The following is a 57671-nucleotide window of genomic DNA, read 5'->3' as shown; positions in this document are numbered from 1 at the left end:
TTCTTCTTCAGTCAGCTGCTCACTTACCTTGCCTGCCTTTTGAAGATGTGGAAGTGTTAGTGCCACAACCTGATCAAGATCAAGTGCTTTCACGTATTGGTTGTTCACCCATTTTAGTTTATGCATATCGAATAGAGCTGGTGACTTAGAAAGTCGGTTCACATCAAAAATGTCGATGAATTGCTCTTTTGTAAACAGTTCTTCTTCGCCTACTGGAGACCATCCAAGTAATGCAATGAAGTTAAACAGGGCTTCAGGTAAATAGCCTAAATTCTTATATTGCTCGATGAATTGAATAATCGATTCATCACGTTTACTTAATTTCTTGCGGTTCTCGTTCACAATCAGCGTCATATGTCCGAATAGCGGAACATCCCAGCCAAATGCATGAAAAATCATGATTTGTTTAGGGGTATTTGAAATATGATCCTCTCCGCGAAGAACGTGAGTCATTTTCATCAAATGATCATCCACGGCAACTGCAAAGTTATAAGTTGGCGTGCCATCTTTCTTCACAATAACAAAGTCACCAATGCCGTCTGTTTCAAATGAAATATCACCTTTGACCATGTCGTCAAATTTGATGATTTCTCCTTTTGGTACTCGGAAGCGGATGCTTGGCTCTCTTCCTTCAGCAATCAGCTTGTCCTCTTCTTCTTTTGATAAATGACTGCATTTACCAGAATATCGAGGCATTTCGCTGCGGGCGATCTGTGCTTCACGCTCTGCCTCTAGCTCTTCTGCCGTACAATAGCACTTATACGCCAAGTCCTTCTCTAGCAGCTCATCATAATATTTTTTATAAATATCATTACGCTCTGATTGTCTGTAAGGACCGTAGCCGCCATCTTTATCAATGCTCTCATCCCAATCAATACCGAGCCATTTCAGGTGGCGAAGCTGGCTTTCCTCCCCGCCCTCTACATTACGCTTTTGATCCGTATCCTCGATTCGAATAATAAATTTGCCGCCTTGGCTGCGTGCGAACAAATAGTTGAAAAGAGCCGTTCTAGCATTCCCAATATGTAAATGACCAGTTGGACTCGGTGCATAACGAACACGCACTTCATTTCCCATGAGTTTAACTTCCTTTCATCTGCATCATGTTGTCTGACACCAATTTTTTATAAACGTATTTTATCATCAAAACCCATTCTCATCAAAATGGATTTTACTTTTTCTGAAGAAGCACTGTTGCCTGAGAGGCAATTCCTTCGCCTCTTCCTGTAAATCCAAGTTTCTCTGTCGTTGTTGCTTTGACATTCACCTGTGTGACATCTGCCTCAAGCGCTTCTGCAATTTTCTCACACATTGGTTGAATGTAAGGTGCCATTTTTGGCTTTTGCGCCATGATGGTGCAGTCAATATTCACAAGTGTGTAGCCCTTTTCTTTCACAAGTGCCCACACATGCTGCAATAATTTAAAAGAATCTGCATCCTTAAACTCAGGGTCAGTGTCCGGGAAATGTCTGCCGATATCTCCTTCAGCAATCGCACCCAGGCAGGCATCTGCCACTGTATGAAGCAGTACGTCAGCGTCTGAATGACCTAGCAGTCCCTTTTCATAAGGGATGGTGACCCCGCCAATAATCAGAGGTCTCCCCTCTGTTAATTGATGTACATCAAAACCTTGTCCTATTCTCAACATGATCTAGTACCCTCTTTCCGCATCCATAATTGCCTTGGCAACCAATAAATCATCCGGTGTTGTCAGCTTAATATTGGTATAGTCTCCTTGGACAATATACACATTCTCACCTTGTAATTGTTCAACAAGACTGGCGTCGTCTGTTCCAAAGAAGCCTGTCCGCTCCGCATATTCATGCGCCTCTTTTAAAATAGAATGACGAAAAGCTTGTGGGGTCTGGACTGCCCACAAGCTCTGACGTTCAATGGTTTGTTCCACTTTGCCTTCTTGAACGCGTTTGATTGTGTCTTTCACTGGTACCGCTACAACTGCGGAGCCTTTTTCAATCGCTGCTTTAACGAGCAAGTCAATCTGTGTATGCTTAATAAAAGGCCTTGCCCCATCATGAACAAGCACGATGTCCGCATCTTTCACAGCCTTTAATCCTTCGTATACACTTTGCTGACGTTCTTCACCGCCAGTGACAAGTGAAACAGGCGTTTGAAAAGCGTGTACCTTGAGTAGCCTTTCAAAGTCTTGACGCTCCTCTTCATTGATCGCTAGGATCATGCGTTTGCATTGCGCATGAGCGTCAAACACCTTTAGTGTATGAATGATGACCGGCATTCTTTTCAGCTCAATAAAAAGCTTATTACGGCCGGCCTTCATTCGTTTCCCTTGCCCCGCAGCCGGAATAACTACTTCATAATACATGTTCGTTCTCCCTTTAGAGCGCCTTCTCCAGAAGTTTTGGCTTCGCAAAAATCATTCTTCCAGCAGCAGTCTGCAGCACACTTGTGACGAGCACGTCAATGTCTTTTCCAATGTAATTGCGTCCTTCTTCGACCACAATCATCGTACCGTCATCTAAGTAAGCAACACCTTGGTTATGCTCTTTTCCATCTTTGATGACCTGTACCTTCATTTCTTCCCCAGGCAGTACAACCGGTTTAACGGCATTGGCTAGATCATTGATGTTTAACACTGCTACTTTTTGAAGTTCGCATACTTTATTTAAATTAAAATCATTGGTCACAACAACACCTGAAGTTAATTTCGCCAGCTTCACAAGCTTGCTATCAACCTCTTGAATGTCTTCGAAGTCACCTTCGTAAATTTCAACTTTGATATCCAATTCTTTTTGAATACGATTTAAAATATCTAGACCTCTTCGGCCTCTATTTCTCTTTAATACATCTGAAGAGTCTGCAATATGCTGTAATTCCTCGAGTACAAATTGAGGAATGACCATGACGCCTTCTAAGAATCCAGTTTGACAAATATCTGCGATTCTTCCATCAATGATAACACTTGTGTCTAAAATTTTCAGCTTTTTATCTTCTATTTCAGGTTCATCATCAGCTGCTCCCTTTTTCTTTGTGACCTTTGCAGATCGGGAGAACAGCCCTATCATTTCATCCTTCTTCTTAAATCCTACCTGAAATCCAAGGTATCCTAAAAAGAAAGCCAGGAAAATCGGAATAATGGTACCAAAAATATGATATGGGATATTGTTTAGCGGGATCACGTTTACAATAAGATATGCTAGAATAAGTCCAAATACTAATCCGAAACTTCCAGATATAAGATCAGGAAGAGGCGCCTTCAATAGAGAATCCTCGATCCATTTCACCCAATTTACCACATAACCTGTGCACCATTTACCAATGATGAAGAACACAACGGCTCCTATTAGTGCTGATGAGTAAGCATTTGTTATGAAAGGTATGTCCTTTACATTTAAAAGCAGAAATAACTCTGGAATGATAAAAATCCCTACAACTGCACCCAAAATGATAAAAAACGCCTGAACGATTCTTTTTAACATACCTTCACCTCCTTTATTTTTCATCTGTCAATCCACCTTCATCTGACATTAATATATGTTTAAGTTTCCTATCATGAGCAACAGAAAACAAAACCATCATTAATATACCCATATTCATCCATTTTTAACCGTAATAGAGAAAAATTTCTCTTCTTAAAGCTGACGGTCAATGTAATGTTTTTCTTGTAACCTTTTTAATCCTTTTTTTATCTTTTTCGCTCTTACTTCTCCAATTCCTTCTACTTCATCCAATTCTTGTACATCTGCTTCCATAATTCGATCTAGCACACCGAATGCTTCAACCACATTTTCGACGATTGGCATTGGCAGTCTAGGGATTTTATGAAGCAATCTATATCCTCTTGTGTACACATATTCGTCAATATTTGTAGAAGCTGGATACCCAAGTAACTTGTACAGAATGGAATCATCTAAAAGCTCAAAGCTCGACATATCTTGAAGTTGTTTAAGCAGCACATACGGATCTTTGATCTTTTCTTTCACGTAATCTTTAATAAATAAAGCTGCTTCCTGCTCCATATCTGTAATCAATTCATTGACTTGCAGACGGATCAAGTGTCCCTCTGTTCCGAGCTCTTTGATATACATATTGATTTCATTTTTGATCCTGAGTACCATTTCGTAGCGGTGCAGCACGGATAATACATCCCCAAAGGTCACAAGCTCTTCAAATTCTAGGGCGCTTAACGCAGAAATGGCGTGATCTAAAATCGTTTTATATTTCTCAAGTGTTTGAATGGCTTGATTGGCCTTTGTTAAAATAAAGCCAATATCTTTCAGCGTATAACGACGATTCCCTTGGTATAAGGTAATGACGTTCCTCCGTTCAGAAATGGCAATGATTAAGCAGCCTGTCTGCTTTGCTACACGTTCAGCCGTCCGGTGCCTCATGCCTGTTTCCGATGAATGGATGGTTGCATCTGGCATCAGCTGTGTATTCGCATACAAGATTTTTTGACCAGAATCGCTAAGAATAATGGCCCCGTCCATCTTCGCCAATTCATATAAATGTGCTGGGGAGAAGGCTGAATTAATGTGAAATCCTCCATCTACCACACTCTTTACTTTGTCATTATAACCAACAACAATGAGCCCGCCAGTATTGGCTCTCAGGACGTTTTCAATCCCTGCCCGCAGAGGTGTTCCTGGTGCCACAAACTGTACAATATCTAAGAGATCGAGTTCTCTCGCTCCTTTTTTCTCTTTTTCCATTTCTATGATCCCCCTAGTGAAATTCGAAGTGCCTCCGCTACATTTTCTACACCAACTAACTCAATCCCTCTCGGCTTTTTCCATCCGTCTATATTCGCCTGAGGAATAAACATTCGCTTAAATCCTAGTTTTGCAGCTTCCTGCACTCGCTGTTCAATTCTTGATACTCTTCTGACTTCTCCCGTCAGACCGACCTCTCCTATAAAGCAATCCGCTTGATGCGGCGCTGCATCTTTAAAGCTTGATGCAATACTGACAGCAATAGCTAAGTCAATCGCCGGTTCGTCAAGCTTCACACCGCCTGCGACCTTTAAATACGCATCTTGGTTTTGCAGCAGCAGCCCCACGCGTTTTTCTAAAACTGCCATGAGCAGCGATACTCGATTATGATCAAGGCCAGTGGCCATTCTTCGCGGATTCCCAAAGCTTGTCGGGGAAATTAATGCCTGTATCTCGACAAGTACGGGTCTTGTTCCTTCCATTGAGGCAACAACACACGAACCAGATACACCTGCCGACCGCTCTTCTAGAAAGATTTCTGATGGGTTTAATACTTCCGTGAGCCCTTCCTCTCTCATTTCAAAAATTCCCAATTCATTCGTTGAACCAAATCGGTTTTTGACCGCCCGTAAGATACGAAACGTATGATGACGCTCGCCTTCAAAATAAAGAACTGTGTCCACCATATGCTCTAAAAGGCGTGGACCTGCGATCGAGCCTTCTTTGGTCACGTGACCAACGATAAAAATAGGAATACCATTTGTCTTGGCAATCTTCATCAGCTGCGCTGTACATTCTCTAACTTGAGATACAGAGCCGGGAGCTGACGTGATATCGCTTTGGTAAACGGTTTGAATCGAATCCACCACAACAAAAGCAGGTTTCATCTCCTGTATAGCAGACGTTATATACTCCATATCGGTTTCAGCCAAAACATGTAAAGAGGCGCTTTCAATGCCAAGGCGGTCCGCTCTTAGCTTCGTTTGTTTAATGGACTCCTCACCAGATATGTATAACACATTCTGATTTTTGTCTGAGAGCTGTGCTGATACTTGTAATAATAATGTGGACTTCCCAATCCCAGGATCTCCGCCGATGAGAACAAGAGAACCTTTGACAATTCCACTTCCTAATACTCGGTTAAATTCTTCTAAATTTGTTTTAATTCGGGGTTCTTCGGATGTTTCAATTGCAGATATAGGTGAAGGTTTTTGAATGGTTTGAACAGAATGATTAAAAGCACTTCGACGGTTTGCCGGCTCTTTGCGAACGACCTCTTCTGTCATACTGTTCCACGTGCCGCAGCCTGGACATTTCCCCATCCATTTGGCTGACTCATAACCGCACGATTGGCATATAAATTTTGATTTTGTCTTAGCCATAGATTGAAGAATACAACTCCTTATACTGGTCAGAAAATAAGTAAAGGGAGGCATACACCTTACTGGTATGCCTCACACTTTTTTCTTACTATATTAGTTCGTAGCAGCCGTCGCTTTTACGACAATCTCTCCATCTTCCACATCTAATACGATATGTTGACCTTTTTCAATATTCCCCTTCAGAAGCTCTTCAGAAAGTCGATCTTCTACATGCTTTTGAATCGCTCTTCTTAACGGACGCGCACCGTACTCAAGATCTACTCCTTCGTCGGCAATCTTCGCTTTTGCTGCTTCCGTCAATTCAATTGATAGGTCTTGTTCTTTTAATCGTTTTGTCAATTGATCAGACATGAGAGACACGATCTCTTTTAGATGTTTCTTCTCAAGCGAGTGGAAGACAATGATTTCATCAATCCGGTTGATAAACTCAGGTCTAAACGCACGTTTCAACTCGCCCATCACTTTGCCTTTCATATCCTTGTAATTTTGACTTTCATCCTGCACGTTAAAGCCAACATATTTATTGCGCTTCAGCTCACTAGCTCCAACGTTTGATGTCATAATCAAAATCGTATTTCTAAAGTCAACGGTACGCCCTTTAGAATCAGTCAGACGACCATCTTCTAACACTTGCAGTAAGATATTAAATACATCTGGATGCGCCTTTTCAATCTCGTCTAAAAGAACGACAGAATAAGGTTTTCTTCTCACTTTTTCAGTCAGCTGTCCACCTTCATCATAGCCCACATAGCCTGGAGGTGACCCAACAAGTCTGGATGTAGAGTGCTTCTCCATGTATTCAGACATATCAATACGGATCATTGCTTCTTCATCACCGAAAATAGACTCAGCAAGTGCTCTTGCAAGCTCCGTTTTACCAACCCCTGTTGGACCTAAGAAGATAAAGGAGCCGATTGGGCGCTTCGGATCTTTCAGGCCAGCACGCGCACGTCTCACCGCTTTTGCTACAGCGACAACCGCTTCATCCTGTCCGATCACGCGAGAGTGGAGCAATTGTTCCATATTCAGAAGCTTATCTGTCTCCGTTTGAGCAATTTTCGAAACAGGCACTCCCGTCCAGCTGGAAACGACCATTGCGATATCATCTACAGATACCTCTGAATTCTCTTGTCCCTGCTTTTCTTTCCATGATTTCTTTGTAACTTCTACTTTTTCACGCAAACGCTGTTCTGTATCTCGAAGAGAAGCTGCTTTTTCAAATTCTTGACTTTGAACTGCCGCATCCTTTTCCTTGCGTACTTCATCCAGCTTTTGCTCTAATTCTTTTAGGTTAGGCGGTGTTGTGAACGAACGTAAACGGACTTTCGAACCTGCCTCATCAATTAAATCAATCGCCTTATCTGGAAGGAATCGGTCAGAAATATAACGGTCAGACAGCTTCACCGCCGCCTCAATCGCTTCATCTGTAATAGACACACGGTGATGTGCTTCATACCGGTCTCTAAGCCCTCTTAAGATTTGAATACTTTCATCAACAGACGGCTGATCTACTTGAATTGGCTGGAAACGTCGTTCAAGCGCAGCATCCTTTTCAATATATTTACGGTACTCATCTAACGTTGTCGCCCCAATACATTGAAGCTCTCCACGTGCTAGGGATGGCTTCAAGATATTAGACGCATCAATCGCGCCCTCTGCTCCACCAGCACCAATAAGTGTATGAAGCTCGTCGATAAAGAGAATGATATTTCCTGCCTGGCGAATTTCGTCCATCACTTTTTTCAAACGATCCTCGAATTCACCACGATATTTCGTACCAGCTACAACAGTTCCCATATCCAGGGTCATTACTCGTTTATCACGCAGGATTTCAGGCACTTCATTATGAATAATTTGCTGTGCAAGACCTTCTGCGATGGCTGTTTTACCAACACCAGGCTCACCAATCAGCACAGGGTTATTTTTTGTTCTTCTACTTAGGACCTCAATGACACGTTGAATTTCTTTGCTTCGGCCAATGACAGGGTCCAAGCTGTCCTCTTTTGCGATAGCTGTTAAATCTCTTGCCAGGCTATCAAGTGTTGGTGTATTTGCATTGCTATTAGAGCCAGCTGCAGATGCACCTGTTTCATTGCTTCCAAGCAGCTGCAGGACTTGCTGGCGTGCTTTATTTAAGCTCACTCCGAGGTTATTTAAGACACGGGCAGCGACACCCTCTCCCTCACGAATAAGACCTAATAGAATATGTTCTGTCCCTACATAGGAATGACCTAGCTTTCTTGCTTCATCCATTGAAAGCTCAGTGACCTTCTTCGCTCTAGGCGTATAATGAGGAATAGCTTGAGACACCTCTTGCCCTCTTCCAATCAAGCTTTCGACTTCTTTTTGGATTTTATCTGAAACAAGGCCCAGTGCTTCTAACGCTTTGGCAGCGATGCCCTCACCTTCACGTACAAGGCCAAGTAAAATGTGCTCAGTACCTATGTTCTTATGGCCTAGGCGAATGGCTTCTTCTTGTGCAAGTGCTAATACCTTTTGAGCTCTTTCAGTGAATCTTCCAAACATCATATCGTTTCATCCTCCTGTCCATTCCTATGCATTTCTAAGCGCAGCCTTTCTCTAATAATCGCTGCTCGTTTTATATCTCGTTCATTTGGCTCTAAGGCTCCTCCTGAATATTGTTGAAGGAAGCCGGGCTGAGTCAAAATCATGAGTTCATTCAGTATATTACTTGAAAGCCCCTTAATGATACCTAAATCAATTCCAAGCCGCACATCTGACAAACACTTCGCTGTTTCCTTTGATTCAATCATACGACAATTGGCCAAAATTCCTAAGGAACGGTACACTCTGTCCTCAAGTTCAATTTTAGATGTTTGATATAACGCTTTTCGTGCAGATCGCTCTTGTTCAATGAGCTGAGCGGTCACACTATTCAAGTCATCTACAATGTCTTCTTCTGATTGACCAAGTGTCATTTGATTTGAAATTTGAAAGATGTTCCCTATTGCTTCGCTGCCCTCACCATAAATTCCTCTGACCACAAGACCTAATTGATTAATGGCCGGAATAATCCGATTCATTTGTCTTGTGAGCGCTAATGCTGGTAAATGCATCATGACCGAAGCCCTAATACCTGTACCTACATTGGTCGGACAGCTTGTTAAGTATCCTCGCTTTTCAGAAAACGCGTAATCCACTTGCTCTTCAATCCAGTCATCTACCTGATTAGCCGCTTTTAGTGCATTGGCTAGCTGAAAACCTGGGAATAAGCACTGGATTCGAATATGGTCTTCTTCATTCAGCATCACACTGATTTCTTCATTTTCAGAAAGCAAACAGCCGCCAAATCTTGATTCAGCTAAATTGGGGCTAATCAAATGCTTTTCAACAAGTACCCTCTTTGCTAAAGGCTGCGTTTCATTCATTCGAATCAGAACAAAGTTTCCAATGTCCTTCACTTCCTGGCTAGCAAACTTTTGCTCGAATTGCTGGAGAACAGCTTCAGCTTCAGCTTGAGAAAACTGAGTTGGGAAACGAACATGCTCTAGATTGCGCGCTAGCCGGATACGACTGCTTAGAACAATGTCACTTTCTGGTCCTTTTTGTTTCATCCACTGACTAAGAGCGTCTTGAATAAAATGCTGGAGCGACATGACGTTAATCTCCCTCCCTCTGCTGAGATTGCTCATGCTCTAATGCACGAATTTGATCTCGAACTTCCGCTGCCTTTTCGAACTCTTCCTGTTCAATCAGCTGCTTCAGCTCTTGCTGCATTAACTCAAGTTTCCGGCGAACATGCAGGCTGCCGGCAATTCGTTTTGGTACTTTTCCATTATGGACTGTATTTCCACTATGGACTTTCCGTAAAACAGGGTTCAGATACTGATCAAATGTACGATAGCATTCTGCACAGCCAAATCGGCCTGTTTTTCTGAACTGCTGAAAGGTTAAGCCACACTTAGGACATTGATCCACTTCTTTCGCTTCTTGAAAAATAGACGAGCCCTTGTTCGCACTTGTGGTGAAGCTAGGATCAATATTCAATAAGCCTGATAATAAGTTGTGAATCGAGAAACCTTGGTTTCCACTCATAGCATATGAATCACTGTTTTCTTTTGCACATTGTTCACATATGTGCATTTCTTGTTTTTCTCCATTTATAACTTTCGTAAAGTGAAAAGTGGCTGGTCTCTCATTACATTCTTGACAAATCAATCTTTTCACCCGCTTTACTTTAATTTCAAAGCATTTAACATCGCTTTCATCATCCGAGCCCGCAGTTCATCTCGTTCAGGTAAATCAATATGCAATACAGAACGGTCCATGACACTAATCATCATCTTAGCTTCTCTTTCAGATAATATGTTATTTTCAACAAGACGCATGATGATATGATCAGATGCAGCCTGTGATAACCGATGATATATTTGGGAAATAATATTGTTCAATAAGTCGACTTCATCATTCATTTTGACTTTAATGATGCGGATATAGCCACCGCCGCCACGCTTACTTTCAACGATATAGCCTCTCTCGCTCGTAAAGCGTGTATTGATAACATAGTTAATTTGTGAAGGTACGCATTGAAATTTATCTGCAATTTCATTGCGTTTAATTTCTAATATTTCTCGACCGTTCTGATCCAAGACTTCCTTCAAATACTGCTCGATGATATCAGAAATATTTTGTGCCACTCCGCCTCCTCCTCCATTGACTTTGACTATATTTGACTTTAATCTTACTATAAATTTTTTCGATCAATTTTTCAAGATAATCGCTCAACTAACAATATTATTTCCACATTTATATGGTGTCAAACCTCCCAAAAACACAAAAAAGACCAGTTCCGACTGGAACTGATCCTAATAGAAGCTTGGCGGCGTCCTACTCTCACAGGGGGAAACCCCCAACTACCATCGGCGCTGAAGAGCTTAACTTCCGTGTTCGGTATGGGAACGGGTGTGACCTCTTCGCTATCGCCACCAAACCTGATGGAGAGAATGTTCTCTCAAAACTAGATAACAATGTTCATGCTTCACATTAGAATATAGGTTAAGTCCTCGATCTATTAGTATCTGTCAGCTCCACGTGTCACCACGCTTCCACCTCAGACCTATCAACCTGATCATCTTTCAGGGATCTTACTTCCTTGCGGAATGGGAAATCTCATCTTGAGGGGGGCTTCATGCTTAGATGCTTTCAGCACTTATCCCGTCCGCACATAGCTACCCAGCGATGCCCTTGGCAGAACAACTGGTACACCAGCGGTGCGTCCATCCCGGTCCTCTCGTACTAAGGACAGCTCCTCTCAAATTTCCTGCGCCCGCGACGGATAGGGACCGAACTGTCTCACGACGTTCTGAACCCAGCTCGCGTACCGCTTTAATGGGCGAACAGCCCAACCCTTGGGACCGACTACAGCCCCAGGATGCGATGAGCCGACATCGAGGTGCCAAACCTCCCCGTCGATGTGGACTCTTGGGGGAGATAAGCCTGTTATCCCCGGGGTAGCTTTTATCCGTTGAGCGATGGCCCTTCCATGCGGAACCACCGGATCACTAAGCCCGACTTTCGTCCCTGCTCGACTTGTAGGTCTCGCAGTCAAGCTCCCTTGTGCCTTTACACTCTGCGAATGATTTCCAACCATTCTGAGGGAACCTTTGGGCGCCTCCGTTACATTTTAGGAGGCGACCGCCCCAGTCAAACTGCCCACCTGACACTGTCTCCCTGCCCGATAAGGGCAGCGGGTTAGAAGGTCAATACAGCCAGGGTAGTATCCCACCGATGCCTCCACCGAAGCTAGCGCTCCGGTTTCCAAGGCTCCTACCTATCCTGTACAAGCTGTACCAACATTCAATATCAGGCTGCAGTAAAGCTCCACGGGGTCTTTCCGTCCTGTCGCGGGTAACCTGCATCTTCACAGGTACTATAATTTCACCGAGTCTCTCGTTGAGACAGTGCCCAGATCGTTGCGCCTTTCGTGCGGGTCGGAACTTACCCGACAAGGAATTTCGCTACCTTAGGACCGTTATAGTTACGGCCGCCGTTTACTGGGGCTTCAATTCGCACCTTCGCTTACGCTAAGCGCTCCTCTTAACCTTCCAGCACCGGGCAGGCGTCAGCCCCTATACTTCGCCTTACGGCTTCGCAGAGACCTGTGTTTTTGCTAAACAGTCGCCTGGGCCTATTCACTGCGGCTTCTCGGGGCTTTAACACCCTAAGAAGCACCCCTTCTCCCGAAGTTACGGGGTCATTTTGCCGAGTTCCTTAACGAGAGTTCTCTCGATCACCTTAGGATTCTCTCCTCGCCTACCTGTGTCGGTTTGCGGTACGGGCACCTCTCACCTCGCTAGAGGCTTTTCTTGGCAGTGTGGAATCAGGAACTTCGCTACTAAATTTCGCTCGCCATCACAGCTCAGCCTTTACGGGAAACGGATTTGCCTATTTCCCAGCCTAACTGCTTGGACGCGGATATCCAATACCGCGCTTACCCTATCCTCCTGCGTCCCCCCATTGCTCAAATGGTGAGGAGGTGGTACAGGAATATCAACCTGTTGTCCATCGCCTACGCCTTTCGGCCTCGGCTTAGGTCCCGACTAACCCTGAGCGGACGAGCCTTCCTCAGGAAACCTTAGGCATTCGGTGGACGGGATTCTCACCCGTCTTTCGCTACTCATACCGGCATTCTCACTTCTAAGCGCTCCACCAGTCCTTCCGGTCTGGCTTCACAGCCCTTAGAACGCTCTCCTACCACTGTTCGTAAGAACAGTCCGCAGCTTCGGTGATACGTTTAGCCCCGGTACATTTTCGGCGCAGAGTCACTCGACCAGTGAGCTATTACGCACTCTTTAAATGGTGGCTGCTTCTAAGCCAACATCCTGGTTGTCTAAGCAACTCCACATCCTTTTCCACTTAACGTATACTTTGGGACCTTAGCTGGCGGTCTGGGCTGTTTCCCTTTCGACTACGGATCTTATCACTCGCAGTCTGACTCCCAAGGATAAGTCATCGGCATTCGGAGTTTGACTGAATTCGGTAACCCGGTAGGGGCCCCTAGTCCAATCAGTGCTCTACCTCCGAGACTCTTACCTTGAGGCTAGCCCTAAAGCTATTTCGGAGAGAACCAGCTATCTCCAGGTTCGATTGGCATTTCACCCCTACCCACACCTCATCCCCGCACTTTTCAACGTGCGTGGGTTCGGGCCTCCATTCAGTGTTACCTGAACTTCACCCTGGACATGGGTAGATCACCTGGTTTCGGGTCTACGACCACGTACTCATGCGCCCTATTCAGACTCGCTTTCGCTGCGGCTCCGCATCTTCTGCTTAACCTTGCACGGGATCGTAACTCGCCGGTTCATTCTACAAAAGGCACGCCATCACCCGTTAACGGGCTCTGACTACTTGTAGGCACACGGTTTCAGGATCTATTTCACTCCCCTTCCGGGGTGCTTTTCACCTTTCCCTCACGGTACTGGTTCACTATCGGTCACTAGGGAGTATTTAGCCTTGGGAGATGGTCCTCCCGGATTCCGACGGAATTTCACGTGTTCCGCCGTACTCAGGATCCACTCTGGAGAGAACAACATTTCAGTTACAGGGCTGTTACCTTCTTTGGCGGGCCTTTCCAGACCTCTTCGCTTATATCGTTCCTTTGTAACTCCGTATAGAGTGTCCTACAACCCCAAGAGGCAAGCCTCTTGGTTTGGGCTGTTCCCGTTTCGCTCGCCGCTACTCAGGGAATCGCATTTGCTTTCTCTTCCTCCGGGTACTTAGATGTTTCAGTTCCCCGGGTATGCCTTCTCATACTCTATGTATTCAAGTATGGATACTACTCCATTACGAGCAGTGGGTTTCCCCATTCGGAAATCTCCGGATCAAAGCTTGCTTACAGCTCCCCGAAGCATATCGGTGTTCGTCCCGTCCTTCATCGGCTCCTAGTGCCAAGGCATCCACCGTGCGCCCTTTCTAACTTAACCATTTCTTACTTTAGAAAGAATCACTATGTGTGATGAACTTTGCATTGCATTCAATGTGAATGTATTACTTATTGTTATCTAGTTTTCAAAGAACAATCCTGTCTCGCTAGAGACATGTTTTGAAGGAATGATCCTTCAAAACTAAACAAGACGAAAACGTACGCTGCTCCATATATCCTTAGAAAGGAGGTGATCCAGCCGCACCTTCCGATACGGCTACCTTGTTACGACTTCACCCCAATCATCTGCCCCACCTTCGGCGGCTGGCTCCATAAAGGTTACCTCACCGACTTCGGGTGTTGCAAACTCTCGTGGTGTGACGGGCGGTGTGTACAAGGCCCGGGAACGTATTCACCGCGGCATGCTGATCCGCGATTACTAGCGATTCCAGCTTCACGCAGTCGAGTTGCAGACTGCGATCCGAACTGAGAACAGATTTATGGGATTGGCTAAACCTTGCGGTCTTGCAGCCCTTTGTTCTGTCCATTGTAGCACGTGTGTAGCCCAGGTCATAAGGGGCATGATGATTTGACGTCATCCCCACCTTCCTCCGGTTTGTCACCGGCAGTCACCTTAGAGTGCCCAACTGAATGCTGGCAACTAAGATCAAGGGTTGCGCTCGTTGCGGGACTTAACCCAACATCTCACGACACGAGCTGACGACAACCATGCACCACCTGTCACTCTGTCCCCGAAGGGAAAGCCCTATCTCTAGGGTTGTCAGAGGATGTCAAGACCTGGTAAGGTTCTTCGCGTTGCTTCGAATTAAACCACATGCTCCACCGCTTGTGCGGGCCCCCGTCAATTCCTTTGAGTTTCAGTCTTGCGACCGTACTCCCCAGGCGGAGTGCTTAATGCGTTAGCTGCAGCACTAAGGGGCGGAAACCCCCTAACACTTAGCACTCATCGTTTACGGCGTGGACTACCAGGGTATCTAATCCTGTTCGCTCCCCACGCTTTCGCTCCTCAGCGTCAGTTACAGACCAGAGAGTCGCCTTCGCCACTGGTGTTCCTCCACATCTCTACGCATTTCACCGCTACACGTGGAATTCCACTCTCCTCTTCTGCACTCAAGTTTCCCAGTTTCCAATGACCCTCCCCGGTTGAGCCGGGGGCTTTCACATCAGACTTAAGAAACCGCCTGCGAGCCCTTTACGCCCAATAATTCCGGACAACGCTTGCCACCTACGTATTACCGCGGCTGCTGGCACGTAGTTAGCCGTGGCTTTCTGGTTAGGTACCGTCAAGGTGCGAGCAGTTACTCTCGCACTTGTTCTTCCCTAACAACAGAGCTTTACGATCCGAAAACCTTCATCACTCACGCGGCGTTGCTCCGTCAGACTTTCGTCCATTGCGGAAGATTCCCTACTGCTGCCTCCCGTAGGAGTCTGGGCCGTGTCTCAGTCCCAGTGTGGCCGATCACCCTCTCAGGTCGGCTACGCATCGTCGCCTTGGTGAGCCATTACCCCACCAACTAGCTAATGCGCCGCGGGTCCATCTGTAAGTGACAGCCGAAACCGTCTTTCATCCTTGAACCATGCGGTTCAAGGAACTATCCGGTATTAGCTCCGGTTTCCCGGAGTTATCCCAGTCTTACAGGCAGGTTACCCACGTGTTACTCACCCGTCCGCCGCTAACATCCGGGAGCAAGCTCCCTTCTGTCCGCTCGACTTGCATGTATTAGGCACGCCGCCAGCGTTCGTCCTGAGCCAGGATCAAACTCTCCGAAAAAATACAAAACCGAAGTTTTGCTTTTCGCCAGTTTGACTGACTACCTATGAAGTTTCATAGGATTTTTTATAAAAACTCGAATTAACAGGTACGTTTTGTCTTGTTTAGTTTTCAAAGATCATATTGGTGGAGCCTAGCGGGATCGAACCGCTGACCTCCTGCGTGCAAGGCAGGCGCTCTCCCAGCTGAGCTAAGGCCCCATAAAAGATGGTCGGGAAGACAGGATTCGAACCTGCGACCCCTTGGTCCCAAACCAAGTGCTCTACCAAGCTGAGCTACTTCCCGATCTTAATGGCGCGCCCGAGAGGAGTCGAACCCCTAACCTTTTGATCCGTAGTCAAACGCTCTATCCAATTGAGCTACGGGCGCTTATTTATAATGCCGAGGGCCGGACTTGAACCGGCACGGTAGTCACCTACCGCAGGATTTTAAGTCCTGTGTGTCTGCCAATTCCACCACCCCGGCGTGGATGGTATAAGCGGAAGACGGGATTCGAACCCGCGACCCCCACCTTGGCAAGGTGGTGTTCTACCACTGAACTACTTCCGCATTACAGGATTTCTTTATTTTATTTGGCAATGCGGGTGAAGGGACTTGAACCCCCACGTCATAAAGACACTAGATCCTAAGTCTAGCGCGTCTGCCAATTCCGCCACACCCGCATGAAACATGGTGAGCCATGAAGGACTCGAACCTTCGACCCTCTGATTAAAAGTCAGATGCTCTACCAACTGAGCTAATGGCTCGCTTTAAAAGCGACTTGTCTATCTTACCATATGAAAGTGGTGCCGGCAAGAGGACTTGAACCCCCAACCTACTGATTACAAGTCAGTTGCTCTACCAGTTGAGCTACACCGGCTTTATCTATCCTAACATTATGTAAGAATAAATATGGTGGAGGATGACGGGCTCGAACCGCCGACCCTCTGCTTGTAAGGCAGATGCTCTCCCAGCTGAGCTAATCCTCCATATTGTGTCGTTTCGAAGTGTCTCTCGATCTGACAAATAGTATTATATAACGATAAGATATTGTTTGTAAAGACTTTTTTAAAATAATTTTTGAATTTATTTTAAAGCTGTTTTTTCACCTTTTCGTTAAGGCACCTAAAGAAGTTTACCACTTGTCTCATCATTTTAAAAGCCTTTTTTTCATTTTTTTATGTTTTTTTGTTAAAAAGAGCGCTTATATGGCTCTATCATTGCAAAAACAGCAATTTCGAAGCTTTCATATCCTTGTTTTATTTCATATATCTCTGGATAAAAAACATCCAAAAAAGAAATTCTATTATTATTTTATTTTTCTGAGAAATCTTTTTTGCCTAAAAAAGTGTGAAAATAATTACTGGTCTTTACTATTTTTCAACAAATCGTTTCACATTAATTTTTCTGCTGCTTCAAACACTCAACAGTCTTATCATCGATATAAAGTTTTACCAGGAGAATTAATATTAGTATTGTTTCTTTCTCCTTTTAAGTTAAAAATTTAGCAATAGCTGACTATCCCCTTTGGGGTGAGGGTGCCTTTCTATCTCGTGACCCTATACATCACCTCTTTACATCTATTTAGTCCAAGGAGAGGTTTTCTTATGCTTTTAGTGTTGACCCTTGATAATTTGAACTACTGGTTCATATGATGACTGAAATGTTAAATTGAAGGAAAGTAAAGTTTGATTTATTTAGCAATCAACGAGGAAACAACGTATTTTTACTTTACGAACCTATTATATAGAAGCAAGTCATTCAAAAACACAAAAAAGACCAGTTCCGACTGGAACTGATCCTAATAGAAGCTTGGCGGCGTCCTACTCTCACAGGGGGAAACCCCCAACTACCATCGGCGCTGAAGAGCTTAACTTCCGTGTTCGGTATGGGAACGGGTGTGACCTCTTCGCTATCGCCACCAAACCTGATGGAGAGAATGTTCTCTCAAAACTAGATAACAATGTTCATGCTTCACATTAGAATATAGGTTAAGTCCTCGATCTATTAGTATCTGTCAGCTCCACGTGTCACCACGCTTCCACCTCAGACCTATCAACCTGATCATCTTTCAGGGATCTTACTTCCTTGCGGAATGGGAAATCTCATCTTGAGGGGGGCTTCATGCTTAGATGCTTTCAGCACTTATCCCGTCCGCACATAGCTACCCAGCGATGCCCTTGGCAGAACAACTGGTACACCAGCGGTGCGTCCATCCCGGTCCTCTCGTACTAAGGACAGCTCCTCTCAAATTTCCTGCGCCCGCGACGGATAGGGACCGAACTGTCTCACGACGTTCTGAACCCAGCTCGCGTACCGCTTTAATGGGCGAACAGCCCAACCCTTGGGACCGACTACAGCCCCAGGATGCGATGAGCCGACATCGAGGTGCCAAACCTCCCCGTCGATGTGGACTCTTGGGGGAGATAAGCCTGTTATCCCCGGGGTAGCTTTTATCCGTTGAGCGATGGCCCTTCCATGCGGAACCACCGGATCACTAAGCCCGACTTTCGTCCCTGCTCGACTTGTAGGTCTCGCAGTCAAGCTCCCTTGTGCCTTTACACTCTGCGAATGATTTCCAACCATTCTGAGGGAACCTTTGGGCGCCTCCGTTACATTTTAGGAGGCGACCGCCCCAGTCAAACTGCCCACCTGACACTGTCTCCCTGCCCGATAAGGGCAGCGGGTTAGAAGGTCAATACAGCCAGGGTAGTATCCCACCGATGCCTCCACCGAAGCTAGCGCTCCGGTTTCCAAGGCTCCTACCTATCCTGTACAAGCTGTACCAACATTCAATATCAGGCTGCAGTAAAGCTCCACGGGGTCTTTCCGTCCTGTCGCGGGTAACCTGCATCTTCACAGGTACTATAATTTCACCGAGTCTCTCGTTGAGACAGTGCCCAGATCGTTGCGCCTTTCGTGCGGGTCGGAACTTACCCGACAAGGAATTTCGCTACCTTAGGACCGTTATAGTTACGGCCGCCGTTTACTGGGGCTTCAATTCGCACCTTCGCTTACGCTAAGCGCTCCTCTTAACCTTCCAGCACCGGGCAGGCGTCAGCCCCTATACTTCGCCTTACGGCTTCGCAGAGACCTGTGTTTTTGCTAAACAGTCGCCTGGGCCTATTCACTGCGGCTTCTCGGGGCTTTAACACCCTAAGAAGCACCCCTTCTCCCGAAGTTACGGGGTCATTTTGCCGAGTTCCTTAACGAGAGTTCTCTCGATCACCTTAGGATTCTCTCCTCGCCTACCTGTGTCGGTTTGCGGTACGGGCACCTCTCACCTCGCTAGAGGCTTTTCTTGGCAGTGTGGAATCAGGAACTTCGCTACTAAATTTCGCTCGCCATCACAGCTCAGCCTTTACGGGAAACGGATTTGCCTATTTCCCAGCCTAACTGCTTGGACGCGGATATCCAATACCGCGCTTACCCTATCCTCCTGCGTCCCCCCATTGCTCAAATGGTGAGGAGGTGGTACAGGAATATCAACCTGTTGTCCATCGCCTACGCCTTTCGGCCTCGGCTTAGGTCCCGACTAACCCTGAGCGGACGAGCCTTCCTCAGGAAACCTTAGGCATTCGGTGGACGGGATTCTCACCCGTCTTTCGCTACTCATACCGGCATTCTCACTTCTAAGCGCTCCACCAGTCCTTCCGGTCTGGCTTCACAGCCCTTAGAACGCTCTCCTACCACTGTTCGTAAGAACAGTCCGCAGCTTCGGTGATACGTTTAGCCCCGGTACATTTTCGGCGCAGAGTCACTCGACCAGTGAGCTATTACGCACTCTTTAAATGGTGGCTGCTTCTAAGCCAACATCCTGGTTGTCTAAGCAACTCCACATCCTTTTCCACTTAACGTATACTTTGGGACCTTAGCTGGCGGTCTGGGCTGTTTCCCTTTCGACTACGGATCTTATCACTCGCAGTCTGACTCCCAAGGATAAGTCATCGGCATTCGGAGTTTGACTGAATTCGGTAACCCGGTAGGGGCCCCTAGTCCAATCAGTGCTCTACCTCCGAGACTCTTACCTTGAGGCTAGCCCTAAAGCTATTTCGGAGAGAACCAGCTATCTCCAGGTTCGATTGGCATTTCACCCCTACCCACACCTCATCCCCGCACTTTTCAACGTGCGTGGGTTCGGGCCTCCATTCAGTGTTACCTGAACTTCACCCTGGACATGGGTAGATCACCTGGTTTCGGGTCTACGACCACGTACTCATGCGCCCTATTCAGACTCGCTTTCGCTGCGGCTCCGCATCTTCTGCTTAACCTTGCACGGGATCGTAACTCGCCGGTTCATTCTACAAAAGGCACGCCATCACCCGTTAACGGGCTCTGACTACTTGTAGGCACACGGTTTCAGGATCTATTTCACTCCCCTTCCGGGGTGCTTTTCACCTTTCCCTCACGGTACTGGTTCACTATCGGTCACTAGGGAGTATTTAGCCTTGGGAGATGGTCCTCCCGGATTCCGACGGAATTTCACGTGTTCCGCCGTACTCAGGATCCACTCTGGAGAGAACAACATTTCAGTTACAGGGCTGTTACCTTCTTTGGCGGGCCTTTCCAGACCTCTTCGCTTATATCGTTCCTTTGTAACTCCGTATAGAGTGTCCTACAACCCCAAGAGGCAAGCCTCTTGGTTTGGGCTGTTCCCGTTTCGCTCGCCGCTACTCAGGGAATCGCATTTGCTTTCTCTTCCTCCGGGTACTTAGATGTTTCAGTTCCCCGGGTATGCCTTCTCATACTCTATGTATTCAAGTATGGATACTACTCCATTACGAGCAGTGGGTTTCCCCATTCGGAAATCTCCGGATCAAAGCTTGCTTACAGCTCCCCGAAGCATATCGGTGTTCGTCCCGTCCTTCATCGGCTCCTAGTGCCAAGGCATCCACCGTGCGCCCTTTCTAACTTAACCATTTCTTACTTTAGAAAGAATCACTATGTGTGATGAACTTTGCATTGCATTCAATGTGAATGTATTACTTATTGTTATCTAGTTTTCAAAGAACAATCCTGTCTCGCTAGAGACATGTTTTGAAGGAATGATCCTTCAAAACTAAACAAGACGAAAACGTACGCTGCTCCATATATCCTTAGAAAGGAGGTGATCCAGCCGCACCTTCCGATACGGCTACCTTGTTACGACTTCACCCCAATCATCTGCCCCACCTTCGGCGGCTGGCTCCATAAAGGTTACCTCACCGACTTCGGGTGTTGCAAACTCTCGTGGTGTGACGGGCGGTGTGTACAAGGCCCGGGAACGTATTCACCGCGGCATGCTGATCCGCGATTACTAGCGATTCCAGCTTCACGCAGTCGAGTTGCAGACTGCGATCCGAACTGAGAACAGATTTATGGGATTGGCTAAACCTTGCGGTCTTGCAGCCCTTTGTTCTGTCCATTGTAGCACGTGTGTAGCCCAGGTCATAAGGGGCATGATGATTTGACGTCATCCCCACCTTCCTCCGGTTTGTCACCGGCAGTCACCTTAGAGTGCCCAACTGAATGCTGGCAACTAAGATCAAGGGTTGCGCTCGTTGCGGGACTTAACCCAACATCTCACGACACGAGCTGACGACAACCATGCACCACCTGTCACTCTGTCCCCGAAGGGAAAGCCCTATCTCTAGGGTTGTCAGAGGATGTCAAGACCTGGTAAGGTTCTTCGCGTTGCTTCGAATTAAACCACATGCTCCACCGCTTGTGCGGGCCCCCGTCAATTCCTTTGAGTTTCAGTCTTGCGACCGTACTCCCCAGGCGGAGTGCTTAATGCGTTAGCTGCAGCACTAAGGGGCGGAAACCCCCTAACACTTAGCACTCATCGTTTACGGCGTGGACTACCAGGGTATCTAATCCTGTTCGCTCCCCACGCTTTCGCTCCTCAGCGTCAGTTACAGACCAGAGAGTCGCCTTCGCCACTGGTGTTCCTCCACATCTCTACGCATTTCACCGCTACACGTGGAATTCCACTCTCCTCTTCTGCACTCAAGTTTCCCAGTTTCCAATGACCCTCCCCGGTTGAGCCGGGGGCTTTCACATCAGACTTAAGAAACCGCCTGCGAGCCCTTTACGCCCAATAATTCCGGACAACGCTTGCCACCTACGTATTACCGCGGCTGCTGGCACGTAGTTAGCCGTGGCTTTCTGGTTAGGTACCGTCAAGGTGCGAGCAGTTACTCTCGCACTTGTTCTTCCCTAACAACAGAGCTTTACGATCCGAAAACCTTCATCACTCACGCGGCGTTGCTCCGTCAGACTTTCGTCCATTGCGGAAGATTCCCTACTGCTGCCTCCCGTAGGAGTCTGGGCCGTGTCTCAGTCCCAGTGTGGCCGATCACCCTCTCAGGTCGGCTACGCATCGTCGCCTTGGTGAGCCATTACCCCACCAACTAGCTAATGCGCCGCGGGTCCATCTGTAAGTGACAGCCGAAACCGTCTTTCATCCTTGAACCATGCGGTTCAAGGAACTATCCGGTATTAGCTCCGGTTTCCCGGAGTTATCCCAGTCTTACAGGCAGGTTACCCACGTGTTACTCACCCGTCCGCCGCTAACATCCGGGAGCAAGCTCCCTTCTGTCCGCTCGACTTGCATGTATTAGGCACGCCGCCAGCGTTCGTCCTGAGCCAGGATCAAACTCTCCGAGGTATGCAGGATGCATATCACACATGCGTTGCTACACGATGTAGCGAACTTAGCATGTGATCATTTCCTGCCTCGCCAGTTTGACTGACTACCTATGAAGTATCATAGGATTTTTTTATAAAAACTCGAATTAACAGGTACGTTTTGTCTTGTTTAGTTTTCAAAGATCATTTTCGTTATCGCTCGTAAGCGACTTTAATATCTTAACATTTTGCGTCAGTTAAAGTCAAGAACTTTTTTCAATTTCTTTTTTTAACCTCGTTGCTGTTTTGCGGCAACGAATAATAATATACCATCTGGATTCTTTCCTTGCAATAGTTTTTTTAAAAAAAGTTTCATTTTATGAAAATAAAAAGCGCCATAGATAAAATGGCGCTTTGATTAATGTATTAGCGGTTTCTCATTTGCGGGAAAAGCAGTACATCTCTAATTGACGGAGAATTTGTTAAAAGCATGATTAATCGGTCGATCCCGATTCCTAAACCACCTGTTGGAGGCATGCCGTATTCTAATGCTTCAACAAAATCGTCATCCATTAGGTGTGCTTCGTCATTTCCTTCTTCACGTTCTTTTAATTGAGCTTCAAAGCGTTCTCTTTGATCAATTGGATCGTTTAGCTCTGTGAATGCATTTGCATGCTCACGGCGTACGATAAACAGCTCAAAGCGATCTGTGAAGCGAGGGTCTTCAGGATTTTTCTTAGCTAATGGAGAAATCTCCACTGGATGTCCGTAAATGAATGTAGGCTGAACCAATGTTTCTTCTACTTTTTGCTCGAAGAACTCATTGATAATATGACCTACTGTCATATTTTTCGTGATTTCAACACCATGATCAGCAGCATGCTGTTTTGCTTCTTCTACAGACATCTCCTGCCAGAAGTCTACACCTGTTGCTTCTTTGACTGCTTCAACCATATGCAGTCTCTTCCATTCAGGCTTGAGATCAATTTCATCTTCTCCATATTGAATGGTTGTTGTTCCCAGCACCTCTTGGGCAATATGAGCAATCAAGTTTTCAGTCAGATTCATGATGTCTTTGTAGTCTGCGTATGCTTCATACAGCTCAATCATAGTGAATTCTGGGTTGTGGCGAGTTGATACACCTTCGTTACGGAAAACGCGGCCAATCTCGTATACTTTCTCTAGACCACCGACAATTAGGCGTTTTAAGTGCAGCTCGATCGCAATACGCATATAAAGCGGCATATCAAGTGCATTGTGATGAGTAATGAAAGGACGCGCCGATGCACCACCAGGAATGCTGTGCATTGTTGGTGTTTCAACTTCTAAGTATCCTTTAGAATCTAAGTATCTTCTCATGGATTGAATGATTTTGCTTCGCATAATAAACGTCTGCTTACTTTCTGGATTTACAATGAGGTCCAGGTAGCGCTGACGATAGCGTTGTTCAACATCTTTTAATCCATGATATTTATCAGGAAGCGGGCGAAGTGCTTTTGTCAGAACCTCAAAGCTAGTCGCTTTAATAGAAAGTTCTCCTACATTAGTTTTAAAAACAGTTCCTGTTACACCAATGATATCGCCTAGGTCTGAGCTTTTGAATAATTCATAAGCTTCTTCCCCTACACTATCTTTACGAACATAGATTTGAATTTGTCCTTCTAGGTCTTGAATATGCGCAAAGCCAGCTTTTCCTTTTCCGCGCTTTGTCATCATACGACCAGCAATTGTTACTTGAGCCGCTTTTCCTTCTAAGTCTTCTTTAGAAAACTCGTCATATTCAGCGATAATTTGCGCAGATTGATGAGAACGGTCATATCGTTCACCGAATGGATCGATACCCTCTTCTCTCATTTTATTCATTTTGTCACGTCTGACCTGGAATTGGTCATTTAATTCTTCGTTATTAAGCCCTTCATTACTCATTTATATCACTCCAATAATGTATTTTGCAGAGAAAAGCAGAAAAACTGCCAGTACATGCACTAGCAGTGAGCTACAAAAAGAAAGATAGTCTTATCCTACTTTTATACTTTGAAGCTCTTTTGCCTCGGCTTCGATCGTAAAGTCATCAAGAACTTGTACAAGCTCCGCTCTCGTTTCACTTTGATTGATTTGGTTTCTTACGTCAGCGTTGCCGCGGACCCCTTTTAAGTACCATGCTGCATGCTTTCTCATTTCTCTAACAGCGACATGCTCGCCTTTCAGGTCAATGAGTCTGTCTAAGTGAAGTTTGCACACTGACATTTTCTCACGCACGTTTGGCTCTTCTTTCAGTTCACCCGTTTCTAAATAATGAACCGTTCGATAAATCATCCACGGGTTTCCAAGTGCGGCTCTTCCGATCATAACAGCGTCCACACCTGTTTCATCAAGCATACGTTTTGCATCTTGAGGGGTTTTGACATCGCCATTGCCGATGACAGGAATTGATACAGATTGTTTAACCTCTTTTATAATATCCCAATTCGCTGTTCCTTCGTACATTTGCACGCGTGTCCGTCCGTGAAGCGCAACCGCTTGTCCACCAGCTCGTTCAACAGCACGGGCATTGTCGATAGCAAAGATATGATCTTCGTCCCAGCCCATTCTCATTTTCACTGTAACTGGTTTGTCTACAGCTTCTACGACAGCAGAGACCATTTCATAAATCTTGTTTGGATCAAGGAGCCATTTCGCTCCTGCATCACATTTCGTAATTTTTGGTACAGGACAGCCCATGTTGATATCAATAATATCAGCTGTGGTATTCTGGTCTACGAACTTTGCCGCTTCGACGAGTGTGTCTTTTTCCCCTCCAAATATCTGAAGGCTCAAAGGCTTTTCCCGTTCATCAATGTATAGCATACCCATTGTTCTCGCGTTGTTGATCAGGATCGCTTTGTCACTGACCATTTCAGCGCAGACTAAGCCCGCTCCAAACTCTTTCACCGTCAGTCTGAAGGCAGAGTTGCACACACCAGCCATTGGTGCGAGCACTACTTTGTTTTTAATCTCGATATCCCCGATTTTAAACATTTTTCCCCCTCCTTTCTTCTTCAAGAATTGGCGAAAGTTCTTCCACCGTTATATTTAAAGCATCTGCTATTTGACCAACCAATTGGTTTGTTGGTAATCGATTGCCTCGCTCAATTTCTCCTAAGACAGAGACAGAGATGCCTAGTCTTTTCGCGAACCCTTCCTGAGTATACCCTTTTAGCTTTCGGTATGCACGAATTCTTCTACCCCACATGTCTTTTTCCATATGCTTACACCTTCTTGGTCTGTTACGGCATTTATTTGTACTTCGCCGATTTCTGGGCAAATCTCACTCATCGGGACAAGAACGAATAAACGTTCGTACATTCTGGGATGCGGCACTACAAGTTGTTCTGTTTCAATATTTTCACGATTATAAAGTAAAATGTCAAGGTCAGCCGTTCGCGGTCCCCATCTCACTTCTCTTGTTCTGCCTAACTCCTGCTCGATTTTCTGAGTAAGAGACAGTAGTTCCTCCGGACGAAGTGAAGTGGTAATTTTCACGGCCATGTTTAAAAAGTCATCTTGGTTTTCATAGCCTACAGGTGCTGTTTCATATATCGATGAGATTAATTCCACTTGAACCTCTGGATGTTCATGCAGTTTTTTGACGGCTTCTTTTAAATAGGTTTCTTTTTTACCTATGTTTGAGCCTAATGCGATGTATGCTGTATTGTTCATGTGCGCGATCTCGTCATTTCAATTGCAACGGACTGATAATGTCCTGGAATTGGGGGATCTGGTTTGATCACCTTCACTGTACATTCCTGAACTGTCGGAAAGTCCTTTAACACTTGGTTTGCAATTCTTTCTGTCAGTGTTTCAACAAGATTGACCGGCTCGCCTTCTACAATGCTTTTGCAGATTTGGTAAAGCTCTGCATAGTTGATGGTCTCATTGAGGTCATCAGTTTGTCCGGCTTTACTTAAATCAAGTGAAGCTGTTAAGTCCACGCGGAATCGCTGCCCTAATTTATTTTCTTCTGCAAATACACCGTGGTACCCGTAAAATTCCATTCCGTTTACATATACTTTATCGATGATAAGCGCCTCCCTTATTCAGCATGGCATCCATCATTTTTGCCATTCTTGCTATTTCTTTTACATCATGTACACGGACCATCGCACTGCCCTTTTGAATCCCAAGGCAGACCGTCGCACCTGTTCCTTCAGTACGTTCTTCAGGCGGCAGGTCTAAGACAGCACCAATGAATCGTTTTCGAGATGTAGCCAGCAGCAGTGGATACCCAAGGTGACAAAAATGTTCGAGTTCATTCATGACCTTCAGGTTGTCCTCTTTATTTTTCGCAAATCCTACACCTGGATCTAATATGATCATGTCATCACGGACACCCGCTTGCTGGGCAATTTGGACACTTTCTTTCAAATCGGCGATCATATCTGAAATCAGATGTGTGTAGTTTCGTTCTGGTCGATTGTGCATTAAAATGATTGGGACATTGTGCTTCGCCGCCACATGTGCCATTTGGGGATCTGCCTTCGCTCCCCATACATCATTAATGATAGAGGCTCCAGCTTTCACCGCTTCATCTGCAACACGGGCTTTATACGTATCAATAGAGATAGGGATATCTAATTCTTTTGTGATTTTCTCAATGACAGGAATAACCCTTGAAAGCTCCTCTTCTTCCGAGACAAGTGCCGCTCCTGGGCGAGTCGATTCTCCGCCAATATCAATAATATGCGCCCCGTCTTCTATCAGCTGCGCTGCATGAGCCAGCGCTTTATCTACTTGATTAAACTTTCCTCCATCTGAAAAAGAGTCAGGAGTGACATTTAAAATGCCCATGACCAATGTCTTTTCTTCATAGCTAAGGGTGTGATGCTTGGCCTGAATGATTTTAGGCTGTTTTATCAATTGTTGTGTCATTGTGTCCACCTACTCTTTATGGTCTTGACGTTCTTTTGTGTATTGCATTCTTAACTTTGTTGAGATGGTCCGGCTGTTTTTGAGCAAGTGGATGTCTCCTATACACCCGAAAGGTACAACTCCCTGAACAGAATTGGTCATCCATGCCTCATCAGCTGAGAGCAAATGTGAGACTGGGTATCGTCCTTCCTTTAGCGAGACCCCCATCGCGTGGAGCGTTTCCATACAGTATCGACGAGTGACCCCATTTAAAATGCCTGTATCAAGTGACGGTGTATAGACCACATCATCTTTTCGCCAAAATACATTCGAGGTAATGCCTTCTGCCACATCATCTTCTTTTGTTAAAAAGATGCCTTCTAACGCCGGGTCGTTCCCCACTTCTCTTTTCGCGAGCAGGTTGTTCATATAGTGATGAGACTTGAGGCGTTTTGGTCCTTCTGGTGTATTTCTTCTTGTTTGAAGAATGACTCCCTTTTTCTCATCCAAAATAGATTCTGGACGGAATGGAGAGATCATGACAAAAACGACAGGCTCTTCATAAGGGTCTGCAGAAAACCCATTGCCTCTGCCCGCAGAAACATTCAAGCGAATTCTCGCATGGCCGCCGGCTATTTGGTTTTTATTTAGTAAAGTATGAATGATGTCGAGTACAAATGGTTTCTCTATTGTGGATTCGATGCAAAGGTCACGTAATGATTGATTGAGCCTTTCAAGATGCCAATCTAACAGGAAGACTTGTCCTGCCAGGCTGGTAAATGTTTCGAATACACCGATGCCATATAGAAAACCATGATCAAAAGGAGAAAGAGTCGCGTCTTTCTCCTCTATATACTGACCGTTCAGATAAATGATCATGCGTTTACTTCATGCCCCTTTTTACGATAGGTTTCAATGAAATTTTTCAGCATTTCTTTTCCGAAGGACGTCATAATCGATTCAGGATGGAATTGCACACTTTCAATCGGCAGTTCTTTATGACGAATCGCCATGAGCTCGCCTTCCTTTGTGCTGGCTGTTGCGTCAAAGCACTCTGGCAGCGTCTCGTTTTTGACAATTAATGAATGATATCTCGTTGCGACGAGCGGATTTTGAAGTCCTGTGAAAACACCTTTTCCATCATGTTTAATCTCTGACGTTTTACCGTGCATTAGGCGCTCTGCTCGAACGACATCCCCGCCAAAGACTTGCGCGATGGATTGGTGACCTAGACACACACCGAAGATTGGAATGCTTCCTGCAAAGTGCTTGATCGCCTCCATACTAATACCCGCTTCATCAGGACTGCATGGTCCTGGAGAAATCATGAGAAAATCCGGCTTGAGCTCTTCAATTTCTTGAATGGTTACTTGATCATTCCGTTTCACGATCAATTCTTCTCCAAGCTCACCTAAATACTGGACCAGGTTGTACGTAAATGAATCATAATTATCAATCATTAAAATCATACTCTGCTCACCTCTAACTCAAAATAGTCTCTTCTTTGCTCAGCTGTAATGCTTTTTTCACTGCATAGGCTTTTTTAATCGATTCTTTATATTCGTGTTTAGGGACAGAATCTATGACGATCCCCGCACCTGACTGCATAAAGGCTTTTCCTTCTGTACAATACGCAGTACGAATGACGATATTAAAGTGCATATCTTGATTGAATCCAAACCAGCCTATAGATCCAGTATAAAGCCCACGTCTTGTTGGCTCAAGTTCTTCTATGATTTCCATCGTCCTCACTTTTGGAGCACCTGTAATCGTTCCACCTGGGAATACAGCTCTCATGACATCTACCGCGTCACATTCATCACGCAGCTCTCCTTGTACATTGGATACAATATGCATCACGTGCGAATATTTCTCAATCGCCATAAATTCGTTCACTTTTACGGATCCATAAGTGGATACGCGTCCAAGATCATTCCGCTCAAGATCAACGAGCATCACATGCTCTGCGCGTTCTTTTTCATTTTCAATGAGCTCTTTTGCCAGCGCTTGATCCTCAGCGTCGTCTTTGCCTCGTGATCTTGTTCCGGCAATTGGTCTTGTTTCTAGCTGAGTTCCTTTTTTCTTAATAAGCAGCTCTGGAGATCCACAAACAATCTGGAAGTCAGGCGTATGCAGGTAAGACATATAAGGAGATGGATTTACTTGACGTAACGTTTTGTATAAATTATACGGGTGAGTGTGAAGCTGTTCATCTTGTCTGATGGATAAGTTCACTTGGAACACATCACCGTTTGCGATATATTGCTTAATTTTCTCTACTGCTTCCCCAAAGGTTTCTTCAGTGAAAGGTGCTGCTGGTACAAATTCTGTGGAAGATTCATTGACAGGTGATTGTGCTGATTCTTCTGAAGAGCTTGTCCATTTTCGCTTCCATTCTTCAAGCCTTTGGTTCGCTTCACTCCCTGATTCCGCTTCCTCTATGTGCGTGATCAGCCACAGCGCGTTTTCTTCATGATCAAAGACTGCAACATCGTTAAATACGAGGAAATAAAGGTCTGGTGTTTTAAGGTCGTCAATTGCCAGCATCTTAAAATGCTCGATGTATCTAGCATAATCGTAGCTTAAAAACCCAATCGCTCCGCCTTGAAAGTCGGGGTATTCGTCGTTCGTTTCGGTTTGAAGGGTTTGAAACCAATCCGTAAACGCTCTGAATGGATCACCTTCTTTGAACAGCACCTCATCTTGATAATGGATGGTCGTCATCCCATCTTTCCCCTTCGCTTTAGCGATCGGGTGAATACCAGCGATGCTATATGAACCGCCGCGCGCACTTTCAAGAAGCACATGATGTGTTTCACGAGCAGTTAATTGTTCGTATCTTTTCAAGAATGCATCTTTCGTAAAAGGAATTTTGATGCCCATCGGCCTGCGTTGTGTCATGTTATCATCCTTTTTCATTTTCATTAATCTTATTGTAATGCAATCCAATTTATTTAGAAAACAGTATTTGCTTTCCATCTTCAGAATTCATGAAAAAACCCCAGCAAATGCTGGGGTGATTGGTTTAATCGAATTGATAAAGAGGTGTACTGAGGTAACGCTCTCCATTACTTGGGATGATGGCGAGAACCTTTTTCCCTTTACCAAGCTTCTTCGCTGTTTGAAGCGCTGCGTAAATAGCTGCTCCTGAAGAAATACCGCCAAGAATTCCTTCTTCTTTCGCTGCTTTTCTTGCAAGCTCAAATGCATCTTCGTTTTTCACTTGGATGATGCCGTCATATATTTCTGTGTTCAAGATTGAAGGAACGAAACCTGCTCCAATTCCTTGAATTTTATGCGGACCCGGCTTCCCGCCTGACAATACAGGGGAATCTGTCGGCTCTACTGCATAAAGCTGGATGGATGGGATGGCTTCTTTTAGGACTTCACCAGCACCTGTAATCGTACCGCCCGTACCAACACCTGCAATAAATGCATCAAGCTCGCCGTCAAATTGTTCAAGGATTTCTTTCCCAGTTGTACGACGGTGAATCTCCGCATTGGCTTCGTTGCTAAATTGCTGAGGCATGAAGTAACCATGCTCCTCTGCCAATTCTTCTGCTTTTTTGATGGCACCTTTCATTCCTTCTGCACCTGGTGTTAAGACAAGCTCCGCACCATAAGCGCGTAAAAGGTTGCGGCGCTCCTGACTCATTGTGTCCGGCATAACCAAAATCGCGTTAATTCCTTTAGCAGCCGCTACCATTGCAAGGCCGATTCCTGTGTTTCCGCTTGTTGGTTCAATAAGCGTATCGCCGGCTTTTAATGTTCCTTTTGCTTCAGCATCTTCGATCATCGCTAAAGCAATACGATCTTTGACACTGCTGCCCGGGTTCATATATTCAAGTTTCAAGTAGACATCCGCACTGTCTTCATCTACTAAACGGTTTAATTTAACGACTGGTGTATTTCCTATTAGTTCAAAAACTGAATTTGCAATACGAGCCATCACTAACACCTCTATCTCCGAGTAATTTTATTGTATTAATATTAAATTATCAATTTCAAAAAATTTTGTCAATGCTTTTAGTCCTGCTCGCCATCGTAAAACCATGTGACTTTTGCTTCTTTCCACAGGGTTTTGACATTCGCCTTTTCACCTAGATCTTCCATAGCGATCTGCCTTTTAATCTGATCTTTGACTTCTTCGTAGGAGAAAGAGCGGCCATTTAATTTTTCTTTTAACTGAATAATGGCATACCCGTTTTTGGTCTGAATCGGTTCTTTCGTCCATTCATCTGGCTGAAGCTTTTGAGCTTCTTGTATGTATAGGGCCGGGATACTTTCCTGCTCTTCTGTCACAAATCCAAGATCTCCGCCGTATGGTGAGGTGTAACGGTCGATTGAACGTTCAGCTGCTACGGCTTCGAAGCTAGACCCACCTTTTAAATCTTTTAATACATTTTCAGCCTCGCTCTTTGTCTTCACGACGATATGGCGAATGCGGTATGAATCATCATATTGATATAAGTCCTTGTTTTTTTCATAAAACGATTTCGCTTCTTTTTCAGAAACGACGGCATCTCTTGTTAAAAGCTGCTCTAATAAAATTTGATAACGAATCTGTTCTTTCCATTCCTTCTCACTTGTATGTCCATCTTCATAGAAATTATTAGACACCGCTTTGAGCATAAGCAATTCACGATTGATCTCTTTTGAAGACACTTCCAGCTTGTTTTGCTTGGCAAGCTGATTGACCACCTTTTGATTGATCATTTGCTCAAGTGTCGCCTTTCCGTAGCGGTCTTCCATTTTCTTTAGCCATTCTTGACGCGTCACCTTCTCTTTTCCAATTGACGCAATTTCTTCACCGCTCTTTCCGTTAGAAGAAGCCTGTGACATTTGTGACTTTGTTAATACATATGCAATGACAACGGTATTAATCATGAGCAACACGAGGATAAATGTCCATACCACTCTTGCTTTTAGTCTCATCTTTCGTCTCCTTTCCATTCTAAAAAGAAAACCCGCTGCTTAGAGCTTAGCGGGTTAATTCTTCACGTAGCTCTTCTAGCTCTTCTTTTGTAAATACATACGTTTCGTTACAAAAATGGCATTGAGCTTCTGCTTGTCCGTCTTGTTCAATCATATCATCAATTTCGGCTTTTCCTAGGCTGATAATGCCATTTGCAAACCGTTCTTTTGAGCAGTTACAAGAAAATTCGACGGGTACAGTTTCTAAAATTTGAGGCTTTTCACCGAGTACTTCTTCTAATATTTGTTCTGATGTCATCCCTTTTTCAATGAGTTTAGAGATTGGTTCAATGGTTGACAGGCGCTTTTCTAGTCTTTCAATGACAGCATCGTCTGTACCAGGCAGCAATTGAATAATGAAACCGCCTGCTGCGAGGATCGAATTATCTGGATTGACAAGGACACCTACGCCTACAGAGGAAGGCACTTGCTCAGAAGAAACAAGATAATAAGTGAAGTCATCTCCAATTTCACCTGAGACGATTTCCGTTTGTCCTGTAAAGTGGTCCTTCAGCCCGATATCTTTGACAACACTTAACGTTCCAGATGTTCCGACTGCACGTCTCACATCCAGCTTGCCATGTTCATTTAAGTCAAAGTGAACTTGTGGGTTTGAGACATATCCTCGTACCTGGCCTTTTGCATTTCCATCAGCAATAATGGCGCCGATTGGTCCACCGCCTTCTATTTTGACAGTTAGCTTATTCTCACCTTTCAGCATAGCACCCATCATGACTGTTGCTGTCATCGTTCTGCCGATGGCTGCTGATGCAGTCGGCCACGTATGATGTCTTCTTTGTGCTTCGTTGATTGTATCTGTTGTGTTTGCAGCATATGCACGGACTTTTCCGTCATATGCTAACGCTTTAACTAAGTAATCCATTTGATTTAAACCTCCTATAATACACCGACACGATTACGTTCATAAATGAGCTGCAATCCTTTTAATGTGAGGAACGGATCGACAATATCAATACAGTCTGATTCATTTCCTATCAATGTAGACAAACCGCCTGTTGCAATGACTTTCGGTGTTTGTTTGGCTTGCTGCTTCATCCGTTTCACTATTCCCTCGACTTGGCCAACATATCCATAAAGGATGCCGGATTGCATCGCACTGATGGTGTTTTTTCCAACAATGTGATCTGGACGGACAATTTCAATTCTCGGCAGCTTCGCCGCTCTTGTATATAAAGCCTCAGTTGAAATGGTAATACCCGGTGCAATCGCTCCACCCATGTATTGTTTTTGTTCATTGATATAACAGTAGGTTGTTGCTGTTCCAAAGTCTACCACAATAAGAGGCGCCCCATATAGGTGAATGGCTGCTACTGCATTGACAATTCGATCTGCCCCGACTTCCTTTGGATTGTCACACATAATGTTTAAACCAGTCTTCATTCCAGGCCCTACAATTTGGGGTGTTATGTGAAAATACTTTTCGCACATTCTTTCAAGTGCGAACATCATAGGCGGGACAACAGACGAGATGATAATCCCTTCTATTTGGTCAAACATCAGCCCCACATAATCGAATAAAGCCCTGATGGACATACCAAATTCATCTTCTGTTTTATGACGGCTTGTTTCAATTCGCCAATGGTAGTTTAGATCGCCATTATGATAAACACCTAAAACGGTATTTGTGTTTCCTACATCTATCACGAGTAACAACTTCATCACCACTTTGAATAGTTTCTCAAAAAGAGCATTTTTCGACTTTCTATCATACCATACACGAATTGAGTTCCATTTGTAAACAATTCGAAACCGATCCATTCATGAATCGAAATAAAAAAAGCTGCCGGTGATCCCGGCAGCTTTCACAGAAGGAGATTAGATCTCCTCATCTTCTTTTTTCTTGATGTTTACTTTCACATCATCGTTTTTCTCTTCGTCATCTGCGTATACACGCTCTGGAAGCTTTCCAGTTTCGTAAAGAGATTTAATTTGCTCAGCATCTAATGTTTCAACTTCTAGAAGGGCCTGTGCGATGATTTCTAGCTTATCTTTATTCTCAGTGAGAATTTGCTTCGCACGTTCGTAGCTCTCCTTAATGAAACGCTGAACTTCTTGGTCAATTTCGTAAGCGATCGCTTCACTGTAATTCGGCTCATTGTTGAAATCACGGCCAAGGAATACTTGACCTCCTTGTGATTGACCGAATTGAAGCGGACCAAGTTTATCAGACATACCGAACTCTGTAACCATTCTTCTTGCAATGCCTGTTGCACGCTGGAAGTCGTTGTGAGCGCCTGTACTTACTTCGCCAAACGTAATTTCCTCTGCAACACGACCGCCGAGCAAGCCGACAATTTTATCAAGAAGCTCTGGCTTCGTTTGGAAATAACGGTCTTCTCTTGGAAGCATGACCGCATATCCGCCTGCCTGACCACGAGGAACGATCGTTACTTTATGCACCATGTCCGCTTCGTCTAGGATAAGACCAATGACGGTATGACCTGCTTCATGGTAAGCCACGATATTACGTTCTTTCTTCGAAATGACGCGGCTTTTCTTCGCCGGCCCAGCGATGACACGGTCAGTCGCTTCATCGATATCACGCATATCGATTTTCTTTTTGTTTTGACGGGCAGCAACAAGTGCTGCTTCGTTTAGTAAGTTCTCAAGATCTGCTCCAGAGAACCCTGGTGTTCTGCTTGCAATGGCTTTTAAGTTGACTGACTCGTCAAGCGGTTTGTTTTTCGCATGAACTTTCAGTACTTCTTCACGGCCAATAACATCTGGGCGGTCAACCGTAATTTGACGGTCAAAACGTCCCGGACGCAGCAATGCAGGGTCTAGAATATCTGCACGGTTCGTCGCAGCAATGATAATAATACCTTCGTTGGCACTAAAACCATCCATTTCAACAAGAAGCTGGTTAAGCGTTTGTTCACGCTCGTCATGACCGCCGCCAAGACCGGCTCCACGCTGACGACCCACTGCATCAATCTCATCAATAAAGATTAAGCAAGGTGCATTCTTTTTCGCATTTTCGAATAAATCACGTACACGTGATGCACCGACACCGACGAACATCTCGACGAAGTCAGAACCACTGATGCTGAAGAAAGGAACGCCTGCTTCTCCTGCAGATGCTCTCGCAAGCAATGTTTTACCTGTACCTGGAGGTCCTACTAGTAAAACCCCTTTAGGGATTCTTGCGCCAAGCTCCGCAAATTTACGTGGATCCTTCAGGAATTCAACCACTTCTACAAGCTCTTGCTTCTCTTCATCTGCACCGGCAACATCTTTAAATTTCACACGTTTCTTCTCTTCTGTGTAAAGCTTCGCCTTACTCTTACCAAAGTTCATGACTCGGCTTCCGCCGCCCTGAGCTTGGTTCAATAAGAAGAAGAACAGGATAAAGATGATGATAAACGGAATGATGGTTGTCAGAACTTGCAGCCATCCATTTGTTTCAGGTGCTGGTTCTACTTTTACATCTGTATTCTTCAGTGCACTGTAAATTTGGTCAACACCTTGACCATCTGGAACATGGGTAATGAAGTATTGATCTTTCTTCGCGCCATCTAATTGACCACGAATTTCATAAACCCCTCTTACAGGCTGAATGGAGATACTCTCCACTTTTCCCGCACTTAGATTTTGCGAAAATTTGCTGTAAGACATGTTCTCAGGCTTTTGATTTGGGGATCCTAACCAACTGACGACCCCTATCACAAGTAATAAAATAAGTATATAAAAAATCGTATTACGAAAAACCCGATTCATTCCTTACCTCCTCCCACAGTAAGCACAACTATGTTCAATAGTATCATAGAAAATCATTCCAACACAACCAATAACCTCATGTATACGTATGCTGATCAGCCTTCGTAAACAGATGGTTTTAACACTCCAATATACGGGAGGTTTCGGTAACGTTCAGCGAAATCCAATCCATAGCCGACAACAAATGCATCTGGCACTTCAAATCCAACATAATCTGCTTTGATGTCTGCTTTGCGGCCGCTTGGTTTATCAAGCAATGTCACAATTTTAATGGAATTTGCTTTACGGTATCGGAAAAGCTCTACCAGATAGCTCAAAGTTAACCCACTGTCGATGATATCTTCCATAATCAAAATATCTCTTCCTTCAACAGAAGTATCTAGATCCTTAATGATCTTTACTTCTCCAGAAGATACGGTAGACTTTCCGTAGCTAGATACATCCATAAAATCAAGTTCTAAATATGTATCAATGTGTTTGATCAGGTCTGCCATGAATGGAAGAGCCCCTTTCAAAACACCAATAGCCAGGGGAAATTTACCATCATAATCGCTGGTTAATGTTGCACCCAGTTCCTTCACTTTTTGCTGGATCTCTTCTTCTGAGATCAAAATCTTTTCAATATCTTGTTTCATGCTTTTGCTTGCCCCCTACAAATTTTCGTGCTGTCTATATTGTAATACAATGAGATCGCTGTTTGTCATATCAATTTCTTCAAAAACGGATTTTTTCAGACCTGGGATCCAGATGATTTGATGATCCGAGTCAGTGACGATCGGCCAGCTGTCTCTTTCTGCAAGAGGCACTTTTTTATCAATAAATATATCCTTCACCTTTTTTGATCCATTCATCCCTTTAAGTTTGATTCGATCACCATTTTTTCGTGAGCGAATGATCAAAGGGAGACGAACATGATCTTTTTGAAGCAAGAAAAAATGGTTTCCGTTCCGTGCATCCTTCGGAACATGATTTGATACGACGATAGACTGTCCATTTGGGAGAAAAAGCTCTTCTCCGAGCTCAACCTTTAAGTGAAGAGCATAAGACTGGTCTAATACATGCGATCGTTCAAAGGTAAACATACAGTGATCATAAGACTTGACAGCTTGTAAACCTTTTGGCAAATCTAATGATCCAGACGGTTGATCTGTATGAGATAACCAGTCTAAAATCCCTAGAATATGCTGGTTTGAAAACGCTGATTGAGTGTTTTCATAAAGATAGTTTAATATTAGTTGAATGCCTCTTCTTTGTAAAGGCAAAGGCAGGTCAAGCAAAGGCTTCGTTTTGATCTCAATTTGCTTAGGCGATTGACTCGTTATCACTTGGTTCATTTGTTCCTTTGTTAAAGCCTGCAAGTATTGCTCATCCTCAGTCAGCATGTCACTTACAAACTGAAAGCTTTCATGTACATGAGGTGCCTCTTCTTTTAACACGGGAAGAATATGTCTTCTTACCCGGTTTCTCAAGTAGTCATCCGTATGATTGCTTTGATCAATGACATAGGGGACATGTTCTTTTTCACAAACTTTTAGCACGTCGTCTTTAGAGTATCCAATGAGCGGACGAATCAGCCATCCGCCTTGAAAAGGACGTTTTGCTTGGATACCCGCGAGTCCAATACCAACAGTCCCCCTCACAAGTCTCATCAACATTGTTTCTACTTGGTCGTCTCCATGATGTGCAAGCGCTATAAATTGAGCGTTGTATTGCTCCATCAATTGACGAAAGAAAGCATATCTGCACTCCCTTGCAGCTGCCTGTTTGTTTAAGCGGTTTTCTTTTGCATATTGGGTGACCTGTATGCGGGACGATTCAAAAGGGATCTCGTGCTCCTTACAGTAAGCCTCAACAAATGCCAAATCAGCGAAGGACTCTTCTCCTCTGAACATGTGATCTACATGGGCTGCAATCAGCTGATAGGAACCTTTGCGGCGCTTGTTAAGTTCATGCAGTAAGAGCATGGAATCCGGTCCGCCGGAAACCCCGACAATGACTGTCGTATTTTCAAGGTAAACATCATGTTTTTTCAAAAAAGATTCAATTCTACTCACAACTTCCTCCTCACAAAAGAGCAGGTAATTTAAAGATATACATATCCTATCACTTTCAGTAGCTCCAAGCAAAGAAGAAGCCTGCTTTTTTCCGGCTCTACAACAGGAACAAAACCACATATGCACAGTAAAGAGCGAGTACACTGCACACGATAAGAATGGTTTCAAAAAGTCCGCCTGATTTTTTACGCACTGACGTTCTCTTTGCTGCTGCAGCCCGCGATCGTGAGGTCACTTGTTGATTTTGATAAACAGCAGGTTTTGGCGCGTTTTTTTGCTGCTGCTTCTTCTGGCGCGATTTCCTTGATGCAATCAGCTGTCCTTCTTTCAGCATCGCACTTTTCATGTCTGCTGCTGATTGATATTTACCTTGTAGAGCAGCCTTTAACACCCTTTCATATCGCTTTAATAAAGGATGTCCTTCAATAGCTCGATAAAGCTGCTTTTCTGGTTCTGCTCCTTTTTTGAATTCTTTCTTATACGCACAGTTCACCATCACCATCGTCAGAGCAAATAAATCATAAGTTGGTTCAGCTTTTCGTGTACCGAATCCCCAATAGCCTCGATCAAAAAACTCGGTATACTCCTTAATTGCCCTGCCCGCTTTCGTCGTTCCTCCCACATCAATGCACCGGATCGTGGCCGGGGGCCCAGAAACAATGAGATTATCCGGCTTTAAATCACCAAAAATCCAGCCTTCCTGATGTAAATGAGCCAAGCTAGATAAAAGCTGAATCATTAAAACCACAATCCACTCATCACCCTTTTGTTTCACAAATTCAAGCAGTAATGGGCCTCTGACATATTCCATCACATAAAAAGAGCGTTTTTGAGGCATACCAGGATAAATCGCATCATCCATATCATAAAAAGAAGGCCCCATGGTTTTCACAGGAGCCTTTGAAAAGGATTTTAATACATTGACTTCAGATGCAATAAGCATACTGTCATCACTCACTTTAAGGGCCGCTTGCCCATGTGGCGATTCGGCCAGATAGACAACACCGTTCGCCCCTTTTCCAAGCTCTTTTACAATACGGTAATGATGGTGGTGCCATTTCCCTTGAATCACCGTGCCTAACGGGATGTTAGAAGCCGAATTCATCATCATGCTCTTCCTTTGCTTCAAGCAGCCCTTTGCGTGAACGAACTGATTTGAAATGCTGAAGTGCTTCCCGAAGCGCTGGTCCCGTTGGGGTGATTCCTCCAGTGGTCAGTTTTGGGAAAATAGATGATAATGAATCGAATCGAGGCGTCCAATTCAACACAATTTCAGCATCTGAGTTTTTCCCGGGAAATACACACATCCCAAACTGATTTTCTCCAATTCTTGAATTTAAACTGATGGAAAGGTCGATGAGTGCTTCTTTTACAGTCGGCAGCTTCGGTTTCATACTTGCACTTGTATCAACAAGCACGAGTACTTGAAGGTGAACCGTCTCTCCTAACTCATCTACAACCTCCATTACTTCCCCGCGCTTATCAGGTGGAAGTTCTTCAATTTCAGCATCTTTGCCGAGAATTTGCTGCAATTCTTTATTCACAACACCTTGCAAGGTTTGTGTCATCGCTTTTTTTGTGACCATTTGTACTGTTTGAGATAACTGCTGGACGTAGACAACTTGATGGATACCTCCGCCTGCGAGAGCAATCCCCTCTACTTCCTTCATCGCTTCATGATCGTGTCTGTTTTCTTCCATAATGCCAATGACATTGACTGTAATCCCTTGTTCCTTTGCCAATGAGGCAATCGCAAGCGGGTCTTCCCCGTGGTTTGAGCAGCCATCTGTAATCAATAAGATTTGGTTGACGTGACCTTTTCGCATCTTCATTCCTCCTGGGATTGTAACTGAATGCTTATATCCCCATCATCGCCAGAAGAAATTCATATTATACGATATTTTAAGAAATCTCTTGTTTCTCAAGATAGAATGTACCGGTCGGAATGGAAGCCCATTTTGGTGTGTTGTGATCGAGCCTGATGACAACAACTGTCATATCGTCATCAATTTGGCCTGCTCTTGTTCGAATGACCTCTTCCATTAATAAATCAGCAATTTCTTGGGGATCTTCTGTTTTAAAGCTTTTCATTTTCCGTTTCACCCACAGATCATGATTTTCAATATGCTTTGGCCCTTCAAAAATGCCGTCACTCATCATAATCAATAGATCTCCTGCCTTCATCTGTTCACTCACAACCTCGACTTCGAATTCATCAATAATACCGATTGGCAAGTTGCTTGCTTGTACCTTCATCACCTGATCACCCCGTTTAATAAAGCTGGGTGTTGAACCAATTTTGAGGAACTTACAGCTCGCATCCTGTAAATCAATGATCGATAAATCCAATGTTGAGTAGATCTCGTCCGTCGTTCTTAAAGATAAAATACTATTAATGGTTTTAATCGCCACTTTTTCATTGATACCTGACGCCAATATTTTTTCTAACAGCTTAATCGTTTCATTGCTTTCAAAATGAGCCCGTGCTCCGTTGCCCATTCCATCACTAATAGCTGCAGCATACTTGCCCGCACCAAGCTCCATCATGCTGTAGCTGTCTCCAGATACCAGTCCTCCGCCTTTTGCTGCATGTGCCACGCCTGTAGCCACTCGGTATGATTTAGCAGAGCCAAATACAACGTGGCAATAGCCTGTTGGATGCTCTGCACACTGCTCTGCTTTGACTAAAATCTGTTCTTCTAAAATATCTGAAAGCATTGGAGCAATGATTTTTTCACATTCCCCATGCCCTTGGCAATATGGGATTCTCATTTCAATATCCACATTTCCCTGCTCCAAGCTATAGATTTCTACTTGCTGGATTTCAATGCCAAAGTGCTGAAGCGCTTCTATCATCTGCTCTTCCTGAATAAAGTGCTGTTCTCTTTCTCGTTTTATTTCCCGGGAAAAATCCTCCATTACTTGCGAGACCCCCATCAGCTGTTCAGCCACAAGACGTCTGCTGTCTTGGACTTTTTTCTTCAATGTCTGATTGGCTTTATAGTAAGCGATCTCCTCTTCGATCAATTCCTCGACATGTTTTGATTTTGAGCAGTGCTGACTAAATTTCTTTTTCAATTTTCGGTTATGCTCATACGTTTTTTCATCAGATTCATGCATAACTTGTTTCATTAGTTCATAGGTTGTATCAAAGTTCTGCACCCAGCATTTATTTTTCTTATAGCACGTTTGACAGGATCGTTCTGTGATCGTACTTAAAAAAAGATCTACATCCTCTTCCTGCTTCTTCTCTTCAGGAATGGATTCGTAAAATGTCGCAAAACTCTCAGACAGCGCATGAAATACATGAGAGAACTGATCTACCTTTTTTGCTGTCACGTCTCGTACCTTCCGAGCATATTGCTGCTGCTCTTGTACATGCTCTACCGTACCAGGAATGTATTTCGCTACCTTGGAAGTAACTGATTGCGGCGTGAGCAAAAAGAGTGCAACCGCTATAAGTGATTCATACAGTGTGGTCAGGAGACCTGCTGATCCTTCCCCGTACAGTGAAATGAGTAAGGAACCCACAATTAAGCCGATGGCTGCCCCTGCTTTCTTCCCTTCTTTCAGCAATCCGCCTAATAATCCTGAAAAGGCAAGAAGACTCATCTGATAAAGGTTTCCGATGTTAGCGAGACCGAGAATTAATCCTGTCACAACACCGACCGTACACCCAATACTGGCTCCGCCAATAAAGGCAAATGTCAGCACTACATAACGTGACAAAATATGCTCTGCCTGCATTCCTTGAAATGTGATCCCAGCAAGACCAGTTAAAACTGAGGCAATTAAAATCATAAAACAAATAATTTCTTCGACCTTTAATGAGTGTTTAATTTTCCTGACTGTAAAAATCGGCAGACTTTGAAGAAAAATCAGAGTCAAAATGAAGGCAAGTCCTGCTTCGACACCCGCCATGACGTAATCATAGCTTTGCACAGCACCTTGCTCTAAGTAAACAAACGCTCCTCGGGTGATCAGCATTGAGAGAACAATGACAACCGGTAATGTTTTCACTGGGTCTTTGATGATGAAAGAAACCACCTTTGACATAAGGAGAAACATGAGCAGCGACGCAAACACAAACAATGCATTTTGAGGTGATATCGTCATCGCCCCTGCGAGTAAAGCTAGACAAGCAAGCATCGCCTTATCTCTTTTAATAAGCAGCATGGAGCCAAAGAAAGGCAGAGCAAACGGCATAATTTCAGATAATATAAAGGCTCGTCCTAATAAAAAGCCTAGAACAACATAAATAAACCCTTTATAGAAAAAAAGAGAATGCGTGTGATGAAGAAACAGGTTTTTCATCTTTTTTAATCCCGCACTGATTCTTTCAAACCCCGCTCCTGTTAAATCAGTTCTTCTTTCTAGTTTTTCCATCTTCTCATCCCCCACCTGATATTCGTTGCTTGTCATTATAGCGAAGGTGAAAAAGAAATTTTGTCAAAAGAAGTTGTCGTTTCCATAAAACGTTCGACGCTTTATTCGTCAAAGAGGCATACTTTCATGAAAGTCGATGTCTTTCATCAGAATTTTACGAAGGCACAAAAAAACAGCTTTCCTATAGAAAGCTGTTTCGAAGATGACCCGTACGGGATTCGAACCCGTGTTACCGCCGTGAAAGGGCGGTGTCTTAACCGCTTGACCAACGGGCCTTGCTTTATGTTCTAGTTAAAAGGATAGCGGCGGAGGGGATCGAACCCCCGACCTCACGGGTATGAACCGTACGCTCTAGCCAGCTGAGCTACACCGCCATAATGAAAATGCGCTAAGAAGCACAAGAACTATAATACAAAGGATTCGCTTGTCCGTCAATAGAAAGTTTTAAATTAAATGACGAAATCTCAAAAAATGTCGTATGGATCATGAAAAAAAGCACCTGCTGAACAGCAGATGCTTTGTTGTGAAAATATATAGAAAGCAGCAACAAGTTAACCTCTTCTTGCTCCGCGCCCCCCACGTTTTGATTCCGTGTTACGTTTTAAAGATGTTAAGCGATCTTCGCTATCTTTTAAGAATTTGTTCATTTTTTGTTCAAACGATTCCTTCGGACGGAAATCATTTCTGCTTGGTCTTGATTGTTGTTGAGGACGATCTTTTGCTTTTTTAATGGACAAGCCGATTTTACCGTCTTTTTCAACGTTAATCACTTTCACTTCAACTTGTTCACCGACTTTTAAATGCTCATTAATATCTTTTACATAGTTATCGGCTACCTCACTGATATGAACGAGACCAGTTGAACCGCCTGGCAACTCCACAAAAGCTCCAAAATTTGTAATGCCCGTAACTTTCCCTTGTAACTTGCTGCCAACTTCAATCGACATAAAAAAAGTGCTCCTCCTTAGACTTATAAAAAAATCTCATTTGTTCAATTATACATAAACTGAATTTTAAGTGTCAACAAGGCTAATCGCTCTTATTGCCCACATCAAAGATTTTTTCGCCTTTTTTGGACATATAATAGTCCCGTCGTGCCAGTTCGAGTACGTATTCCTTGCTTTTCAGCTTCTTAATTTCATCAGAAATATCTTCCTGCTTTGTTTGTAATTGCTTCAACTCTTTTTCGAGCGCAACCTTCTTCTCTTCTTTTTCCTTTAGTGAAGACGATTGCGACCAGAGGGCACTTGTCACCAAGACAGCAAACATGAGCACGATTACACCAAACACGGTAAGCCTTCTAAGGAGTCCGCGACGTTTGCGTTTTAAGCGCTGCGCTTGCTGTTCCATTTGTTTTTGGTAATCATTTTGAATTTGTGCGATATTTCTTTTTCTCTTGTTCAAGATTGAAGGCCTCCTCTCTCACTTTGTCCAGAATTGTTTCCATTTCGTTTTGATGGTACCAGATAATTTCTTGGCCCCTTGTAAAATTCCTGCTCCTTTTGAGAAAAACACTCTCATTGATGTTCGCCATTTTTCGGGAATCCGATGAATAATGGTCACATTGAGTAACCAGATGAGCGGATAACAAACAATCGACAGCACCTTCCACACGAGCCGAAACGTAAAACGAACTAGACGTAAGAGCGAGTGGAGCAAGAACAGTATAGCACTTATGACCAATGTGATCATCCAGCGGATCGGCTGGAAGACAATCGACATGACCAGCCTTTTCAGGAAGAGAACGGTCTGATATACACACATCATGATAAACTTGAGAATCTTAAGATACAGATGTTTCATCAATGCCTGATACATCGAGAAACCTAGAGCAACGGCTAGAAAAATATAAAGCCTGAATTCTCCCTCATTTGTCAGCAGCAGGACGTAAAAGAATAAGAGACCCTGTACCATCCAAAAAAGGAGATCGTGGATAACCAAAAGCCATTTTGCTGTTTTTTCCCGATTCACAAACAGCTTGTACGTATCAAGCGATGCGCCCAGCCAGATGCCCATCGCCGCCATGGAAAGCATCGTATAAAACTGGACTGTCAGCGTCATTTAAACAGCTTGCTAAAAAATCCTTTAGCTTTCTCCCCGTGCTGCTCATCCACATAGATTAAATCAAAAACACGCCCTTTAATCGACACAACGCCCTTTTCGACGTCTAGGTTTTTCATTTGCAGATTTTCTCCGCGGATGGCGAGAATCCCCATGACCGTCTCCAGCAGAAATTCCTCACTATCAAAACTTTCCACTTGTTTGACACCAGTAATATCTAAATGCTTTCTGTTTCGCATTGTGACATTATGCTCCGCGTCTGATGACAGCTTCGTGCCTTGAGGTTGATTATAATATTGATTCATCTATACATCCCCCATATCTCATACTTGCATGTTACTGCATTGTATGTGATAAGAGGGTCATTTAGAACAAGCCCTATTCTGCTGTTTTTTCTTCTTTTAGCACAGTATACATGCCAGCCGCTTCTTCTTTTTTCGTCGTGTCCTTTAACTCGTTGACTTGAACAGTCACTAGTTTTTGACCAAAGCGGATTTGCAGCTCATCTCCTTCTTTCACGTCAGAGCTTGCTTTCGCCTGTGTTCCGTTAATAGAAATCCTGCCTTGATCAGCTACTTCTTTTGCCAATGTTCTTCTTTTAATTAAACGGGACACTTTTAAAAATTTATCTAGTCTCATGTGTCTTCACCTCTTTCTATGCGTTTCGCATCGTTCCATAGCTCGTCCATTTCCTCTAGCGTTAAGTCATCTAATGAACGGCCTATGTCCTTTGCTTTTTGTTCGATATGCTGAAAGCGCCGTATGAATTTTGTGTTGGCAGAAGCGAGCGCCGTTTCAGGCTCTAAGTGATAGAACCGGCCAATATTGACAAGAACAAACAAAAGATCTCCAAATTCATCTTTCATCTGCTTCGTTGCACCTTCGTCCGTCTTCTCTGCCACTTCATCGAGAAATTCCTGCTTTTCTTCTTCGTATTTGTTCCAAATATCTTGAACATCTGTCCAATCAAAGCCTACCTTGGCAGCTTTCTTTTGGAGCTTATATGCCTTTGTTAGTGCTGGAAGTGTCGCCGGAATCGATTGCAAAATAGAACCGGTCCGCTCTGGCTTCTCCTGCTGCTTGATTTTTTCCCAGTTGGCAACCACATCTGCTGCCTCAGAAACATTCGTGTCACCAAACACATGGGGGTGCCGCCGAATCATTTTTTCTGTGACATGCTGAATGACGTCATCGATTGAGAAATAACCGTCATCTTCGCCAATTTGAGCGTGAAGCAGCACCTGCAGCAGCACATCGCCAAGCTCTTCCACCATATGATCTGTGTCATCTTCATCTATCGCTTCAAGCAGTTCATAGCATTCTTCAATTAAATATGGTTTGAGTGATTCATTTGTTTGTTTTTGATCCCATGGACAGCCGCCCGGACCTCTTAATGTACGTATAACGTCACGGAAGGTGTCAAATTGTTGATAAAGCAGCTGTTCATCTTGAATTGGAGGAACATAAACACTCGTTAAGTTATTTATCGACACATCTCGATCAAGTTCAAATAAAGGAACGGCAGTAATCTGTTCCTGACTGCTTCCAGCTGCAGTCACAATATAAACTTCATAATCGTCGGGAAGCTTTTCCATCAGTGTGAGTTTCACATTCGAAGCTGTCATCTGATCATATACCTGACAAATCAGGACGTGCTGGGTTAATTTCAGATCATCCGCTCTCATATCCCCTGCATCAACGAATTGTAATCCCTCGATGGGATCAATCTGCAAGGAGTTGAATGTCGCATCTAGAAAGCTTTGTCCACCAGCGACAGACACCTCAATCCCGCGCTCTTTCTGCCCGGAAACGAGCAGCTGTACGGTCTTTTCTGCCACAAATGGATGACCAGGTACTGCGTACACAATGTCTTTTTCCGCTGCCTCTGAAAATAATATTTCGGTAATTTCCTGATACACCTGATCAAACTGATCGTGCTTTTCATAAATTTCATCAAAAAAGGTGAGAGCTGGGACCTCCTGCATCAACTCTGCGGTAAGCGGATGATCCTGCGTTCTCATAAATACTTCTTTCGCCTGCTTCAGCTGCTTATATACACCGAGCGTCAGCTGATCCATGTCGCCTGCCCCGAGACCGACGACGGTAATCTTACCTGCCATTTTGATTCCCTCTCATCTGTTTAAAATATAAAATCTTTTCTCCTAATGGAATGAGTCTCCATTCCTCGTCCGTAAATACTTCTAGCTTAAGAATACTATATAAAAAGGCGAAACCACCAATAAAAACTGATGTCAGGCTCTCTAAAACGGAAAACGGACGTTTTTCAAAGGGTATGACCCATGAAAACAGAGCCTGATATCCTATTAAGACCACAGCCATGAAGGCGGCTGATAAAAGAATTTTCACCGGGAACAGCTCTCTCAACGAAATCCATCCTTTATGCTTCAAATAAACGGCATTGAGCACGGCTGCTGTGAGAAAACCACATACAGTTGACCATGCGGCACCTTGGATGCCAAATAACGGTACAAGCGCAATCGTTAGAATCCATTTCACCAGCACGCTGAGGACCACCACAACAGCAGGGTACACAGTATGCCCGAGCCCTTGCAGTAAAGCCGTCTGCGTAATGGCAATCGATGTAAAGGCGATCGATATACAGAATATTTGCAAGACATCGGTGCCTAAATCATTACGAAAAAGCATTGTATTTACTGGTGCTAAAATACAAATCAATCCAACCGCTGACCCTATCCCTAATACCGACGTGGTCTTAACCGATGACCGAACTTTTTGCCGTATCGTTTCACGCTCTCCATTCCTCATAGCTGCCGATAAAAATGGCACAAGTGAGGTTCCGATGCTGATGGCAAACACCGTTCCGAGCTGTAAGAAAGGCTGGCCTCGGTCATATACACCTTTCGCCGCCTTTGCCGCCGCTTCACTGAGACCCTCGCTGCGCAGCAGCGCATACAGATGAAAAGCATCAATCATTTGCATCCATAAAATGAGCAAACCGCTGACACAAATCGTCAATGTATACAGCACCAAACTCTTCATAACATCTTTTTTTCGAAGTGTCTGTTTGCCTGACATACTTGCAGCAGACTGCTTTCGATAGGTCAGCCAAAGGAAAAGAAGCAAAATGAGCGAGGCCGCACTTCCTGCGATAGAAGAGAACACTGCACCCGCCCCTGTTTCATAAAGCGAATAGCCATGCCTCACGAAATAGAAGGATAAAACAAGCAGGACACCTACCCTGATGAGCTGCTCAACCAACTGAGAAACAGCCGTTGGAAGCATCAGACCGTCACTCTGAAAAACTCCCCTCAGCATCACAGTGAGCGGCAGAAATAGAAACACAAAAGCACTCATCTGGATGAGCAGAATTAATTGACTGTCTGCCATAAGACCCGCAATTGTGCCTGCTCCTATGTAAAGACAAAGAAATAAGACCAGGCTCAGTAAAGTGATATAGACCAAGGATACCCTTGTAATGATCCGTCGATTCTCTTCCCCATGCTCACTCAAAAGCTTGGACACCATGACAGGAAAACCTGTTGTACCAAGCATGATGGCAATGCCAAGGAAAGGATATACCTGCTGATAAATATAAAACCCTGTGTCCCCTACGATGTTTTGAAACGGGACACGGTAAACGGCACTTAGTACCTTTGATAACAAGCCTGCGATGGTCAAAATCACCGCACCCTGGAAAAGCCAGTGCGGCTGATTCACAGCATTTTTCATGGATGACTCCTTTAAAATAGATCTACAGTTAAACGCACTCATTATATCATACGTGAAAAAGACGTTCCTTTCTAAGGAGTAGACGGCACATGTCTCGTTTTGTTTCATTCCATATAAAAAACCGACAAAATCAAATGATTTCATCGGCATTCTTTCGTTTTATCAAAATGATATAGAGTTATTAGACCTAATGTTCCATTTGACGGGCTAAGAAGCCAGCTGCTGTCTCTGCCGCTTTATGCTCCACTTCTCCCATTGAACGCTCTTTAGAAAATAAGACGACAGCGCCAATCGGATCTCCGTTTGCAACAATAGGTGCAATGGTATAAGAAGATACGTCATCATCAATACCATCGACAAGTTGAATTTCTTTTTTGCTTTCTTCTAACACAGAATTACGCTGATCCATTGTTCGTTCAAGTAAATCACTGATGGATTTGTTTAAGTACTCTTTTTTCGAACTGCCGGATACAGCAATATACGTATCTCGATCACAGATCAGGATGGAATGACCCAAACTATCGAATAATGCATCAGCATATTCCTTCGCAAAGTCTCCTAGCTCACTAATCGGCGAATACTTCTTCAAAATCACTTCTCCATCGCGGTCGACGAAAATCTCAAGCGGATCTCCTTCCCGAATGCGCAATGTTCTGCGAATCTCCTTCGGAATAACCACTCTACCTAGATCATCGATGCGGCGTACAATTCCAGTTGCTTTCATTCACTGCTGCCTCTCTTTCGTTTGATGATGTGTTGGGTGAATGGAACAAAAGCGTCCACTTTATGCAACATTCACCACTTGACCCTGAGTTTAGTATCCGTCACATCAAACGTAATATACACGAGAGACAAACAAAATTTTATGAAGATGGAATGGTTTCTTTTTTCACATCTTGAAGGCCTCGAAGCATGTTAAGAACAACCTCAAGCCATTCCTCTGTCTTCTTGCCTTTCGTTTGGACAGAAATAATCAGCTTGCTGCCTTCCATTCCCAATCCGATTTCACGTCCATATTTACTGCCGAGCTCAAATAATTTTTGACCGTCGATTTCACCGCTTGCTTTCTCATCAAGGGTCATTCTGACAATGCCTTTCTCCATCTTGATCAGCTCGACACGTTCCTGGACAGCGTACACCTTCATTGTCGCAATCGTAAACAAGTCAGCCACTTCTTGCGGATATTCACCAAATCGGTCGATCATTTCATCCTGAAGCTCTTTTCTCTCTTCAATCGATCCAATTGCTCTGAACTGTTTATACATTTCAATCTTTTGCTTGCCATCCGAAATATAAGTGTCTGGGATGTAAGCATCAATTTGCAGATCAATTTCTGGCTCGAATTTATCTTGAGCCGTTGTATCGCCTCTTCTTTCCTCAATGGCTTCTTTCAGCATTTGAGAATAGAGATCGAATCCAACCGAATCAATGAAGCCATGCTGCTGAGCACCAAGTAAATTCCCTGCTCCTCGAATCGTTAAATCACGCATCGCAATTTTAAACCCAGATCCGAGCTCTGTGAATTCTTTAATGGCTTGAAGTCTTTTCTCCGCAACTTCAGAAAGAACTTTATCTTTTCGATACGTGAAATAAGCATAAGCGACACGGTTCGAACGCCCGACTCGTCCTCTTAGCTGGTACAGCTGAGAGAGCCCCATTTTATCGGCATCGTGGACGATGAGCGTGTTCACATTTGGAATATCGACTCCCGTTTCAATGATGGTGGTACTGACCAATACATCTGATTCACCTTCAAGGAAATTGATCATCACTGATTCCAGCTCGTTCTCACTCATTTTCCCGTGCGCATAACTGACTTTTGCGTCTGGGACCAGCATGGAGATTTCGTCTGCTTTTCGTTCAATATCCTCAACACGGTTATAAAGGAAGTACACTTGACCGCCGCGTGCTAATTCTCGCTCAATCGCTTCTCTGACTAGAGCGCCATTGTACTCGACCACATAGGTTTGAACAGGGAATCGATTTTCAGGCGGTGTTTCAATCACTGATAAATCCCGCACGCCTAGCATGGACATATGAAGCGTACGCGGAATTGGCGTAGCCGTTAATGTCAGTACGTCGATATTGGCTTTCATCTGTTTAATTTTCTCTTTATGCGTCACACCAAAACGCTGTTCCTCATCAATGATCAACAGTCCTAAATCCTTGTAGACGATGTCTTTTGAAAGAAGACGGTGTGTGCCGATAACCATATCGATCGTTCCGTTTTTCAGCCCTTTTAACGTTTCAGTTGTTTCTTTTCTTGTACGGAAACGGCTCAGCTGCGCAATTTTGACAGGGTAGTCTTGGAATCGGTCCATGATTGTGTCAAAATGCTGCTGCGCTAAGATGGTTGTCGGAACTAGCAGGGCTACCTGCTTCCCGTCAGCAATGGCTTTGAAGGCCGCTCGAATGGCCACCTCCGTTTTTCCGTAACCCACATCTCCACAAAGCAGACGGTCCATTGGACGTTCCCGCTCCATATCCTGTTTAATTTCGTGAATCGAACGGATTTGATCATCTGTTTCCTGGTAAGGGAACGCGGATTCAAACTGGCGCTGCATCTCATGATCAGGCGAGAAGGCATATCCTTTGCTTGCCTCGCGTTCTGCGTACAGTTTAATCAGATCATCTGCGATGTCCTGTACAGATGTTTCCACTTTTTTCTTCACACGTTTCCAATCGCTGCCGCCTAGTTTGTACAGCTTTGGTTCTTTACCTTCTGATCCTACATATTTCTGCACCTGATCAATTTGTTCAACCGGTACATAAAGCTTGTCGCTTCCTTGATAATGAATATTTAAATAATCTTTATGAATGCCGCCGATTTCAAGCGTTTCAATTCCTAAATATTTACCGATCCCGTGGTTAATGTGCACCACATAATCGCCGACTTGAAGCTCTGAATAGCTCTTGATCCGCTCTGCATTGGTCAGCTTTTGCTTACGTGCCTGCTTTTTCACACGCTTCTTGAAGAGTTCACCTTCTGTGATCACAGCAATTTTTGATAACGGCAATTCAAAGCCCGTTTGCAGCTCACCTTGTAAAATATACACCTGTCCGCTTACAAGCTCAGCGTCCGGTTTAGCAAGAGCGGCTTCAATGTCATAATCATGCAGAACAGACGACAGCTTTTCTGTCCGCTCTTCATCAGCACCTAAGAAGACAACCGTGTATTGCTGTTTTTTATAGCGTTCAATTTCACTCGCCAGCACATTCATCTGCCCGTGGAAATTCTGCATTTGCTTACTAGATACATTGACGATATTTTGCGGATTTGTCTGCTGGACATGTCTCAGGAACAAAGAGTAGTACAGAATGGATCTCGATTGCTGATTGATCAGTTCTTGGAACGGGAAAGATAGAGATAAATCATGAAGAATATTGCCTTCTTCAAGCAGACTAATTGTCCAATCGGCTTCTTCCTGTTCAAGCTGTTCTTCCATCTCCTGAATTCTGCTGATTTCATCTAAAATAATAATCGTATCCTGCGATGTGTAATCTAGCAAACTAGCAGGCTTTTCATAGAAATAGGACAGGTACTTCGTCATTTCCTGTGTCACGATGCCTTCTAGCAGCTTCTCGCGATCAGCAGAAATATTTTGATGAAGCAGTTCTTTTTGCTGATCTGAGTTGAATTTCTTTAAGCTCTTCGCCAGCCCTTGATCAAGCTGTTCAATGGCTCTCACTCGTTCAGGACCTCTCACAATTAACTCTTTTGCAGGACCTATTTTGATTTCTTGAAGGGTTTCTAATGAACGCTGTGTATCCGAATGAAACGTTCGAATCGAGTCTACTTCTGTATCAAACAGTTCAATACGGATTGGATGATCTTCCGTTAATGCATAGATGTCGATAATTCCTCCGCGCACACTAAAATCTCCGGGCGCTGCAACCATCGACGTCCGGTCATAACCAATTTGTACGAGCTGTTTTGAAAACGCCTCCAAATCAATTTCTTCACCGATCTTTAAATGGATCTGACTCTCCTTCCAGAGCTCAACTGGCGGAAGCATCCTGCGAACCGCAGCAGCGGGAGTGACGATAATGGGGTTTTCTCCATTCGCAAGTCGATTCAAGACATCCAAACGCTGTGCTCTCAGCTCAGGACTGGCCACTGCAATTTCTGAAGCGATGAGTTCATTGACAGGATAGAGAAGAACCGAGCGATCCGGCATCACACTTGCTAGATCATCTGTTACCTTCTGCGCCTGATATAAATTGTGAGTCACAATAAACATTGGCCGCTTCAGTTCGTCTGATATCGCGGCTGTAAATAAAGATCTGACGGAGCCTGATAGTCCGGCAAGCAGCTGTTCTTTTAACCCTTCCTTTAGCCCATTAAAAATGGACTGAAAATCATCACTTTGTTTGATAAATGATTGTATGTTTTTCATTTGGCTCCTCCTCCCTGTTTGTTTAAAACAGAAAAACGCTTTGGTCTAATATCTACACCAAAGCTTTTTTATTGAATAAAAGTATGATACTGATGGTAATCAGGATTTCTTTCAAGCGCCTCTTGGCAATCCTCACAAATGGTTTGTACATGTAAATCACCATTTTCCCTATAAGAAATCATATCGTTTCTTTCCTCATTTGTTAAGTGATGAAATCCAAGTGCTTCACTTTGGACAGCAGATTCATCTAGACTGCCAACCTTTACACCACAGTGGCGGCAGTAATAATGCAAAGCCATACGTGATCCTCCCATGCTGAGATTTTATGATCAGTATGTGCTTCGCTTATCATTCTTATACCTTCTTGTTAAAATCATTCATCACTTCTAAAAATGGCTTTTTTAAAGCCGCTTCACAAGCCTCGACAGACGATTGAATGGCTGATGCGATGTCAGGCTGTTCTTCTTCTGAGAAACGTCCTAGTACGTAATCAACGACCTTCATGCCGTTTTGAGGACGTCCAATGCCGATACGGAACCGGTCAAATTCAGGTGAACCTAAATGCTGAATTAATGATTTGATTCCATTATGCCCGCCTGCACTTCCTTTTGTACGTAAGCGAATCCGGCCAGTTGGCAAATCAAGATCATCATAGATCACTTTCAAATGTTCAAGGGGAATATCGTAATAGTCCATCAGCGGACGCACACATTCTCCTGATAAGTTCATATATGTAAGCGGCTTTACAAGTAGAACCTTTTGCCCCGAAACAAACCCAGTTCCAAATTGTCCATAGAATTTTGATTGATTTAAAGGAATGTCCCATTTTTTTGATAATTCATCTATTGTCATAAACCCGACATTATGTCTTGTTTTTTCATATTCTTTTCCTGGATTGCCTAATCCAACGAATGCAATCATGAAACCAATAACCTCCTTTGTCACACAGCACACGCCTAAAAAATGAGCCAATCAGATTGCCTCATGTAAAAACGTATGAATTCTTTTCATTCTAGCACAAAAGACGCAACCGCGGGAGGGTTACGTCTCTAAATGACCAGTTATTCTCCATCGTCATCCTTTTCTTTAATGGCCTCAGGCTCTTGCGGCTCTTCTTCGCTATCTGGCTCAGGAACCTCTGATTGCTGAGGCGGCAGAATGGAGGCAACGACTTCTTCTGGATCGTTATTGATTTGATAAGATGACTGAACAGGCAGATCAGCAACTGTTAAGACATCATTGACTTCTAAGTTTGTAATATCAGCTTCAATATTCTGCGGAATATCTTTTGGTTTCGCTGTAACAGATAGTTCAAATAGTGGCTGCTGAAGCACACCGCCATCTTTTACCCCTTTAGACTCGCCAATCAGCTGTATTGGTACATCTGCCTCAATTTCACGCTGTAAGTCAACGACTTGGAAATCAGCATGAACAAGTTCGTTTTTCAGCGGATCTGTTTGTAATTCTGTCACCATCACAGATTTCGTTTCACCACCCACGTCTAAGGTGATGATTGTATTCTTCCCTTCATCACGTAAGGTTTTTAATAAATCGATGCTGTCTAATGAAACAGCCAGATTGTCTGTATTTTTTCCGTATATGACACCAGGAACGTGTCCTGAATGACGGATTTTTTGCAGTGTGGAACGTTTGAAATCAGTTCTTTTATTTGCTTTTAAAGTTGCCATATTCAGCACCATCCTATTTCTTTTTTGTCACTACTCTCATAATTACCCATAACCGAATCATTTTAAACCTATTTGCCGTGAATGATGATAGCAAAAAGACCCCAAGCTTGATGCCTAGGGCCTTTTTTAATCAGAAAATTAGCTAAAAAGGTAGCTCACAGATTCTTCTTCATGTACACGGATGATGGCTTCTGCAAGCAAAGGCCCAACTGAAAGCGGAATGAATTTTCCAGCTTTCTTGTCATCAGTTAATTGAATACTGTTTGTCACAACTAATTCTTTAATTTTAGAGTTTGTGATGCGTTCTACTGCTGGTCCAGACAAGACTGGGTGCGTACAGCAAGCATATACTTCAGCTGCTCCATTTTCGACTAGCGCATTTGCAGCAAGTGTAATAGTACCAGCTGTATCAATGATATCATCGATTAGAATGGCCGTTTTGCCTTCAATGTTACCAATAATGTTCATGACTTCAGCAACGTTTGGCTTTGGACGGCGTTTGTCGATAATTGCGATTGGCGCTTTCAGGCGGTCTGCCATTTTACGCGCACGTGTCACACCACCGTGGTCAGGAGACACAACAACGATATCATTCAAGTTCTTCTGTTCGAAATAGTTTGTTAAGATTGGCACAGCCATTAAGTTATCGATTGGAATATCGAAGAAACCTTGGATTTGCGGCGCATGAAGATCAAGCGCAATCACACGTGTAGCACCTGCTGTTTCAAGCAAGTTTGCAAAAAGCTTCGCAGTGATTGGCTCACGAGGTTTTGCTTTACGATCTTGACGTGCATATCCGTAATAAGGGATCACAATATTGACAGTTTTCGCAGAAGCGCGTTTTAGTGCATCCACCATAATGAGCAGTTCCATAATATGCTCATTGACTGGCGCACTTGTTGATTGAATAACATAACAATCACAGCCGCGGATACTTTCTTCAATATTGATTTGGACTTCACCGTCACTAAAGCGTTTAACAGAGCTCTTTCCTACATCAACTCCGATACGATCGGCAATTTCTTTGGCAAGTTCAGGGTTTGAATTCAAAGAGAATATCTTTAAATTCGCATCAGCATAACGATTAGACATGGTAAACCTCCGGGTATTTGGATTATTTTTTATGAATATTTTTCACATAATCTTCTTTATTGACTTGTCTTGCTCTAGCAATAGACAATGCATCCTGCGGTACATCTTCTGTAACCGTTGAACCGGCTGCAACATATGCCCCTTTTCCGACAGTGACTGGTGCAACGAGATTTGAATTACAGCCAATAAATGCGCCGTCTTCAATCTTCGTTAAGAATTTGTTTTTCCCATCATAGTTGACTGTAATGGAACCACAGCCAAGATTTACATCAGTTCCGACCTCTGCGTCTCCAATGTAGCTTAGATGAGATGCTTTGCTGCGGTCTCCAAAAACTGTTTTCTTGATTTCGACAAAATTCCCAATTTTTACTTCATCGCCAATTTTCGACAACGGGCGAATATGAGCAAACGGTCCAATTGTCACATCAACTCCAACCTCACTATCGCAGACGACAGATTGCTTAATAACTGTTCGATCTCCGATGATGCTGTCAACAATTTCAGTGTTTGGCCCAATAGTGGCGTCTGCACCGATTTTTACATTCCCTTTGATGACCGTCCCAGGATAAATAACTGTATCTTCACCGATGACAGCATCTGGCGAAATATACGTGTTCTCAGGATCAATCAAGGTCACACCATTCTTCATATGCTGATGATTAATACGTCGCTTCATGAATTGCTCTGCTTGTGATAGAGCGATACGGTCATTAACTCCAAGTGTTTCTTCAAAATGCGGTGTTTGATAAGCTGCAACTGTTTGCCCTTCATTTTTTAGAATTTCAATAACGTCTGGCAAGTAGTATTCACCCTGTGCATTTTCATTCGACACTTGCTCAATCACACGGAAGAGATCTTCATTTGAAAAGCAATAAGTCCCTGTATTAATTTCATTCACTTGACGCTCTGCATCGTTCGCATCTTTATGCTCCACAATTTTCACGACAGCACCTGTTTCGTCACGAATAATACGGCCATAGCCTGTTGGATCATCCGCATGTGCTGTTAAAATAGTGACTTTTGCTTGATGTTTTTGATGCTCGCTTAACATGGCTTCCATTGTTTCCGCTGTCAATAATGGCGTATCACCACAAATGACAATGGTTGTTCCCTTTTCCTGCGCGAGGAACGACTTTGCTTGTTTAACGGCATGGGCTGTTCCCAGCTGTTCTTCTTGAAGTGCATACTCACTTCTGTCTCCAAGCTGCTCTTTCACGTCCTCTGCACCATGACCGACAATCGTCACCAGCTTGGCTAAAGAAAGCTTTAACGCTTCATCTGCCACATGCTCGACCATTGGCTTTCCGCAAACTGGATGAAGTACTTTATATAGCTTTGACTTCATTCTCGTTCCTTTTCCCGCTGCTAAAATCACTGCGAACCGCTTATCCATTGATTGGCCTCCAATATCCCTATTATCCATAGAAAAATATATCCTAAATAAAGACTGATTTCAAGGATACATAAGGAAGTACAATAATTTCCTAACAGATGAAAGACTTAAGAAACAAGAGAAAGAACGCAAAAAAGACAGCATTTAAAAGAAAACATTCATTTTCTCTTAAAGCTGTCTTTTTAGGTTCACGTATGATTAAGAAGCTCCAGCTTCTTCATATTCAATTGTTTCTTCCTCTTCGCCTAAGCGATGATATTCATTTAATACAGCATCTTGGATTTTACCCCGAGTGCTTGAATTAATTGGATGTGCAATGTCGCGAAACTCTCCATCGGGCGTGCGTTTGCTAGGCATTGCAACAAACAACCCATTATTTCCATCAATCACACGAATATCATGAACAACAAATTCGTGGTCCAGCGTGATGGATGCAATCGCCCTCATGCGACCATCGGTATTCACGCGGCGTAATCTTACGTCAGTAACTTCCACAGTAGTTCACCACCTTTTCCCAATATAAAAGCATTACTTAGGTATTCAACGATCGTGGTGATTCTCCTGCTCTTTTTTTAAACTTTTTTTGAAATATCGGGATATTTATACATTATTTGTCATATTCGTGACGACGCTTACATTCTCAGCATAAAAAAAGACATCATGATGATGTCTTTCCCTGCATATGATGAAACCAAACGGCTTTCATTGAGAGTGCCTGTTTATTTCACTAATGCAACTACTTCTATTTCTACAAGCGCATCCTTTGGAAGTCTTGCCACTTCCACACATGAACGAGCTGGCTTATGTGTATGGAAATACTCACCGTACACTTCATTCACTTCAGCGAATTGTTCCATATCCTTGATGAAAACAGTTGCTTTCACGACTGTTTCAAAGGAAGCACCTGCTGCTTCAAGTACAGCCTCAAGATTACGGAATACTTGATGTGTTTGTTCTT

45 protein-coding genes, 11 tRNA genes and 6 rRNA genes (2 of these 62 cut by a window edge) are annotated in these 57671 nt (G+C 44.0%); all 62 read right to left on the bottom strand.

Annotated features, from left to right (window positions below; all coding sequences use genetic code 11):
* A protein-coding gene (gene gltX, locus NSQ34_RS00615; protein WP_176967283.1) for a glutamate--tRNA ligase crosses the window boundary here: on the bottom strand, window positions 1–1077 show its 5' portion. It extends 375 nt beyond the left edge of the window; only the first 1077 of its 1452 coding nucleotides appear in the window; the start codon lies at window positions 1075–1077; its stop codon lies off the left edge, out of view.
* Between the two features lie 94 nt (window positions 1078–1171).
* Window positions 1172–1648, bottom strand: coding sequence for a 2-C-methyl-D-erythritol 2,4-cyclodiphosphate synthase (gene ispF / locus NSQ34_RS00610; RefSeq protein ID WP_003216928.1), 477 nt, complete (start codon window positions 1646–1648; stop codon window positions 1172–1174).
* A gap of 3 nt (window positions 1649–1651) precedes the next feature.
* A complete protein-coding gene (ispD, locus tag NSQ34_RS00605) occupies window positions 1652–2341 on the bottom strand; it encodes a 2-C-methyl-D-erythritol 4-phosphate cytidylyltransferase (RefSeq protein ID WP_041115162.1) in 690 nt (229 codons plus the stop codon).
* A gap of 13 nt (window positions 2342–2354) precedes the next feature.
* The gene (locus NSQ34_RS00600; protein ID WP_024425582.1) at window positions 2355–3455 is read right to left on the bottom strand and encodes a PIN/TRAM domain-containing protein; all 1101 of its coding nucleotides are present in this window, start codon (window positions 3453–3455) and stop codon (window positions 2355–2357) included.
* 153 nt (window positions 3456–3608) lie between these two features.
* The gene (disA, locus tag NSQ34_RS00595; RefSeq protein ID WP_024425581.1) at window positions 3609–4688 is read right to left on the bottom strand and encodes a DNA integrity scanning diadenylate cyclase DisA; all 1080 of its coding nucleotides are present in this window, start codon (window positions 4686–4688) and stop codon (window positions 3609–3611) included.
* A 2-nt stretch (window positions 4689–4690) separates the two neighbouring features.
* Window positions 4691–6070, bottom strand: a complete 1380-nt coding sequence (radA, locus tag NSQ34_RS00590) for a DNA repair protein RadA (protein ID WP_025092231.1) — start codon at window positions 6068–6070, stop codon at window positions 4691–4693.
* 93 nt (window positions 6071–6163) lie between these two features.
* Window positions 6164–8599, bottom strand: a complete 2436-nt coding sequence (gene clpC, locus NSQ34_RS00585) for an ATP-dependent protease ATP-binding subunit ClpC (RefSeq protein WP_007496263.1) — start codon at window positions 8597–8599, stop codon at window positions 6164–6166.
* Complete coding sequence (locus NSQ34_RS00580; RefSeq protein WP_024425579.1) at window positions 8596–9687, bottom strand: protein arginine kinase; 1092 nt, start codon at window positions 9685–9687, stop codon at window positions 8596–8598. The genes clpC and NSQ34_RS00580 overlap by 4 nt, the downstream gene beginning before the upstream one ends.
* A gap of 4 nt (window positions 9688–9691) precedes the next feature.
* The gene (locus NSQ34_RS00575; protein ID WP_024425862.1) at window positions 9692–10249 is read right to left on the bottom strand and encodes a UvrB/UvrC motif-containing protein; all 558 of its coding nucleotides are present in this window, start codon (window positions 10247–10249) and stop codon (window positions 9692–9694) included.
* Window positions 10250–10263: 14 nt separating this feature from the next.
* Window positions 10264–10728: a CtsR family transcriptional regulator gene (locus NSQ34_RS00570; protein WP_003217184.1), complete on the bottom strand. Its 465-nt coding sequence runs from the start codon at window positions 10726–10728 to the stop codon at window positions 10264–10266.
* A gap of 177 nt (window positions 10729–10905) precedes the next feature.
* Window positions 10906–11021 (bottom strand): 5S ribosomal RNA (gene rrf / locus NSQ34_RS00565).
* Between the two features lie 61 nt (window positions 11022–11082).
* Window positions 11083–14013: ribosomal RNA gene (locus NSQ34_RS00560) — 23S ribosomal RNA — on the bottom strand.
* Between the two features lie 182 nt (window positions 14014–14195).
* Window positions 14196–15744: ribosomal RNA gene (locus NSQ34_RS00555) — 16S ribosomal RNA — on the bottom strand.
* Window positions 15745–15868: 124 nt separating this feature from the next.
* Window positions 15869–15944: transfer RNA gene (locus NSQ34_RS00550), tRNA-Ala, on the bottom strand.
* 8 nt (window positions 15945–15952) lie between these two features.
* Window positions 15953–16029: transfer RNA gene (locus tag NSQ34_RS00545), tRNA-Pro, on the bottom strand.
* A gap of 7 nt (window positions 16030–16036) precedes the next feature.
* Window positions 16037–16113, bottom strand: a tRNA-Arg gene (locus tag NSQ34_RS00540).
* Between the two features lie 10 nt (window positions 16114–16123).
* A tRNA-Leu gene (locus NSQ34_RS00535) sits at window positions 16124–16209 on the bottom strand.
* A gap of 12 nt (window positions 16210–16221) precedes the next feature.
* Window positions 16222–16293 (bottom strand) — tRNA-Gly (locus NSQ34_RS00530).
* Window positions 16294–16323: 30 nt separating this feature from the next.
* Window positions 16324–16406 (bottom strand) — tRNA-Leu (locus tag NSQ34_RS00525).
* Between the two features lie 8 nt (window positions 16407–16414).
* Window positions 16415–16490: transfer RNA gene (locus NSQ34_RS00520), tRNA-Lys, on the bottom strand.
* A gap of 37 nt (window positions 16491–16527) precedes the next feature.
* Window positions 16528–16603 (bottom strand) — tRNA-Thr (locus NSQ34_RS00515).
* 33 nt (window positions 16604–16636) lie between these two features.
* A tRNA-Val gene (locus NSQ34_RS00510) sits at window positions 16637–16712 on the bottom strand.
* A gap of 821 nt (window positions 16713–17533) precedes the next feature.
* Window positions 17534–17649: ribosomal RNA gene (gene rrf / locus NSQ34_RS00505) — 5S ribosomal RNA — on the bottom strand.
* A 61-nt stretch (window positions 17650–17710) separates the two neighbouring features.
* A 23S ribosomal RNA gene (locus tag NSQ34_RS00500) occupies window positions 17711–20641 on the bottom strand.
* A 182-nt stretch (window positions 20642–20823) separates the two neighbouring features.
* Window positions 20824–22372 (bottom strand): 16S ribosomal RNA (locus NSQ34_RS00495).
* Together the 16S, 23S and 5S rRNA genes with 9 tRNA genes alongside form the textbook arrangement of a ribosomal RNA operon.
* Window positions 22373–22758: 386 nt before the next feature.
* Window positions 22759–24258 (bottom strand): lysine--tRNA ligase, encoded by a 1500-nt coding sequence (lysS, locus tag NSQ34_RS00490; RefSeq protein WP_034284259.1) that lies wholly within the window; start codon window positions 24256–24258, stop codon window positions 22759–22761.
* 90 nt (window positions 24259–24348) lie between these two features.
* Window positions 24349–25350, bottom strand: coding sequence for a tRNA dihydrouridine synthase DusB (dusB, locus tag NSQ34_RS00485; protein ID WP_024425662.1), 1002 nt, complete (start codon window positions 25348–25350; stop codon window positions 24349–24351).
* The gene (locus NSQ34_RS00480; protein ID WP_024425661.1) at window positions 25343–25576 is read right to left on the bottom strand and encodes a helix-turn-helix transcriptional regulator; all 234 of its coding nucleotides are present in this window, start codon (window positions 25574–25576) and stop codon (window positions 25343–25345) included. Before NSQ34_RS00480 ends, dusB begins: the two co-directional genes overlap by 8 nt.
* The gene (gene folK, locus NSQ34_RS00475; RefSeq protein WP_024425660.1) at window positions 25528–26031 is read right to left on the bottom strand and encodes a 2-amino-4-hydroxy-6-hydroxymethyldihydropteridine diphosphokinase; all 504 of its coding nucleotides are present in this window, start codon (window positions 26029–26031) and stop codon (window positions 25528–25530) included. The genes NSQ34_RS00480 and folK overlap by 49 nt, the downstream gene beginning before the upstream one ends.
* Window positions 26028–26390: a dihydroneopterin aldolase gene (folB, locus tag NSQ34_RS00470; protein WP_024425659.1), complete on the bottom strand. Its 363-nt coding sequence runs from the start codon at window positions 26388–26390 to the stop codon at window positions 26028–26030. The genes folK and folB overlap by 4 nt, the downstream gene beginning before the upstream one ends.
* On the bottom strand, window positions 26383–27240 hold the full coding sequence (gene folP, locus NSQ34_RS00465) for a dihydropteroate synthase (protein WP_075621315.1): 858 nt from the start codon (window positions 27238–27240) through the stop codon (window positions 26383–26385). The genes folB and folP overlap by 8 nt, the downstream gene beginning before the upstream one ends.
* 9 nt (window positions 27241–27249) lie before the next feature.
* Entirely contained in the window at window positions 27250–28098 is an 849-nt protein-coding gene (pabC, locus tag NSQ34_RS00460; protein ID WP_041115235.1) for an aminodeoxychorismate lyase, read from the bottom strand.
* Window positions 28095–28688, bottom strand: a complete 594-nt coding sequence (gene pabA / locus NSQ34_RS00455; protein ID WP_024425656.1) for an aminodeoxychorismate/anthranilate synthase component II — start codon at window positions 28686–28688, stop codon at window positions 28095–28097. The genes pabC and pabA overlap by 4 nt, the downstream gene beginning before the upstream one ends.
* Window positions 28689–28701: 13 nt before the next feature.
* Window positions 28702–30120: an anthranilate synthase component I family protein gene (locus NSQ34_RS00450; RefSeq protein ID WP_251232707.1), complete on the bottom strand. Its 1419-nt coding sequence runs from the start codon at window positions 30118–30120 to the stop codon at window positions 28702–28704.
* A gap of 124 nt (window positions 30121–30244) precedes the next feature.
* Window positions 30245–31168, bottom strand: a complete 924-nt coding sequence (gene cysK / locus NSQ34_RS00445; RefSeq protein WP_024425655.1) for a cysteine synthase A — start codon at window positions 31166–31168, stop codon at window positions 30245–30247.
* A 77-nt stretch (window positions 31169–31245) separates the two neighbouring features.
* Window positions 31246–32154, bottom strand: coding sequence for a peptidyl-prolyl cis-trans isomerase (locus NSQ34_RS00440; RefSeq protein ID WP_061109550.1), 909 nt, complete (start codon window positions 32152–32154; stop codon window positions 31246–31248).
* Between the two features lie 46 nt (window positions 32155–32200).
* Window positions 32201–33076: an Hsp33 family molecular chaperone HslO gene (gene hslO / locus NSQ34_RS00435; RefSeq protein WP_268456651.1), complete on the bottom strand. Its 876-nt coding sequence runs from the start codon at window positions 33074–33076 to the stop codon at window positions 32201–32203.
* 14 nt (window positions 33077–33090) lie between these two features.
* Window positions 33091–33867 (bottom strand): type III pantothenate kinase, encoded by a 777-nt coding sequence (locus tag NSQ34_RS00430; RefSeq protein WP_024427185.1) that lies wholly within the window; start codon window positions 33865–33867, stop codon window positions 33091–33093.
* A 162-nt stretch (window positions 33868–34029) separates the two neighbouring features.
* Entirely contained in the window at window positions 34030–35931 is a 1902-nt protein-coding gene (gene ftsH / locus NSQ34_RS00425) for an ATP-dependent zinc metalloprotease FtsH (protein WP_034284252.1), read from the bottom strand.
* 95 nt (window positions 35932–36026) lie between these two features.
* Window positions 36027–36566 carry a hypoxanthine phosphoribosyltransferase gene (hpt, locus tag NSQ34_RS00420; RefSeq protein ID WP_008357399.1) on the bottom strand — a complete coding sequence of 180 codons (540 nt, stop codon included), beginning with the start codon at window positions 36564–36566 and terminating at the stop codon, window positions 36027–36029.
* Between the two features lie 15 nt (window positions 36567–36581).
* The gene (gene tilS, locus NSQ34_RS00415; RefSeq protein ID WP_268456653.1) at window positions 36582–37985 is read right to left on the bottom strand and encodes a tRNA lysidine(34) synthetase TilS; all 1404 of its coding nucleotides are present in this window, start codon (window positions 37983–37985) and stop codon (window positions 36582–36584) included.
* A gap of 97 nt (window positions 37986–38082) precedes the next feature.
* Window positions 38083–39090, bottom strand: a complete 1008-nt coding sequence (locus tag NSQ34_RS00410) for a protein kinase family protein (protein WP_268456655.1) — start codon at window positions 39088–39090, stop codon at window positions 38083–38085.
* On the bottom strand, window positions 39074–39811 hold the full coding sequence (locus NSQ34_RS00405) for a VWA domain-containing protein (protein ID WP_034284249.1): 738 nt from the start codon (window positions 39809–39811) through the stop codon (window positions 39074–39076). Before NSQ34_RS00405 ends, NSQ34_RS00410 begins: the two co-directional genes overlap by 17 nt.
* A gap of 76 nt (window positions 39812–39887) precedes the next feature.
* Window positions 39888–42371 (bottom strand): stage II sporulation protein E, encoded by a 2484-nt coding sequence (gene spoIIE / locus NSQ34_RS00400; RefSeq protein ID WP_041115224.1) that lies wholly within the window; start codon window positions 42369–42371, stop codon window positions 39888–39890.
* A 203-nt stretch (window positions 42372–42574) separates the two neighbouring features.
* Window positions 42575–42646: transfer RNA gene (locus NSQ34_RS00395), tRNA-Glu, on the bottom strand.
* 25 nt (window positions 42647–42671) lie between these two features.
* Window positions 42672–42745, bottom strand: a tRNA-Met gene (locus tag NSQ34_RS00390).
* Between the two features lie 177 nt (window positions 42746–42922).
* A complete protein-coding gene (locus tag NSQ34_RS00385; protein ID WP_008357409.1) occupies window positions 42923–43318 on the bottom strand; it encodes a S1 domain-containing RNA-binding protein in 396 nt (131 codons plus the stop codon).
* An 82-nt stretch (window positions 43319–43400) separates the two neighbouring features.
* Window positions 43401–43775: a septum formation initiator family protein gene (locus NSQ34_RS00380; protein WP_003217952.1), complete on the bottom strand. Its 375-nt coding sequence runs from the start codon at window positions 43773–43775 to the stop codon at window positions 43401–43403.
* An 18-nt stretch (window positions 43776–43793) separates the two neighbouring features.
* Window positions 43794–44432 carry a spore cortex biosynthesis protein YabQ gene (gene yabQ, locus NSQ34_RS00375; RefSeq protein ID WP_061109546.1) on the bottom strand — a complete coding sequence of 213 codons (639 nt, stop codon included), beginning with the start codon at window positions 44430–44432 and terminating at the stop codon, window positions 43794–43796.
* Window positions 44429–44737, bottom strand: coding sequence for a sporulation protein YabP (gene yabP, locus NSQ34_RS00370; RefSeq protein ID WP_024425646.1), 309 nt, complete (start codon window positions 44735–44737; stop codon window positions 44429–44431). Before yabP ends, yabQ begins: the two co-directional genes overlap by 4 nt.
* A gap of 73 nt (window positions 44738–44810) precedes the next feature.
* A complete protein-coding gene (locus tag NSQ34_RS00365; protein WP_008341839.1) occupies window positions 44811–45071 on the bottom strand; it encodes an RNA-binding S4 domain-containing protein in 261 nt (86 codons plus the stop codon).
* Window positions 45068–46552: a nucleoside triphosphate pyrophosphohydrolase gene (gene mazG, locus NSQ34_RS00360; RefSeq protein WP_046314456.1), complete on the bottom strand. Its 1485-nt coding sequence runs from the start codon at window positions 46550–46552 to the stop codon at window positions 45068–45070. Before mazG ends, NSQ34_RS00365 begins: the two co-directional genes overlap by 4 nt.
* The gene (locus NSQ34_RS00355; protein WP_061109545.1) at window positions 46542–48143 is read right to left on the bottom strand and encodes a polysaccharide biosynthesis protein; all 1602 of its coding nucleotides are present in this window, start codon (window positions 48141–48143) and stop codon (window positions 46542–46544) included. Before NSQ34_RS00355 ends, mazG begins: the two co-directional genes overlap by 11 nt.
* Window positions 48144–48330: 187 nt before the next feature.
* Window positions 48331–48867, bottom strand: a complete 537-nt coding sequence (spoVT, locus tag NSQ34_RS00350) for a stage V sporulation protein T (protein ID WP_034284159.1) — start codon at window positions 48865–48867, stop codon at window positions 48331–48333.
* Window positions 48868–49006: 139 nt separating this feature from the next.
* Entirely contained in the window at window positions 49007–52540 is a 3534-nt protein-coding gene (gene mfd / locus NSQ34_RS00345; RefSeq protein ID WP_041115203.1) for a transcription-repair coupling factor, read from the bottom strand.
* A gap of 68 nt (window positions 52541–52608) precedes the next feature.
* A complete protein-coding gene (locus NSQ34_RS00340) occupies window positions 52609–52839 on the bottom strand; it encodes an anti-sigma-F factor Fin family protein (protein WP_003217967.1) in 231 nt (76 codons plus the stop codon).
* A 55-nt stretch (window positions 52840–52894) separates the two neighbouring features.
* On the bottom strand, window positions 52895–53461 hold the full coding sequence (gene pth / locus NSQ34_RS00335) for an aminoacyl-tRNA hydrolase (protein ID WP_254001533.1): 567 nt from the start codon (window positions 53459–53461) through the stop codon (window positions 52895–52897).
* Between the two features lie 140 nt (window positions 53462–53601).
* A complete protein-coding gene (locus NSQ34_RS00330; protein WP_034284155.1) occupies window positions 53602–54228 on the bottom strand; it encodes a 50S ribosomal protein L25/general stress protein Ctc in 627 nt (208 codons plus the stop codon).
* Between the two features lie 138 nt (window positions 54229–54366).
* Window positions 54367–55320 (bottom strand): ribose-phosphate diphosphokinase, encoded by a 954-nt coding sequence (locus NSQ34_RS00325; RefSeq protein ID WP_034284154.1) that lies wholly within the window; start codon window positions 55318–55320, stop codon window positions 54367–54369.
* A 22-nt stretch (window positions 55321–55342) separates the two neighbouring features.
* Entirely contained in the window at window positions 55343–56713 is a 1371-nt protein-coding gene (glmU, locus tag NSQ34_RS00320; protein WP_024425640.1) for a bifunctional UDP-N-acetylglucosamine diphosphorylase/glucosamine-1-phosphate N-acetyltransferase GlmU, read from the bottom strand.
* Between the two features lie 198 nt (window positions 56714–56911).
* Window positions 56912–57208 carry a septation regulator SpoVG gene (gene spoVG / locus NSQ34_RS00315; protein ID WP_008357439.1) on the bottom strand — a complete coding sequence of 99 codons (297 nt, stop codon included), beginning with the start codon at window positions 57206–57208 and terminating at the stop codon, window positions 56912–56914.
* A gap of 224 nt (window positions 57209–57432) precedes the next feature.
* Window positions 57433–57671: the 3' portion of a 2-iminobutanoate/2-iminopropanoate deaminase gene (ridA, locus tag NSQ34_RS00310; RefSeq protein WP_024425639.1), read on the bottom strand. It continues 139 nt past the right edge of the window; the window shows 239 of its 378 coding nt (coding positions 140–378); the start codon falls outside the window, past its right edge — the gene reads right to left on this strand; it ends in the stop codon at window positions 57433–57435.

The organism is Bacillus sp. FSL P2-0069, from assembly GCF_038593315.1.
In the GTDB taxonomy this organism is placed as follows: Bacteria; Bacillota; Bacilli; order Bacillales; family Bacillaceae; genus Bacillus; species Bacillus safensis.
The sequence above is the reverse complement of the archived record's forward strand: the minus strand, read 5'-3'. Positions and strand labels throughout refer to the sequence as shown.

Coding starts and splice junctions, on each gene's coding strand:
- ispF (WP_003216928.1), bottom strand. CDS start 1,648: ATGTTGAGAATAGGACAAGGTTTTGATGTACATCAATTAACAGAGGGG.
- ispD (WP_041115162.1), bottom strand. CDS start 2,341: ATGTATTATGAAGTAGTTATTCCGGCTGCGGGGCAAGGGAAACGAATG.
- NSQ34_RS00600 (WP_024425582.1), bottom strand. CDS start 3,455: ATGTTAAAAAGAATCGTTCAGGCGTTTTTTATCATTTTGGGTGCAGTT.
- disA (WP_024425581.1), bottom strand. CDS start 4,688: ATGGAAAAAGAGAAAAAAGGAGCGAGAGAACTCGATCTCTTAGATATT.
- radA (WP_025092231.1), bottom strand. CDS start 6,070: ATGGCTAAGACAAAATCAAAATTTATATGCCAATCGTGCGGTTATGAG.
- clpC (WP_007496263.1), bottom strand. CDS start 8,599: ATGATGTTTGGAAGATTCACTGAAAGAGCTCAAAAGGTATTAGCACTT.
- NSQ34_RS00580 (WP_024425579.1), bottom strand. CDS start 9,687: ATGTCGCTCCAGCATTTTATTCAAGACGCTCTTAGTCAGTGGATGAAA.
- lysS (WP_034284259.1), bottom strand. CDS start 24,258: ATGAGTAATGAAGGGCTTAATAACGAAGAATTAAATGACCAATTCCAG.
- dusB (WP_024425662.1), bottom strand. CDS start 25,350: ATGTTTAAAATCGGGGATATCGAGATTAAAAACAAAGTAGTGCTCGCA.
- NSQ34_RS00480 (WP_024425661.1), bottom strand. CDS start 25,576: ATGGAAAAAGACATGTGGGGTAGAAGAATTCGTGCATACCGAAAGCTA.
- folK (WP_024425660.1), bottom strand. CDS start 26,031: ATGAACAATACAGCATACATCGCATTAGGCTCAAACATAGGTAAAAAA.
- folP (WP_075621315.1), bottom strand. CDS start 27,240: ATGACACAACAATTGATAAAACAGCCTAAAATCATTCAGGCCAAGCAT.
- pabC (WP_041115235.1), bottom strand. CDS start 28,098: ATGATCATTTATCTGAACGGTCAGTATATAGAGGAGAAAGACGCGACT.
- pabA (WP_024425656.1), bottom strand. CDS start 28,688: ATGATTTTAATGATTGATAATTATGATTCATTTACGTACAACCTGGTC.
- NSQ34_RS00450 (WP_251232707.1), bottom strand. CDS start 30,120: ATGACACAACGCAGGCCGATGGGCATCAAAATTCCTTTTACGAAAGAT.
- cysK (WP_024425655.1), bottom strand. CDS start 31,168: ATGGCTCGTATTGCAAATTCAGTTTTTGAACTAATAGGAAATACACCA.
- NSQ34_RS00440 (WP_061109550.1), bottom strand. CDS start 32,154: ATGAGACTAAAAGCAAGAGTGGTATGGACATTTATCCTCGTGTTGCTC.
- hslO (WP_268456651.1), bottom strand. CDS start 33,076: ATGGATTACTTAGTTAAAGCGTTAGCATATGACGGAAAAGTCCGTGCA.
- ftsH (WP_034284252.1), bottom strand. CDS start 35,931: ATGAATCGGGTTTTTCGTAATACGATTTTTTATATACTTATTTTATTA.
- hpt (WP_008357399.1), bottom strand. CDS start 36,566: ATGAAACAAGATATTGAAAAGATTTTGATCTCAGAAGAAGAGATCCAG.
- NSQ34_RS00410 (WP_268456655.1), bottom strand. CDS start 39,090: ATGAATTCGGCTTCTAACATCCCGTTAGGCACGGTGATTCAAGGGAAA.
- NSQ34_RS00405 (WP_034284249.1), bottom strand. CDS start 39,811: ATGCGAAAAGGTCACGTCAACCAAATCTTATTGATTACAGATGGCTGC.
- spoIIE (WP_041115224.1), bottom strand. CDS start 42,371: ATGGAAAAACTAGAAAGAAGAACTGATTTAACAGGAGCGGGGTTTGAA.
- NSQ34_RS00385 (WP_008357409.1), bottom strand. CDS start 43,318: ATGTCGATTGAAGTTGGCAGCAAGTTACAAGGGAAAGTTACGGGCATT.
- yabQ (WP_061109546.1), bottom strand. CDS start 44,432: ATGACGCTGACAGTCCAGTTTTATACGATGCTTTCCATGGCGGCGATG.
- yabP (WP_024425646.1), bottom strand. CDS start 44,737: ATGAATCAATATTATAATCAACCTCAAGGCACGAAGCTGTCATCAGAC.
- NSQ34_RS00365 (WP_008341839.1), bottom strand. CDS start 45,071: ATGAGACTAGATAAATTTTTAAAAGTGTCCCGTTTAATTAAAAGAAGA.
- mazG (WP_046314456.1), bottom strand. CDS start 46,552: ATGGCAGGTAAGATTACCGTCGTCGGTCTCGGGGCAGGCGACATGGAT.
- NSQ34_RS00355 (WP_061109545.1), bottom strand. CDS start 48,143: ATGAAAAATGCTGTGAATCAGCCGCACTGGCTTTTCCAGGGTGCGGTG.
- spoVT (WP_034284159.1), bottom strand. CDS start 48,867: ATGAAAGCAACTGGAATTGTACGCCGCATCGATGATCTAGGTAGAGTG.
- mfd (WP_041115203.1), bottom strand. CDS start 52,540: ATGAAAAACATACAATCATTTATCAAACAAAGTGATGATTTTCAGTCC.
- NSQ34_RS00340 (WP_003217967.1), bottom strand. CDS start 52,839: ATGGCTTTGCATTATTACTGCCGCCACTGTGGTGTAAAGGTTGGCAGT.
- pth (WP_254001533.1), bottom strand. CDS start 53,461: ATGATTGCATTCGTTGGATTAGGCAATCCAGGAAAAGAATATGAAAAA.
- NSQ34_RS00330 (WP_034284155.1), bottom strand. CDS start 54,228: ATGGCAACTTTAAAAGCAAATAAAAGAACTGATTTCAAACGTTCCACA.
- NSQ34_RS00325 (WP_034284154.1), bottom strand. CDS start 55,320: ATGTCTAATCGTTATGCTGATGCGAATTTAAAGATATTCTCTTTGAAT.
- glmU (WP_024425640.1), bottom strand. CDS start 56,713: ATGGATAAGCGGTTCGCAGTGATTTTAGCAGCGGGAAAAGGAACGAGA.